Source organism: Dictyobacter sp. Z7_2 (assembly GCF_057551105.1).
On sequence record NZ_BAAJPE010000002.1, the window covers coordinates 5,304,693 to 5,362,363 of the forward strand.

Genomic DNA, 57,671 nt, shown 5'->3' on the forward strand with positions numbered 1-57,671 from the left:
GTGGTGAGCGACGAAACGGTGAAAAGACACGTCGGGAATATCCTGACAAAGCTCCAATTGGCCCATCGCACGCAGGCCGTGATCTATGCGTTCAAGAGCGGCCTGATTTCTTTGGACGATGTTGATTTTCCTTCTCAACAATGAGGCGTCGATAGCTAGAATGCTACGGTTGTACCTTTACCTGTGGTGTGGGCACGTTCTAGCAGATATTGAGCTGCTGCGATATCTTCGATGGCAAGACCAAGGGATCGGAAAAGGGTGATTTCGTCGTTGGAGGTTCGTCCCGGGATGGCGCGAAGCAGGACTTCGCCTAGTTCGGCTTTGATGTGAGCTGGTTGGATGATTCCCTGTTCCAGGGCCAGAAGATATTCTCCGGCTTCGTTTTTGAGCGATTCTTTGCTATCCACGATGAGTCTGGCTTCCGCAAGGGTGGCGCTGTCAATTTCGCGATGCGTCGGGCGACTGGCTCCGATGACGTTGAGATGTGTCCCCGGTGCCAGCCAGTCACGGTGTAGCACTGGTTCGCGGGCGCTGGTCGCTGTCACGACTATATCGGCTCCGCGGATCGCCTCTTCTGCTCCTTCTGCTGCTTCTATGGGGAAGGGAAAATCCTCTTGCACTCTCTGAACAAACTGATGGGCGCTCTCTGATGTTCTCCCTGCGATCTGGACGCGTTCTAGTGAGCGGACCAGCGCGATGGCTTCAAGGTGTCGGTAAGCCTGGACGCCGGTTCCGATGATGGCTAAGGTGCGTGCGTCGTTACGCGCTAGCTGACGTGTGGCTAGCGCTGAGACTGCGGCGGTGCGAATGGCGGTAATAGCGGAGGCATTCATAAGGGCTTTGATCTCACCTGTCAGACCATCCATCAGTATCACGGCTCCCTGATGGCTGTCCAGGCCACGTTTGGGGTTCTCCGGGGTGATGCTGATGATTTTCATGCCGTAGACTGCGTTTGCTCCTGAGAGATGCGAGGGCATCCAGGCAAGTAGCCCGTTGGCTTCTGGGGGCATGTAGATTGTACGCAGCTGCTGGTGGAGGTCTCCACGCTGAAAGTCGATAAGCGCTTGCTCCATGAGTTCGATACAGTCGCTCATGGGAAGCAATTGCTCGATTTCAGTCTCTGTCAGGATGAGAATGGACATCTAGCTCTCCTTATGGGTCGATATGAATTGTATATGTGTCGTTTGAGATGATCTTTTCCCATTATACAGTATAGAACAGTTGTATGTTGAGGGGAGTTCATATGTCAATGAGGAGCTCTCCCGATGTGCCTGTATCGCGCGTGGAGGGTAGAAGGGCGCGCTAAAGGCTGTTCCATACGTTGACATGCGCCACTGCGAACGTGCCAACTGCCTTCGGTTGGGGTTCGGCCTCTGTGGTGCGAAATGGTCGCCGTTGGACGTGGGCGTGGCGTTTGCCGACTGCCGTTCCGGTCGTGCGTCGAGAGGGACATCAGGCCCAAGACCTGACGCTACACCATTGTACGTGCATCTGGGATATTTAGATGCGTGACATGATGGCCTCTTCTCGTTGCGCATCCCTTGGGTTATTTTACTATCTACAGGGGTCGGGATGGATCAACTTTTTGCAGCTCTGCAACGTGTCTGTAGTGACCAGTATATCTGTGATACGATTGTTATAATACTGGGGGTATTTTTTTTTTGATCTTCTGCCTGTTGTTTGGGAAGGACTTTCGATGATTACTCATCCCGCTTTTGATAATGATGCCTGGGGAATTCATGAGTCAGGTCTTCATCTTGATATTCTTGCTCATACTGAGTCCATTTTTTCGCTCTCGAATGGACATATTGGTCTGCGCGGCAATCTCGATGAGGGGGAGCCACATGCTATTTTGGGCTCGTACCTGAATTCGTTTTATGAGTCGGGCATCCTGCCGTATGCCGAGGGGGGATTTGGCTATCCAGAGTCAGGGCAGACGGTTGTTAATGTGACGGATGGGAAGCTGATTCGCTTGCTTGTGGATGATGAGCCGTTCGATGTACGCTATGGCACGGTGCATAGTCATAAGCGCGCACTCGATTTTCGCTCGGGCTTGCTGCGGCGCGATGTGCACTGGACATCTCCTGTGGGGACGGCGGTGAAGGTTTCCTCAACACGTATGGTCTCGTTCACACAGCGAGCGATCGCGGCGATCAGCTATGAGGTGGAGGCGGTCGATGCTGAGGTGCGTATCGTGGTGCAATCAGAATTGGTGGCGAATGAAGAGGCTTCAGCCGGCGCGAGCGATCCACGATCGGGGACGCTCAAGGTATCTCCGCTGACGTGCGAAGAGCATCAGGCGAGTGGTTCGTTCGGGATTCTGGTGCATCGGACTCAGGCCAGTAAGCTGCGGATGGGAGCAGCTATGGATCATCATATCAAGGGTCCAAAGAATACTGTGGTTGAGTCAGAAAGCTATCAGGATCTCGCACGCGTTTCTGTGACCTGCCGTTTGAAGCCAGGCGAGCGGATACGTATCGTTAAGTTTCTGGCCTATGGCTGGTCAAGTCAACGCTCGCGTTCTGCTATTCATGATCAGGTGATAGCCGCTTTGAGTGCCGCTCGCCTGACTGGCTGGGAGGGCCTGCTCAAAGAGCAGCGCGGCTATCTGGATGGTTTTTGGGAGCGGGCGGATATTGAGCTGGAAGGCGATCCAGAGATTCAACAGGCGATCCGTTTTGCACTCTTTCACGTGATCCAGGCGGGATCGCGCGGAGAGCGGCGTCCGATCCCGGCCAAGGGGCTGACAGGTCCTGGCTACGATGGACACGCATTTTGGGATACGGAGATCTTTGTGCTACCTCTGCTGTCATTGACCCATCCACAAGCCGCCGCTGACGCACTACGCTGGCGTCATTCGACGCTGGGACTGGCACGCGCACGCGCTCGGCAGTTCAATTTGCAGGGAGCGGCCTTCCCCTGGCGTACTATTAACGGGGAGGAATGTTCTGGCTACTGGCCCGCAGGCACGGCCGCCTTTCATATTAATGCTGATATTGCCTACGCTGTCGCGCACTATATCGAATGTACGGGCGATATGGCCTTTGAAAAGGAGGTCGGCCTTGAGTTACTGGCTGAGACCGCTCGTCTCTGGCACTCCCTTGGCTACTATAACGATGATGCGTTTTGTATCGATGGCGTGACTGGACCCGATGAGTATAGCGCGATTGTGGATAATAATGTCTATACAAACCTGATGGCCCAACGCAATCTGCGTGAAGCAGTTTCCTCAGCCCGGCGTCATCCAGAAAAAGCTCATGAGCTTGGTATTAAGCGCAGCGAGCTGACCGCCTGGCGCGAGGCGGCAGACAAAATGTTTATCCCTTATGATAAGAAGCGTCATGTCACATCCCAAGACGATGCGTTTACGGCCCACAAACGCTGGGACTTTGAGCATACAAGCGCTGATCAGTATCCTCTGTTCCTGCATTTTCACTACTTCGATATTTATCGCAAGCAGGTGCTGAAACAGGCCGATCTGGTGCTGGCGATGCAGCTTTGCGATGAGGCGTTTACTCAAGAGCAGAAGATTAAGAACTTTGATTACTATGAGCCTTTGACGGTACGCGATTCCTCCCTCTCCGCGCCCGCACAGGCGGCAATCGCGGCCGAGGTGGGCCAGCTCGATCTCGCCTACGATTATACGGGCGAGTCGATCTTTATGGATCTGAATGATCTGGAGCATAACGTCAAAGATGGATTGCATATCGCGTCGCTGGCTGGTTGCTGGATGGCTTTGATTGGAGGCTTCGGTGGTCTGCGCCTCCACGATGGGACGCTCTCTTTTAAACCACATGTGCCTCCGGGCGTGGAACGCTTCGCTTTTCATATCACCTTCCATGGCTGTCACCTGCGCGTCGATGTGATGGAGAAGGAAGCTACCTATCGTGTCCTGGATGGGCAAGAATGCCATTTACCGTTACAGATCGAGCATCATGGCGAAAAGATTGCACTTTCCGCCGATGAAACCGTCACGCGTAGTATCCCAACTATCAAGGCGGGACCGCGTCCCCGGCAACCACGCGGGCGTGAGCCGATCTCGCGCAAAGCACGCCGCTCGCCCTCGAAGTAGTGCTCTCTGCTATTTTGACGTTGCCTGCCAGATCATAATGTGACTATGCGCTCCAGAGGCGATATAGTTTCCGTCGGGTGACCAGGCGAGGGTGTAGACGGTCGGATTGTGGCTGGCGTGGGTGTAGCGCCGAATTCCGTTCTGGGCGTTCCAGATTTGGATAGTCCCGTCAGCGCTGGATGAGGCGATAGATGCTCCATTGGGAGACCAGTCCAGGTCGTAAATGGTTTCTTTATGGCCTCGATAGGTGAATTGGCGTTTGCTGCTGGTGGCATCCCAGACCTGGATGGTGCGGTCGGCACTGGCCGAGGCGATGTGGATGCCATCAGGCGACCAGATGACTTTGTGGGTCGGCCATGTACCTGCGGCAGTGACGTTTCCGTTATGGTAATGTCCCATGTAGATGGTGGAGGGTTCCAGGGTGACCGCCTTTGGGTGTAGCTTCAGGATCTGTACAACGGAGCTGTCATAGCCGAGTGCTAACTGGGAGCTATCAGGCGACCAGGCGACAGTCAGGATATTGCCATATGCACCGTCAAAGCTGATGCGCGTTTGACCGTTGAGTGGATTCCAGATGAGAAGGGTGCTCTGACTGGCTGAGGCGATGTGGACTCCGTCGGGCGACCAGGCCAGTGCTTGCACGGCATGTTTGTGGTCCTTGTAATTGATCTTTGTCTGTAGCGGCTCGACTTGCCAGATCTGGATTACTCCATTGTCACTGGTCGAGGCGATCTGTGATCCTTGAGGTGACCAGACAACAAAGGTCATGTCTTTAATGGCTCCGCTGTGGCTGCGGTAAAACCTTTGCATCTGCCGGTTTTTGGTAGACCAGATCTGGACCGTTTTGTCGTAACTGGCTGACGCGATCTGAGTACCATCAGGCGACCATGTGAGCGAGGAGACGACGTCCATATGCCCCTGGTAAAGGCCAATGACTTTGCCTAAGGTCTGTGGCGGTCCCATGGGAATGAAGAGGGGCACCGCTTGCAGGTCGATGGGCTGGGATGGGAGCGATGGCGGTAGCGGCGTGAGCTGTGGCGTGGGCCTCTGGCGTGGTGGCGTGGACATGGGCCTCTGACGAGAAGGCGTGTTGATAGGCGTCGCTGATAGCGTCGGCATGCTGGCCGTTACGGATGGGGATTTACCCCGCGAGACGTCGATACTCTGTAATGTTTGCTTGACCTTTTCAGCGTCTGAGAGGCGTTGGTTGGCATCCAGAACGAGCATCTGGTCGATGAGGGTTTGTAGCTCAGGCGCGATGTTGGGGATGCGCGGAAAGGCGAATGGCGTGGTGGATGGGTCCCTGCCCGTGAGCATTTGATGGATGATGGCTCCCAGGCTGTAGATATCCGCGCTGGGCGCTGTCTGCGCTTTGCCGTATTGTTCGGGAGCTGCATATCCCGGTGAACCGAAGGCGATTGTATCCCTGGCCTGCCCGGGCTTGAATAAGCGGGCAATGCCAAAGTCAATCAGATAAATCTGTCGATTTGGCGTGATCATAATGTTAAGTGGCTTGAGGTCGCGGAAGATGATGGGCATCGGACGCGTGTGCAGGTAACGCAGGACAGTACAGATCTGTGTGCAGATTTCAAAGATCTCTGACCAGGGAAGTTTTCCTCCATTACGGTTCAGGTACTTTTCTAGCGTCTCTCCCTCGATGAAGTCCATGACCAGGTACCAGCGTCCAGACTCAGAGAAATTATCATAGATACGTGGTAGATTTGGATGCATCAATCCAGCCAGGAGTAACGCCTCGCGTTTGAACGCTTCCTCCGCCTCGTACGCTTCGTGCTGTTTTAGTCCTCGTTGACTCAGTTCTTTAATGGCGATCAAGCGCTTTCCCAGCTCTAGATCCTCTGCTCGATAGACCGATCCCATGCCTCCTTGCCCCAGACGGTTGAGCAGGTGATATCTTTTGCGCAACAATTGCTGTTGCGCTTCTGCTGGGGTCCTGGAGGCCTGAAGCGGCTGACGACAGGCGAAACAATGACTATTTTTAGGACTATTCGCTGCTCCGCAGGCGGCACAAAAAATCTCTGGTGAAAGTAACATATAATCCTCAAATGATATAAAAATCTATCTGATCAGTGCTGCAATGATTGCGCGTGCTACTCAAATCTCGTCCCTCGGATGCCGCAACGGCCTGCGAAAATGTCTTGCTGTAGGATGGGCATCAAAAGACGCGATAAGCGTATTGTGCCTAGAAACGGTTCACTTGTCAAGTTTAAGTAGGAAGATCTCTTCAAAAAGTCTTGACTGTAGACTCGACTCTATAGTTTATACTCTGGATAGACAAGAGGCTAGAGTATAAACGATGCATCCCTGACTTTTTGGTTCTCTTTGTTATGTTTCTTCAGGAGATTTTTATGTCAACACCCAATGCACTTATCACGACTCGATTCAATACCACAAGTACTGCTGGGGATGTCGTGGCAGGCCTCGATCTCACGAGTGTTCGTGCCATCATTACTGGAGCCTCGTCGGGTATTGGCCTTGAGACCGCTCGCGCACTCGCCAGCTCTGGCGCGGAGGTAACGCTCGCGGTTCGCAATGCCGATGCTGGCGCGAAGGCTGCTGAGGATATTAAGACGTCGACCAGGAATGAGCGTGTGCGCGTCGTCGCCCTGGATCTCGCCAATCAGGCTTCGATCGCTAGCTTTGTCCAGAACTGGAATGGCCCACTGCATCTGCTGATCAATAACGCGGGGATCATTCCAAGTACGTTGGTCAGAACTGTGGAAGGCTGGGAACTGCAATTCGCTACGAATTACCTTGGTCACTTCTCCCTGAGCCTCGGATTGCATGACGCTCTCGCCGCTGGTTCCCGCGAGCGAGGTGAGGCACGTATCGTAGTTGTTAGCTCCACGTCACATATGCGGTCGCCGATCGTGTTCGACGATATCCACTTCGAACGACGCGTGTACGATCCGCAGGAGGCCTACGCACAGTCGAAGACCGCCGATGCGTTATTCTCTGTCGAAGCTACACGTCGCTGGGCCGTCGATGGCATTGTCGCCAACACTGTTAATCCTGGCGGCGTCGCTACCGGGCTGCAAAGAGATTTTACACAGAAACAAAAAGATTATCTGGCTGAGGCCGAAGCCTCGGGGGTCTTCGTCTACAAGACGGTCGCGCAAGGTGCCGCGACTACTCTCGTGGCGGCAGTCGCTCCCGAATTCGCCCACACTGGCGGTCATTATCTTACCGACTGCCAGGAGGCCTATACTGTGTCGAATGATGCCGACTTGTTCAAGAATAGTGATGGCGTTAAGCAGTGGGCGATTGATCCGGATACCGCACAGAAACTGTGGGAGGTCTCTCTTGGGCTCCTTGCCGATGGAGGCTCCTGAGAGATGCACTCAGGCCGAAGCAGACGAGTCACAGATAGTACGGCGGAGTTTCATGTGCTAATGGACGCAACGCTCTATGGCAGGAAGATCGCGCAATGGAACCCCATGGGGAGCGTGGTCGTACGAGTCACAGACAGCACGGCGGAGCCGCGCCGCTACTACTCTGCCAAAGATCATCACGCCTCTGTCTCAGAGGAGATATGTTCCCAAAACAGATCCGTGAAGTCGTGGGGTGAGACGCCCACCGACGTAGCGGCGCGGCTCCGCCGTGCTGTCACTGGACGCACGACACCGTCCCACGTGCCGATGGAAGCAACGCCAACAAGACGCTCCACGGTGGGAAGATTGTGCAATGGAACCTCATGAGGAGCATGGTCGGACGAGTCACAGACAGCACGGCGGAGCCGCGCCGCTACGTCGGTGGGCGTCTCACCCCATGAGGTGCATATCTCAGATGAGAGATCGGTGCGATGACCGTTGACGGAGTATTACATCGGTTTATTTGTGAGCAACGCTGGGCGATTTGTGGCCGATGCGTTGCCGGAAGACCCAGTAGTTCCAGATCTGATAGGCGAGCACGAATGGTACCAGGGTGATCGCTATGATGCTCATGACGGTTAATGTGTATGGGCTCGATGATGCGTTGTAAATGTTTAGGCTCCAGGCTGGGTTGAGGCTGGAGATCATCACGTTGGGGAATAGGGCCATTCCGATGGTGACGGCTGAGAGCGCTATCGTGATGCCGGTCATGAGAAAGGCCCAGCCAAAATGTTTGGTCTGAATGAGCCAGCCACTGACGAGAAGGGCCATGCCTGCTCCTAACGGGGCTATGCCTGGATCAATTCCCAGGCGGTTGAAGGCGCTGGTGACAAAGTATCCGCTGCCGACAAAGGCGGCAATCAGGATGACTACTGGGAACCAGATGGTGCGCGCGATGTTCTGGGCACGTTCCAGTAGCTCTCCCTCTGTCTTGAGCGTCAGGAAGATGGCTCCGTGTAAAGCGAAGATGGCGATGAAGGCCAGTCCACCCAGGAGCGCGAATGGGTTGAGCAGGTTAAAGAAGCCTCCTGTGTAATTCATATGGGCGTCGATGGGGACACCTTCAATCAAGTTGGCAATGGCGACTCCCCAGAGTAGACTGGGTATCAGGCTTCCAACGAAGATCATCCAGTCCCAGAAGGATCGCCAGGCCGGACGCGGATCTCGATGCCGAAATTCAAAGGCGACTCCTCTTAGGATGAGGGCGACAAGCATAAGCAGTAATGCGAGATAAAAGCCACTGAACATCGTTGCGTACCAGTTGGGAAAGGCGGCAAACATGGCACCGCCAGCGGTGATGAGCCAGACCTCATTACCGTCCCAGAAAGGTCCGATGGTATTGATGATCATGCCGCGTTCCTTCTCGGTCTTGCCCAGAAAGGGTAAGAGCATGCCAACTCCGAAGTCGAAGCCTTCCAGGAAAAAGAAACCCAGGAATAGAACTACAATTAAGATAAACCAGATTATGTTGAGATTCATCATCTTCCTCTTTTTGTCAATTAGTAGACTTCGGATAGAGTGTCATTTTCAAGCAGAGCACTTTCTTCGGGAACGTCCTGATTGGAAATGTCTTCTTTCGCATATTTGATCAGTAGAAAGCTATCCACGACAGCCAGGCCGCCATAGAGGAGTGTGAATACTATGAGCGAGATCAAGACCGATGCGACTCCGACGTTGGGCGAGGCCGCTGAACCGGTCTTGAGCAGTCCAAAGACGATCCAGGGCTGTCGGCCGACCTCGGTCATGATCCAGCCAGCGGCATTGGCCAGGTAAGGTAAGGAGATGCCGACAACAAGCGTCCAGAGGAACCAGCGCTGCTTGTCAAGATTGCGTCTCCAGACAAAGAAGAGTCCGAGTAGCGAGAGCAGGATCATTAACATGCCAGCACCAACCATGATACGGAAGGTCCAGTAGACAACAGGCACGGGCGGTACATAGTCACCAGGGCCGTATTCTTTGACGTATTGCGCTTGCAGTTGGTTGATGCCTTCGACCTTTCCGGTCACGTTGTTATAGGAGAGGACGCTGAGCAGGTATGGCACACGGAGCGAGAAGACGTCGCTGGTACCATCCAGGCTGCCAATGGTGAATAAGGAGAAGGAGGCCGGGGCCTGACTGTTCCAGAGCGCTTCGGCGGCAGCCATCTTCATGGGCTGTACCTGTACCATATGTTGGGCCTGTTCATGCCCATCCATGGCTACAAGGAAGCTGCTGGCGACCGCGACGGCCAGCCCGATGTGGAGAGAGCGACGGAATAGGTCCATGCTGCCAGTCTTTTTGATAAGGTGATAGGCGCTGATCCCTACGATAAAGAAGGCACCAGTGGCCCATCCACCGAGTATGACGTGCGGGAACTGTACCCAGAGGTTGGGGTTCGTTAAGAGAGCGAAAAAATTGGTCATCTCTGCGCGGCCGTTGCGCAGCACGTAACCGACGGGCTCTTGCATAAATGAGTTGGCGGCTAAGATCCAGAAGGCCGAAAGATGCGAGCCCAGTACAACCAGCCAGATCATGGTGAGATGCCAGCGCTTCGAGAGACGTTCCCAGCCGAAGATCCAGATACCCAGGAAGGTCGATTCCATGAAGAAGGCTAGCAAGGCTTCAACGGCGAGCGGCGCTCCAAAGATATCGCCGACGAAGCGTGAGTAGGTGGACCAGTTCATGCCAAATTGGAATTCCTGGACAATACCTGTGACCACTCCCATGGCGAAGTTGATCAAAAATAAACGTCCCCAGAAACGCGCCATGCGCTTGTAGTCCTCGTTGCCGCTTGCAACGTAGATGCTTTCCATCACGGCTACCAGGATAACCAGTCCTAACGTGAGTGGCACAAAGAAAAAATGATACACGGTTGTAATACCGAATTGAAGACGTGCGAGTGTAACTGCGTCCATAAAAAACTCTCCCTGATCGGGTGCTAACAATAAGTGTTATGGAGATTGTATGGGAAGGCAGTTACACGATTATCACAACCGTGATAAGTAATCTCACAAAAAGGTCACAAGGAAGGTAGAGGATGAAGTTATTCTGCAGCAAGAAACTCTGCGAGCAGTTGATTGAATTGCTGTGGCTGATCATACATGCTGACATGGCTGGCATTTTTTAAGATCACCAGACGCGAATTATCAATCTGGGTGTGCAGAATCTGCCCCACAGATGGCGGCACCATGGTATCATTTTCTCCCCAGATGAGGAGCGTGGGAGCCTTGATGTTGGCGATCTCTTCTTCAGCGTCGATGGAGAGCAGATCATTGGCGGCCCGCAATAAGGTGAGCGGTCCAGCCCGCAGGGCATCGTATGCCAGAATCCAGAAAAAACCTCGCTTGATGTAACGGATAGCTGTGAGTAGCGGCAGGGTATAGCCCCAGATGCTGTGGATATGCGTCAGGACGGCGGGCGAAATCAGGACCAGGCGATTGACTACTTCGGGACGATGAGCAGCAATCCAGATACAGATGTATCCTCCCATGGAGTGTCCCACGAAATCCGCTCTGGGTAACTCGACAGCCTCCATCCAGGCCAGCAGCCAATGTGCGACGTTGACGAGCGCAAAGCGCGTATGTATGCGGCGCATGGTGCCAAATCCGGGCAGGTCGATCAGGTAGACCCGATGATCCTGCGCGAGCGCTTGCACGTTACGACTCCACCAGCGCATAGAGCCTGAGAGGCCGTGCACGAGGATCACTGGCTCTCCTTCACCCAGCATCTGATAGCTCACGCGGGCGTCTCTTACCTGGACGCTTTTTAGTGTCGATTTTCTGATGCTCTGTCTTTTGATTAGTTGCTCCTGTTGAATGGACACGTTATCAGGGAAAACAGTCCGCTGGCTTTTGTTTATTCCGGATGGTGAGTCTCTTTGCTGCCAGCTTTCGTGTCTAAGCACATGAGACGGATTAAAAAAATAATGGAAAGCAAGTGGACACAGATGGCTGGTTATTCCTTGCGTTATCGTGTTCCACGCGAACAAAGCGCATCCGAGCGTCCGGTGATCGTGATGGTGCATGGATTGATTGTGTCCAGTCGCTATTTGATGCCAACGGCTCAGCGATTGGCGGCCGATTATCAGGTGTATGTGCCCGATTTGCCGGGCTTCGGCAAAAGTGGCAAGCCAGATCATTATCAGGATTTAGATGAGATGGCCGATACTCTGGCGACCTGGATGACTCTGGTCGGAATTCCACAGGCTATCCTGCTTGGCAATTCGCTGGGCTGTCAGGTCATTGCACGTTTTGCGATGCGCTATCCAGCAAGGATTCAAGCCGCGATCCTTGTCAGTCCTACCATGGACGCTCAGGCACGTACCGCACATCAAGAAATTGGACGCTGGCTCCTGAATATACTCTTCGAACCATTCTCGCTCTATCCTATCGTGCTCCTCGATGCGCTGGATATTGGCTTGCGCCGCTCTGCGGCAACTCTGCGCTATGGACTCCAGGATAAAATAGAAGCTAGCTTGCCTCATATGGATATTCCAACACTCGTGGTACGGGGCTCGCGCGATACGATTGTTCCTCAAGTTTGGGTGGAGCAGGTGACGTCCCTGTTGCCTCAAGGGACGTTGGTGGTGCTTGAGCATGCAGCACACGATGTGAATTATAATTCTCCCGAGGCACTCGTCAAGGCGATCCAGGCGTTTCTAAACTGGATTGTACAGAAATGATCTACAACTGTGCCTGTGTAGAATACGACGTGAACAACGATTGTGAGAACAAGAGGACCTGACTGATAAAAAATATATGCTGTTTTACACCTATTGTTGTTTGATGAGATCGAGTGTGATGGTGCGGGCTTCTGATTTAGTGCCTATGAATTGAGATAGGAGTGAGCGGAGTTGTGTGAGTAATAGGTCAAATGCAAGGGAAATGTTTTCACGTTGCTTACGTGTCTGAGTAGAGGGCGTCATACAATCAATACGAAAAGTGTCAATGAGATCAATTAGTTGGCATACTTGCTCATTGATAAGATTGATGGGCGCTAATAAGCGATAGCGAATAATAATGATGGCAATGGGAAGACTATACACGTCGGTATGAAAAATGCGATAAATAGATTGTAGGTGTGCGCCGATCTCTTCAAGGAGAGTGACAGCTACTTGGCATTGGATCGGACGAATATTTCCTTGCCCTCGAAATGGCACACCTTTTTCTTGTAAGGAAAGGCGCAGATCAGTGATATTTTCTACTTGATCTTGTATCTGGTTATAGAAAGTGTTGAGATAGAGGAGGGTGGCAATTTCCTGCTCGTTCTCGGCGGTGGATATCGTTCTGTCTGACATAGGGTACCCCATTTCCAGATGTCATACAAAAATTGCTATTTCAAGTATGCCTTAAAAAGTATGAATTTTCAAGGCCATTCATACAGTAACGCTTCGAGCAACTGGAACGTTGCATACTTGCACTTGAGTATTTGTCGAAAATATTGATCCGTATTCTTTGTAGCGGTCCAGATACTTTCAAGATGTGCCCGTACTTGAAAAAATTTAAATATCTCTTTGTGGAAATCAATCCCCGAAGGCGAAGGCTGCTTCTTTCTATCAAGAAAACTATAAAAAATATTGTCAAGCTTGATAAAATCGTTTTTTATAGTTTCAATTTCATTATTTATTGAAGGCCATTCATTCACAATATCATATATCTTTTTGATTTTGGGCTTAAAATCATCCAAGTTTGTTTTCCTGGGCTTGCGTGGTAAAAATCGGATTGGCGTTCGTAGATTTTCGCATAATATATAGATATGGTGGCGTGATAGTTGTAATGCCAAGTAATATAGATCACTTTGATCCTTTAATACCCTTGCTGTTTGAAATTGAGCTATAACTTCGTTTAGTTCGCTTATATGGTCATTTAAGTCAATATTGATATGATCTTTTCCTTGCAGGAAGCGGTAGAAACCCTCTTCAATCATTCTTAAACCCTCTTCAATAGTAGAGAGATCGTGCTCTCTAATAAGTAGCGTTTGAAGCATAAAGAACATTTCATTGAGGCTGTCCAGATAAATAGTAAATTTGATATCGGATGGAGCAGTCTTGATGTCATAAATTCTATATCGGAGAGCAATACGATCGAGCAAACCAGCTTTGGAGTCTGGCATGTGGCACAATCCATTTGATAATGCAAACCACTCTCACTTTGGCCCGACCTACTTGATAAAAGTCATGTGTCCTCGAAATGGTCCATGATTCATTTATCGACATATTCATTAAGACGTATTTTCCAGGCCCGATATCAAACTCTCAATACTTTTCAAGTTTTTGATGAGATCTTCTGTTTGTCTTTGTATGAGTTGTCGATCTTCGTTATCGATGGTAAATGTGGAAACAGAGACAGAAGTCTCTGCGATGGCGGTATTTATCTGGTTGATACTGGCTGGGTAATGTTGAATGATGTAATCAGGGAGTGAGGTGTTGGGATTGAGGAGGATATCATCCAGGTATTGACGAAGGTCGAGCAGGATATTTTTGACAGTCTGCATAGCCTTAGCACTCTCTACTTTTTGTTTGGGGGAGATATACATTCTCGTAGAAAAAGGCGTGCGGATCTGTGTGATTGCTTGTATGGCTGTATCGAGACGGAGATGTACATTTTGTCTTAACTGGCTCAAGTTTGTATCAATATCTGGTAACGGGGTGAGCGAAAATGTTTGGTGTTGATTCAGTAGTGATAGGATGGCGATGATGGGGATGGCTGTCTGGGTAGGTGTATTATGCTGTATGTCAGGCTTCCCTTGCTGCATGGCGATAAGTTCCCAATTTTGATTAAAACAAGGAGCACCAGATGATCCTAATGCTGTGTGAACGCGATGGGAGAGGCGTATGCCGGCTTTATTCAGGCTTACAATGCCATGCGGATGATGACTGATTTGCAATGGCCCATGTGCTGGATAGTACAAGATGAAGAGTGGTGCATCAATAATCATCGCGGGCGGCGATGTCGCAGGTATGATCCATCCGCGAGGAGGGGCAGCAGGCTCAGATTGCTCACCTCCAATGGGCTCGTTGCCGGGGGCACCGGAAATGCGGCACAGAACAAAATCGAGTTGCGGCTCAGAGCTATAGTCAATCAGCCAGTTATCGGCCAAATGATAAATGGTGCCAGTACTGACAGCCTCATTGTCTGTAAGGACTCTGTCATCAAAGCGTAGAAGCATCTGCTGCGAGGGTACCTCTCTCTTGATGATGCGTTCGATCGTGTGATAGCTCGTCAAGAGGATGTCAGGGCCTATCAGGAAGCCAGTTCCTTGAAATTGATGCTCGATTTCTATGCGGCAAATCTGTGTTTCGAGATGCCCCAGTAAAGAGTCTATCTGAGTTCTATCTGTAAAAGCACTACTCCCTTCTTCAGGTTGCTGCTCGCTTGTGTGCAGTTCCTCGGATCGAAAAGATGAAATGCTGGCGACAAGACCAAATTGCTCTGCAAAGGTACGCAAAGAAGGATTTCCAGGATTCGCGTCAAGAGCTGCTGCCAGCATTTGAGCCTCCCAACCGCGAGCAATGGCTTGCTCAACGAGATCGTTCACAATATCGTGATAATTATTGCTAAGAGAGAGCGCATCCAGGTTCATATTTAGTCTGAATGCTAGCATGCTTCTTAAATCAATTGGTGAGGAAAAGGCATTCAATAGGCTATCTCTAAATTGGGAACGTTGTGAGGGAGTTAACTTTCCCAGATTGAAACCTTTGTGTGTGCTGGAAGATTGGTCTTGTGGTGGCATTGAGAGCCCGGGCTCAGGAGTGATCCTTTGCTCCGGTATGGAGAGACGATTGCTCATCGGCTGGACAATTGCGATAGGATTAGGACCAGTCCAGGCACGTTCGCTTAAAATGTCGATCAAAGCATCGAAGACAGGGAGTGGTGGCGCAGCCTGACTGTCTAAGAGCTTTGAGATAGATTGTGCAAGCATGCTGGCATCGTTTTCTTGTAGATAGGCAGTCCAGTTCTCGGCTGAGCTGGTTGTGTCGGCGAGACCAAGGAGGCGTGCAAAAACTCCTTTGGACCATTGCTCGTGATCAATGAGATCTCGTTCCCAGGAGATCAAGGCACGTGCTAAGGAGCGCCAGGCGGTCATTCTTTCTGTATAGAGTCCGGTCAATTGTATGATGCGAGCTGTGGCATCAATAAAATCTTTGCCCAATTCTCCCGCAAACCATCCCATCAGGACTGGCTGGGCGGTGATTTGCTCAGAGGATAACTGGCGAAATAACAGATAAAGTTGTTCTTTGGACGTCGTAGGAGAAATTTTGCGTTCAACTCTATCCAGTCCAAGGCGTTGCAGCCCGATCTCTAATAAAAAGAGCGTATTTTTTTTTTGCGAAATGAAGAGCTTTTCAGCGTCGTCTAGATATTTGCGGGCTGCCGGGATATCCAGACGGCGCGTTTCCAGTCGTGCAATGTGAAGACGTAGGGCACCCGCGAGGCGGCTGGAGGTGACGGATAATATGCCAGTGGTGAGAACTGCGATGGCGTCCTCCCATTTTTGCCGAAGCTCATATGCCTGCGCTTGCAACTCGTAGAGTGGACTATTTGCGGTACGTTCTGGACGCTCTCGTAAGAGAGTAATGGCATCCTGTGCATTATCGTGTCGTAGATACTCTCGTGTGCGCTGTTCTGTATCCCGTTCCCAACTCTCCTGATCGGCTTGATGGCGTTGGTCTGGCGAGAGGTATACACCCAGGTGAGATGCAAGCCATATTTTCTCATGACCTGTAAGTTCATCAAGCGCATTGGAGAGGAGATCCTCGATATGATTATCGTCAATCCAGCGTTGATTGAGCATCGCGATGGGCTGTCGTAGCAACAAACGATGATAAAGCTCTTCGGCGCGTGCGCTAACCCCTTCCTGCTGTTCGTAATAGAGGACAGCGGCCTCTGAGATTAGCCGCGCTTGCTGTTGGTCATTGTGATGAATTCTTTTGAGCATAATCGCACGAAGCTCTGGTCTATGATAGAGGGAGCCGTCTTTCATCTCCACAAGCGATTCATCCTCTTGTAGTATTGTGAAGAGTCGTTGTTCATCGTCAGGATGTTCAAGTGTAATACCACAAGGTGTTGCCAGGACATAGCGGATCAATGCGGGTGTAACAAAGCGTAGGACGAAGCCAGGATAGACAAGTTTATGGATATTGTGGTCGTGGATATGACCGAGAATGCGAAGAAGGAGCCGTTCTTGTAGACTGCTTTCCTCAAAATGCATCACTAGCAGATTATCTTGTATCATCTGCTCAATAGTAGTCCGATCACTTTTTTTGAGGTACAGAACCATAAGTTTCAAGGTGAGGGGGAGAAGATGAGGCTTCAGCTTGCTAATAATTTCTCTAGCCTGATCTGAGTCGAGTAGCCCGTGAGTTTCATTTTCCAGATACACTTGTGCGGTCTCGGCATCAAAGCCCTTTAATTCATAGGGAGTTGTTGGGAAGTCTAGTGTTCCTGTCAGGGGAGCGCGTCCCACAAAAATAGTCTTTAATGAAGGAAGTGCATGTTTCAAAGTGGTCAGGAACGAGCAGAGGCTGGTAATGACGACGCTGCTGTGGTGTTGAACTCGCTCAAGAGTATCAAGTACCAGGAGGAATGGGGAATCTGAGTTAGCGTGAAGATTATGTAATAAATGAGCAAAATCTCTTGAGTAGCGCCACCAGTCATTTTTTATCTGATGGGCAAAGTTGTCTCCGGCTCTTGATTCATAGGTGCTGCGATGGAGTTCGTATTTGATAATCTGATGACGCATGGTATCGCGTACTTTATCGCAAGATTGTTGTGATTCAGGATAGAGAATCCCGAGCTGACGGGTGGCCTCAATGAGAATCGTAAGGGGTTCTTCGATGCGTATCCCAGGGCGCTCGAAGTCAACGTACGACCATGGGAAGTGTGGTTTGTCAGTTCCCAGGGCGTTTTCAAGGATGAGGTGGGCCAGCAGAGTTGATTTACCAACGCCACCAGGTCCGTAAATGGTTGGCGCGATGTTCTGGCTGGTGTTGGTGGTGGTGATGGGCAGTTGAAGCGTCGTGTCGTGGAATAACACAGGAGGTATCCCAAGATAGGTGTACAACATAGATAGCTCTTGTTGCCGTCCACGGAAATTTTCTCCGGCAAGCTCGTGGAATGGTTGGAGCAGGCCTAGCCATTGTTGTCTTTGTTGAATAGTGTCTCTGGCGGGGAGATCGGGAATCACGCCATCTAGCCAATTGACCACTTGAAAGGAGGCCGCAACCTGTGATAGATCCTGTTTGGAGATGGGAGGAGCATCGCCTGTAATGTAGGCAGATAACATCTGCTGTACTGGATTGTCGGGAAGTGGTTGGTTGGCGGTGAGAGCATGCTGAAGAGCTTTACGACTTTTCATCTGCTGAAGCACGTCTTTCCGTATTTCTGGCTGTAACATCCAAAGATCGTGATTGTGCTGATCAGGCAATGACTTGCAATTCTTAAGTACGTCTTGTCTATTTTCGTGATCGGATATGCCGGGAACCGGGTTAAGCGTTGCCAGATAGAAGAATGAGAGCACTGCGGCGGCCTGGTGATAGGAGCCATAGTGAGTGATGGGGGGGAGTGGTGCGGAAGATGGATCATAACTAAGATCCAGGGCATAGAGCTGTTGCTCCATTTCTTTCAAGAGTTGTTGTTCTTCCTGGATAGGAAGAGGGGGATCGAGTATTCTTTGTGCTTCAACACTGGCAACTTGTTCAAGTAAACGAAGTCTCTGTGGGTGCTCTGGATCAACCTGGCGCCAGACCATCTGTGCAGATTTTACGATTTGTTCGTTTTCATAGGGAATGTGCTGTGTGCGATGGCGCTGCAGGTAGAGAGTGCGAAAAAAAGGAAGTAGATCTTTGGCTTCAATGGGCTGGATAAATTCATATTCGATACGCCCGGGAATAATCAGATTTAAAGTATCGTGATCCTGATAACTTAAGAGGATAAGCCTTAATTTATCCAGTTGTTTGTCGATGCTACTGGCTAATGCATTGATAAGATCCTGAGTACGAGGAGATAAAAGTTTCTCTGGAAAACTATCAATCACAATCCAATAGACAATGTCGCTCTTGTTGAGTTGTCCAATCAGCCAGTCGACGAAGTACTGTACCCAATGTTCTTGCTCTACAGGGATGCCACCTCTGTGGGGGTCCAGGCCCATTTGACTTACCATCATACTTCCCAGATCATTGGCTTGCATCTGCGAATGTGATAGGCGATCAAGGTCGATCAAAACTGCTTTGAAAAAGTTATAGAAGGTCTCTAAATAATGAATCAATTCCCAGCTATGTGATTTTCCGCTATAGCGTTGTCCATCTACGATGAGGATGCGTTTGCCGTCACGTTTCAACAAATTCCCGATGAATGTGCGTAGTTCATTACGATCAAGCATGACCTTTCCCTGGCGCAGATAACACGTTGTCAAAGGGTTCTGCTTTTCGTGCCAGCTGATGGCTAGTAGAAGTTGATCACGGATACCTATGAATCGTTCACTCTGTAAATCTCCCTCTTGCGATAAAATGTGTATGGCAGAGTTAATTAAGTCTCCCATTTTAAGATCTTTTTCGGCTTGATGGAGGAGCAAAGAAACTAGCTGGCAAGTGTCGTCTCCTTGAATACCTAGCTGATCAAGCGTCTGGCTCCAGGTGAAGATAGCCAGTTGAAGAAGTTTTGCATGCGTTGTAAAGGCATCATTGAATGCCTCCTCTAGCTGCTGAAATTGTGGTTGATTTAAAAACATCCTTCAGAGACCTCATTTTCAAGGTTGAAGCTTCAGGTATTCAGGAGGGCCAGTTTGTCGTACTTTTTCAGGTGGTAGTAGATTTTCTCGATGGGAATCCCCTGGTTGTACTGCGGTTTATTGAACTGTTCATAATTGGAGTCGCCACAATGATGGAGCGCGATCAAATTCCAGTCGGCATTGAAGCAAGGAGAGCCGGATGAGCCGGGCTGGGTGTTAGTCGTATAGCGCACACGTGTCAGACTTTGATTGGTTTCCATGATGCCGTTGGTCTCGATGGCAAGCATCAAATTGGGAATACCGGGATACTGTAAGATAGAAATCGTGGTCTGAGGAACAAAATCGTGTTCCTCCTCAGGTAATGATATCCAGCCACGTGAAGTATTTGGCACATTACTGATCTGATCATTGCCAGGTGTGCCATCGACGTGTAAAAGAGCATAGTCCAGTTGTTCAGGCTCCGGATCGGCCGGATAAGGTAATGTATCGGCATTACTGTATGTGCTGTGGAAGAGATACCAATCCTGTGCGAGTTCGTAGCGAGCCCCGGCAAATATAGTACTGCCATCGAGAGTCTCTTTGAAATCAAATGTGAGTCGAACTTTTGAAGCCAGATTTGGATGCGTAAAGACTTCCTCCATGATGTGAAAGTTTGTCATTACAACAGCGGGGGCGACGAGGAAACCAGTGCCAGAGAAGCTTCGACTGCCAGAAGCATAGGTGATGCGGCATATGCGTGGAATAATTTGTGTCAGATTTGTCACCCAGAGGTTGACATCGAGCATACTGTGCGCCTCATTGATGATCTGTTCAAACTTTTTCTTGGGATAGTTGGTATATCCCAGGCCAAACAGTCTGGCAAAATCTTGTAAATCAAGATCATCAGGACGAGCGCGTAGAGCGCCGAGCAGGAGGTCGGAAGTCCAACTTCGATCTTCAAATGCATTGATGATACCAAGGACGCGATCAGGCATATCGTTGTTGCCAAAGTAGAGCTGTTCGCGCTGGTGTCCTGTATATAATTGCAGCATATTATCAAAGCTAGTGGAATTGAATGCATGCATCAAAGCTTGTTGAAATTGTAGAAGTTGAGCTGGCGATAGTCTGTTTCTAAGGAGACGCATTGTTTTCCTCCTTTAGAGTTGATGACCGATAAAAATTATGAGCGCTGATTGAATGGCTACGACGAATGATGTACAGGGGTAGATAGTCTGTCGGGACTGATAGCGAAAGGTGCGGTTATGGATAATATTTACGAATGAAATCTTTGTCACCTTGCGAAAGGACGCTGTTCTCCATCACCCCCCAGCCGTTCAATGTCCAGCCAGGATTGATGCGATAGACCATGATTGAGTGAGGATCAAACTCTTCAAATTGGGTTTGGCCTGTAGTGTAGCGATAAAAGACATTGCTCTCGACATCGGCTTCGGACCAGGGAGGGTCCAGAGACTTAAAGTAATTGATGACAACAGGTTTGTTCCACTGGATAGCGGTGATTGGGCTTTGATGCTCATGGATCATGCCAAGGGCGTGACCGAATTCGTGAAGCACAACGGCTGAATATATCTCATCGCGAGAGTCGGGGTAGAGCCAGCCGAACTTCATGGTTGGCAGATTTTTAGGGATTCTCTCGCAGTCTGTCCCAATATAAGATGATGATATTTTACCCTTGAACGAAATACGTATCTGATCTACCTGGGAGGGCTCATGATGGCCAAAGACAAATGTGATATTCGCATATTGGCTCCATTGTTGAGCATAAGCCTCTACTTTTTTGTGTACACGCGGATCGCCATCCATAAAGGTCACATACAAGGTTGTTCCTGTGGGCCAGCTCCTGCTTTTGTCTAAGGCTCCTTCAAAGGGTGTGGATCTCGCTTCACTCGTTGGATGCGGACGGTAACGCAAAGGAAGCGAGCGCTCAAAATAGAATCTAGTTGTGGCTTCGTCCATCTTCTCTGCCCTTTTCTATTGCAATCAGTAAAGCATACGATCTACATGGAAAGAATGATATCTTCTCTGCTCATCATTGATTTTATATAATTGAGTATACTACATTACAAATATATTTATCAATGTGCATATGGAGAACTAGATCAAGAGAAATATTCCTGCTATGTGATAGATGTCTGTATTACGCGGCAATACCTTAGAATGTTGAGTGAGAGACTGCATCGGTATTTTAAGCAGAAGCATAGGATAAGTAGAATTTATTTCTTTGTGATACAATAAACTTTGTTATGTTTTGCTCTCTCGAGTTAGCGAAAGGAATGTACGATGAGTTTTACTGCAGATCATCCCTCGAATGGGGGCACGATTACGACGCAGGATGGCACCAGGATCTATTTTAAGGATTGGGGGAATGCAACCGGACAGCCCGTCGTCTTCAGTCATGGGTGGCCTCTCAATGGCGATGCGTGGGATGAGCAGATGAACTTCGTGGCATCTCATGGCTATCGTGCGATCGCTCATGATCGTCGCGGACACGGCCGCTCCAGTCAGCCATGGGATGGCAACAATATGGATACCTATGCTGATGATCTCTCGACGCTCTTTGAGACGCTCGATCTGAAGAATGCGGTTATGGTGGGCCATTCCACCGGCGGTGGCGAGGTGGCACGTTATATCGGTCGTCACGGCACGTCGCGGGTGGCCAAGGCGGTGCTGGTGGGGGCGGTGCCTCCGTTGATGCTCAAGACGGAGGCGAATCCGGGTGGTCTGCCCATCGATGTCTTTGATGGCCTCCGGGCAAGCGTCTTAGGTGATCGCTCGCAATTCTACAAGGATCTCAGTGCTCCTTTCTATGGGGCTAATCGGCCCGATTCTCAGGTGTCGCAGGGCGTGCGAGATATGTTCTGGCTCTGGTCGATGCAGGTGGGCCTCAAAGGCGCTTTCGATTGTATTAAGGCTTTCTCCGAGACGGACTTTACGGAGGATCTCAAGAAGTTTGATGTTCCGACGTTGGTGATCCATGGAGATGACGATCAGATAGTGCCGATCGGCGCTGCTGGCCTGCTCTCCTCCAAGATCATCAAGGGTGCGACCCTGAAAGTCTATCCGGGAGCGCCTCATGGCCTCACGACGACTCTCAAAGATAAGTTTAATGCTGATCTGCTGGCTTTCTTGAAAGCCTGATCTGAGTATCCTCCATTGCGTTCCTGCTACGCAATGGAGGATGATTTTTTGTGGCTTGCGAAAGCTGCATGGTGACCATCTCTTCTCCACCTCCCTCTGATCTCGCGAAATCCCGGCGAGGGGCATCCCCATCAGAGAACTGAATGACGCCACGGTGTGGATCAATCCATGCTTTCATAACCTCTTCATGCCTGGTTAACAGGTAGGCATCTTCTCATGGTGAAAGGCGGACAAGAGCAGATTGGAGAAGTTTCTTTTCGGCTGCTATTTTATACTTCTTTTAATAATCACTGATCTTTCATGTGTAAAACGTCTAATAAATAAGAGGTGGAAACAATGTTTCATAAACTTGCTGCAACAGTGCTATTCGTACAAGATCTGGCTAAATGTGCGCTGTTTTATCGCGATGTGCTTGGTTTTCAGGTACAGGATAGTGATGCCGGGACGGCTGGGTTCTTACTGGGAGATATGTATTTTCTGTTGCTGGATATTTCAGTGGCAGCACATATGATTGGTGAGGAGGAACGCAATCTGAAAATAAATGGCGGCCCTCGCGGATTTCTGGCTGCTGGTGTTGAGGATGTTGACGCTGTATACGAAAATCTTAAAGCAAAAGGTGTCACGGTTTTCAGTCCTCCGGCCGACCAGTCCTGGGGATTGCGTACGGCATATTTTGCGGACCCAGAAGGTAACCTCTGGGAGATCAATCAAGCTATTGGAGTCAAGCAGGAGCAATGAGTCAGGAACAGTTATTGACCAGGGATGAATTTCGCGAAGCCGTTTTCCAGCGAGATAGGTATAGGTGCGTGTTCTGTGCCAGGCAAGCCAAGGATGCTCATCATATCGTAGAGCGACGACTATGGGGTGATGGAGGCTATTATCTGGAGAACGGTGCTTCAGTTTGCGAGGAACATCATTTGGATTGTGAGCGAACTGACATATCTACAGGTGAAGTACGACGCCGATGTGGTATCGTACATGTGATACTTCCCGAGCATTTTTATGCCGATCAAGAATATGACAAATGGGGCAATATGCTATTGCCTCATGGTTGTCGGAGCAGGGGAGAGTTGTTTTATGATGAAAGCGTACAGAAAGTACTCAAGCATCATCTTAGCGTTTTTACTGAAACAATGATGTATCCGCGTACCTATCACTTACCCTGGTCAGATGGTGTGGATGACGACGATAAGATAATGGAATCAACGTCACAGTTTACTGGCGAACGTGTCGTTATTACGGAGAAGATGGATGGTGAGAATATCACTATGTACCGGGATGACATCCATGCCAGGAGAATCGATAGTATTTCTCATTCAACGCGTTACCCGGTGAAAGATTTTTGGTCCGGTTTCGCGCACGATATACCGGCGACCTGGCGCATCTGTGGCGAGGATCTCTGGACAAAGCATTCTATGAAGTATGAGTATCTTCCATCCTACTTTATGGGGTTTTCTGTATGGAATGATATGAATGAATGCTTGCCCTGGAGTGAAACCATGGAATATTTTGAGTTGCTCAGTATCACGCCAGTTCCGGTTTTATATGAAGGTATATATGATGAAGCTATGATTCGTAAGCTGTATACCTCTGAACAGAGGGATGTCGGCAAGGGATATGTGGTTCGTCTCGCGAAGAAATTCAGCTCTGGCGATTTTAAGCGCGCTGTTGGGAAATATATACGTAAAGAGACCCATCCGGGCAGCAAAACGTTGACTGCAAGGTGATGGGCAGAAGATAGGCATTTAAAAAATACTGAGAAGAGATATGTATATAGTGTAATTTGCAATTAATAATGCATTTTGTTTGTGTTCTACCTTGACATTTAAATCTCTTCTCATGTATATTATGGTCAGGTTGAGATCGCGAGATGTGTAAACGCATTCAAGGAGAAATGGCCTATGAGCTAAGTTCCTCAGCATATTGGTAAATATGAATTATAGGAACTGGCTCAGCTTTGTTTTATGCGCATGAGGGAAAACTATGCAAAAGGAAGGGTCGCCGCGCAGTATTGCGACCATTCATTTTATCAGCGGCCCGCTTGCAGATCAAAATATCGTGATCGAGAAAGCCAGCACGTCATTTGGACGTGGGAAGCAGAACGATATTATCATTGCAGATCCTTCCGTCTCCAGGCAACATGCAAATCTCTCTCAGAGTAATGGTGTATGGAACATAGAAAACCTTTCACAAAGTAGCTCTGTGACGATTGATAAGCGACCTGTAAAGACGCAAGGCACACTGCAAGACAATTGTGTGGTTGGCCTTGGTGGGACGATTCGCTTTGTTTTCCAACTCCAGGTGACTGCGTCGGAAGTGCAACAGCGTACCACGCCTCAGAACATAGAATATGGCAAGCGGGCGGAAGAAGAGGTCAAGACGACGGAGCAAGCCAGAATCTCTGATTTAAATACGATCAGGTTGCCACCCAATATACCTTCTGGTATTAATCCCACCGATACTGTCCTGGCCCCATTAGATACACAACGTGTAGCCACATTAACTGTGAGCAGTAATATTCATAGTGATGTGCGGAAGCATGGACTGGATAAAGCCTCCATAAGCATTGGACGCGATGATGGCAATGATATTGTGATCAAGGAGCCAACTGTTTCGTCCCGACATGCTCAGATTGTCCGGGAAGGCAATGCATTATTCCTGATTCATCCCCATCCATCACGTGAACGAACCCTGAATGGATTGTGGTATCAGGGACAACATATCCTTGGAGATCAGCCGTTGCGTAAGCAGCTGAGCAATGGGGATATCTTCCGCATTGGCGATGAGCATGGGACTCTGATTACTCTTGCCTATAGCGATGGGCATGGACAAGAAAGTGAAGCGTTACCAGAGTTGCGTCCCGTTCCTTTAAATGGCGAGCGTGTAACTATCGGGCGCGTTGAAACGAATACAGTTGTCCTCAACCATCCCCAGGTTTCAAGTCACCATGCAGTGTTAGAAAAGGTGCCTGAAGGGTATCGTGTGATCGATAACAATAGTACGAATCATGTCTATCTGAATAAAGAGCGGGTGAGCAGCCAGTTGCTGCACAGCGGGGATGAGATTCGTATCGGACCCTATCTTCTCATTTATACGGGTACAGAATTGAAGCAGTATGATGAGAGCGCTCATATTCGCATTGATGCCTTGAATCTGAAAAAAAACGGTAACAACGACGTGATTCTGCTCGATGATATCTCTCTGGTCATTCCTCCTCGGAAATTTGTGGCTATTGTGGGTGGATCAGGAGCGGGCAAATCAACACTGATGGATGCCATCAACGGCTTGCGTCCTGCTCAGCAGGGGAGCGTCCTCTATAACGGGGTGGACTATTATCGCAATCTCGCAGCATTCAGTACGCAGCTTGGCTATGTCCCCCAGGATGACATTGTGCATCGGGATCTGACTGTGGATAGAGCACTTTATTATGCCGCCCGCTTGCGTCTGCCAGGCGATTTCTCAAAGGAGCAGATCCAGTGGCGTATTGATGAGGTCCTTGACGATGTGGAGATGACGGATCGTCGTTCGTTGCTGGTGAGCAAACTTTCTGGCGGACAGCGTAAACGCGTGTCAATTGCGCTTGAGCTGTTGGCTAATCCGGGAATTTTCTTTTTGGATGAACCTACATCTGGCCTGGATCCAGGTTTAGATCGTAAAATGATGGTACTGCTGCGCCGTCTGGCGGATAGAGGACGCACGGTCGTCCTGGTGACACACGCGACCAATAATATCAATACTTGCGATTATGTCTGCTTTATGGCTCAGGGTGGGCGACTGGCCTACTTTGGTCCGCCGAACGAGGCAAAAATCTTCTTTGAAAAGACTGATTTTGCTGAGATCTATAGCACGTTGGAGCCAGTTCCAGGCGAGATAGATGTTCCTGCTCAGGCAGCAAGGCGCTTTCTGAATTCGCCCGATTACCAACGTTATGTGGCTGAGCCCTTGCGACAGGAGCCAGTACAACAAATGCAAGCACCAGTGGCGATCAGTCACGCGGCCACGAGGCAGCTCAAAAGGAAGCCAAGAGGTCAGGGTTGGTCTCAATTTGTGTTGCTCTCGACTCGCTATATGGAGTTGCTCAAGAATGATACAGGAAACTTACTCATTCTGATTTTGCAGGCTCCCATTATTGCTACCCTCCTTGTACTGATGCTGCGTTTTGAGGTAGGTTCAGGTATCTTTGACGGAAATAAGCTTGTACAGTGTACTACTCAGATTATGACCGCTTCTGGTCCTTTGTCCCTGCCGCAGAAAGCAGGCCAGGGTGTCCAGGTGAATTGCCAGGTAGTCGCAACGTTTTTGCAGACAGATCCGCAAGGCCAGGCTTTTGCGCATAGTCAGGGAGGCGTCGAGCAGGCGTTGCAGAGCTTCCTTGTTCCAGGGATGGGGATAGATGCTCAGAAGGCTTTGTTTATTATGGCCTTTGCTACGGTGTTGTTTGGTTGTATTAATGGAGCACGCGAAATCGTCAAAGAAGCCGCCATTTATAGGCGCGAACGAGCCGTTAATCTCGGCATTCTGCCCTATATGTTCTCGAAAATCGGTGTGCTGGGAGTGTTTTGTTTGCTGCAAAGTGCCGTACTTGTCCTGGTGATGGAATTGGGGGAGCCGCTGCATCAAGGCGTCTTTCTGCCTCCTCTCCTGGAGACCTATATTACACTGGCATTGACTTCACTGGCTGGCTTGATGATTGGTCTGACTATATCTGCTATCGTCCCCAATACTGATCGCGCTATTAGTTTTGTGCCGATCATTCTTATTCCACAGGTCATTTTTTCAGGGGCGATCCTGGCTCTGAAAGATTGGTTCACGCAGATTCTGGCGGTGGTTTTTCCAACACGTTGGGCTATGACAGCTCTTGGTACTATTCTTGGTATGCATGCCAATACGACCGGGGGGGATAAGTTGTTTGGCAATGGCTATACGTATCAGGGGACCCTGTACTCAATTTACAGTCAGCAGGATGCAATCGATCGTCTTCTGTTGTCCTGGGGGGCATTGGCTGTCACGATCGTGCTGTTAACGTTGGTGATTGGCATTTTTCTGAAACGGAAAGATGTCGGACGATAGTCCCTATTAATAGGATTATCGCCAGGTGCGTCTCCGCTGTGCTGGTTTACGTGAATTTCGATCGCAGGAAACCCAGGCCATTCCTTGCGGTTTCCTGCTTTCTTTGTACGTAGGATGTCATGCAAGCATGCTAATTGTTTTGTGCAATGATACTGTTAATCTGCTTGACCATATTCTCAAGTGTGGGATGAACTGGCTTTTTGCCGGTTAATAGATCGTTCCAGTTGGCTGTGATGACATCATTGGCTTTCGTTGACCAGGGGGCCATGAAACGAATTGCTCCTTTTGTTGGTGTATTGAGAATATAGTTTACGGTGTCGGCAATTGAACTCATTCCTTTGGCCTTCAAGGTTGCATAATAAGTCGAGGATGCTGGCTGGTAGGCGGCTGGAGCAACTGGCGAGCCTGCCAGAATATCTTTCCATCCCTGAGTCTCCAGGTAGGTCATCACTTTCCAAACTGCGTCAGGATTTGAAATCGTACTGGGGGAACAAATGCCAACTGCATCATATAACTGTACCGGTTTGTCAGCCGTCGGCATGGGCGCAAACCCGATCTTGAACGAAGGATTGGAGGTAAGAAACGTGGCTGCACTCCATTGTCCACCCCAGAGCAACGGGAGCTTTCCAGCCAGGAAGGCCGCATTCGTATCACTGATCGTATAGAGAGGGGATGTAAAATTTCCCGCCTTAATCGCACTGATATATTTCTCTAATCCAGTGGTAAACTGTGTATCGGCGATGACTTTTGTCGGGGCAACAATACGATCAGTAAAGGTTGAGCCTCCTGCTGATGCTGCATAGATGCCCAGCAAAAACGGATCAGTATACGGACCAGCGTAAGCGCCATATTGCGTTACTTTATTGCCATTCATTTTTGTCAGCGCTTTGGCGGCTGAGAAGAGGTCGTTATATGTCCAACCAGTGGTTGGAAGAGGGACATTTGAGGCTTTGAGCAACGTTTCATTATAAAAGTAACCATAGGTATTCATCAGCGTTGGCAGGCCATAGAGCTTTGACTTATCCGCAGTATACCAGTTCTGTAATGATACTGGAGCAAAATTGTTTTTATTAAAACCTCCATCTGTCTTATTAATGTAGGTAGACCAGTCATACAGAATACCTTCCTGGCCCCAATTTTGTTCCTCGTCGTTTCCACACCAGAAGAAATCTGGTAAGCTATGCGCTTGAATCATGGACGAAATTTTTTGATCATAATCGCTGCTGGGTGATCCCAGCCTTGATATCGAGATGCTCTTATCGGTAAACTTTTTCATGGCGGTATCAATTGCCGCATTCGTGGTGGTACTTTCCCATGTCATGTATGTCACTGTGTTATTGTTGCTACTGCTCCCGCTACCACAGGCTGCGAAAACGGTTGACAGTACCATAAGGATGATCAGGCTGATAGATGCCTTCCTTGACTTCATATGTATTCTCCTTCCATTGAGAATGAAAACGCTTCGTGCTCTTCAGTAGTGAAGAAACGAATTGTCCCTATTTGGTGACGGTGCCGAGCGCACCTAGTCCTTGCATGAAATAGCGTTGTGCGAGAAAGAATAAGAGTAATGGTGGTAACATATATAGCAGGTTAGTAGCCATGAAATAATTGTACGGAGTCACCGCTACACCCGCGAACATTCCCGCAAATGAGGCTATCCCTAGCGAGAGTGGAAACTTATTATCCGAAATCAGATAGATCAAGGGAGAGAGGTAATCGTTCCAGGATGCCTGGAATGCTAGTATTGCCATAGTGATCCATACTGGCCGTGTCAATGGTACGATAACATACCAGAAAATGGTCCAGTGGCTTGCCCCATCCATTTTTGCAGCCTCGTCATACGAATACGGAATAGCCATGGCATACTGGCGGAAGAGAAAAATGAAGACGGGATTTCCTAACCAGCTGGGAAGAATTAAGGGTATCCAGGTATCATAGAAGCCTAGATTGATCATTAGCCGTACAACTGGAATCAAGCCAATGATTGGTGGTACAAAGATGCTACCAACAAATACTGCGAACCAGAAGCGTCTCCCCGGAAAGCGTATGCGCGACAAGCCATAACCAATGAGCATTGAACTGAAAACGCTACCTGTGGTGCTGAGGATAGAAATGATCACAGTATTCATAAACAGTAGCGGGAAATGGATCTGCTCAGGACCCTGAATGAAGTTCTCAAAGTGGAATTCGTGTGGAAAGAGTTGTGGTGGGAGTGTATGAATGGCGTTTGTACTTTTCAGTGCGACCGTAATCATCCACAGTAAAGGGAAGATCATTAGAATGCTCAAAAGTATACACAATGCGTACCAAGCGATGCGGCTTACGGACATTAATTTTATCGGGTTGTTCTTTGGTACGGACCGCTTCCAGCCTGTCGATCTGACAAGTGTCGAAATTGACATCAAATAGAATCCTTTCTATGCGGAGATCTCAACATGGGTGTGGCGACTTAATCGACGTTGTTCTCTCCAAATACCCAGAGAGAAGAGGCTCGGAACGTCAGTGCGGTGACCGCTAAAATGATGAGGAATAATACCCACACCTCTGCCATCGCGTAGCCAACCTGAGGAAAAGCACTTTGCAGACCATCGGTGTAGATCTTGTACATGAAAAGATAGGTGTCAAAATTGGGGCCGCCATTGGTGAGCACTTTGGCTTGATTGAAAGCTTGAAAGGCGCCAGTCAATTGGAGTATCAATTGAAGGAAGATGATTGGCGAAATCATTGGGAGCGTCATGCGTCTGAACGTGGCAAACATCCCGGCTCCATCAATGCGCGCAGCCTCATAGATTTCTTGCGGGACTGCCTGAAGGCCAGCCAGAAAAATGATCATCGTGCCACCAACTCCCCATAAGCCGATAATCACAATTGACGGCATCGCCATCCGCTCACTGGCCAGCCACAAACTCGTTGGGAGGTGCAGTGCGGACAGTATCACATTTGCGAGGCCAAATAGTGGATCATAGATGTATTTCCAGAGAGTCAGGACTGCAATTCCTGGCAACACAACTGGTAAATACATGATGGTACGAAAGACTTTGACGCCGGGATAGGCGCGGTTCATTAATACCGCTAATAATAATCCCAGCACTAATGTCGTCGGGACACTTAGCAATCCGAAATAGAATGTGGCACGCATCGAGGCCCAAAATGACGGATCTTGGGTGAAGAGATACTGAAAGTTTTGCCAACCAATCCAACGTGGTGCGCTTAAACCATTCCAGTTGGTAAATGCATAGTAGGAAGAGGAAAGCAAGGGATACACGACAAATAAGCACAGGCCTACTATCCCTGGGGTAATAAAGAGATACCCCGCAATGACATCATTCCGATGCCATATGCGCTTGTTCGGCGGCCTCGTTGGGTTGAGTTGCCGACTTGTCACCCGTACATCATTATAAATATGTGTCTTCATTGAACACTTTCTTCGCGCAACACTATTGCGCAATGTGTCGGGGCAATGTGCTGTGTCTTGCATCATAGCAGTGCAGCAAAGCCATCAGTGGCTATTAACATGCATTGAACTGCCGTTCTACCCAGACACTTTGTTAATTCATTGAATTTACTTAGTTGAAATATAACATGAAAAAAGGGGATTCGTCAATATATGGTGATGTAGTAAATACCCTGAAGAGTGGAGCTGTCAAAAATTGGCAACAAGCTTCTTGACTCAATATACCGCATATGTTACCCTTAAAAAAAGATAGCTACTTCCCCTCCAAAAAATCCAACGAATGAACAAAGGTTTGCAATGTACACCACCAGAACAGGAAGCAAAGAGCTTATGCGCGATCTGAATAGGAGTCTGGTGTTGAATATTATCGCAACCCACGGCCCTATTTCACGAGCGCAAGTGGCTCGCCAGGTAAGATTAACGGCCGCGACTATAACAAACATTGTCAATGATTTTGTGAGTGCGGAGCTGGTCGTTGAAGAGGCATCTGACGAATCCAGTGGGGGGCGACCTCCGATCCTTCTGCGTATCAATCCCATCGCTGGCTATGTCATTGGCGTGAAGGTACGTGAATACAAGGTGGTGATGGTGCTCTGTGATCTGGCTTGTACCGCTATATATCAGACCGAGGCAGATCTCACACCCTCAGCTAATTTTCATCAAGTAGTAGAGACGATTATGGCTGCTTTTCATACGTGCCTACAAGAGACAAATATCAACCAACACGATGTATTAGGAATGGGTGTAGGCGTGTCTGGTCTGGTTGATTCTCGTCAAGGTATTGTACGGTACTCTAATTTTTTTCATTGGAGGAATGTCGAGTTGGGGCCGGCGTTAGCGTTGAGGGCGTGCGTGCCGGTGATTATAGAAAACGATGCCAATATGCTTGCACTTGCGGAAAGCCAATTTGGAGCTGGTCGTGCATCATCTGTGTGCCTCCTGGTGACTGTCGGGCATGGAGTAGGGATGGGCCTGGTCATTAACGGTGAACTTTTTCGCGGCGCCTCTGGGAGCGCGGCTGAATTTGGGCATATGACGATGACGCATGCGTCCAACGCGCCTTTGTGTACCTGCGGCAAGCGTGGTTGCCTGGAGGCACTCATCTCCGATTATGCTATTGCTCATGCTGCACTCGATGTTCAATTGGGGTATGCCGACGAGCTGATGATGCAGGCTCTGGTTGAGCGCGCTCAACAAGGTGAGGAAGCGATCGCTGCCATTTTTCAGCGCGCTGGCATCACATTGGGGATTGCGCTGGCTAATCTCATCAATCTTTTTGATCCTGCTCAAATCTTGATCACTGGTGAAGGCCTGCGAGCAGGAGATTTGTTGTTAGGGCCGGCACGAGCGACGATTCCCTATCATCTCTTTGGGAAGCCACGCCCAGAAATTCCTCTGGTGCTACTGACTTCCTCAAATGAGAGTTGGGCGCGCAGTGCTGCCAGTGTTTTCTTGCGTGAAGTTTTTCGGCCTCCAATTTACGAAACCGACAAAACCTTTCCCATCACCACTCTTTTACAGCGCGCAAATGGCCGTATTATCGATGTGAAAAAATAATTATTAACTGGCGGATGCGAGTTCGTTATTGTGAATATTATATCCTTATCTATGGCGAGAAATGGTAGGCTTCTCTGTCTAGTCTACCAGTAAAGAGGAGTGTTGGGTCCAGTACGAGGAGCAGCACAGCCGCGATGCAGCTGTTTTGCTCCTCACTGGCCTATGCTTTGCGCATATATACCTTCAAGGTGAGTGGCGCAAAGATAAGCACGATTGCCACTGCGCCAAGTAGCGTCAGCCAAAAGTCCTGACCAATGGTGCCGTTATTTGCAAGTTGGCGTACCGCCGAGACAAGATGTGAAATGGGATTGAACTTGACAAAGACTTGTAACCAGTCTGGTAAGGTATTTGCCGGTACGAAGGCGTTGGAGAGGAAGGTGAGCGGAAACAGAATGATCATTGAAATCCCTTGCACACTCGATGCTGTTCGGGCGATTACACCGAAGAATGCGAAAACCCAACTGATGCACCAGGATGCAACCATCACCAACACTCCACCAAGCACGATGCCGAGTAGTTCTGGTCGGTAACCTAGGATGTAGCCCATGGTAATCGTCAGTACGGTTGCAATCCCATACCGAATCGTGTCAGCCAGGAGCGCGCCTGCCAGTGGCGAGATGCGTGCGATTGGCAAGGTGCGGAAACGGTTAAACACTCCTTTATCCATGTCTTCGCGTAGTTGCACCCCCGTGACAACCGAGGTGGTGATCACTGTTTGAACCAAAATCCCTGGGATAATGATGGGAAGATAGCTTTTAATATTGCCAGCAATTGCGCCTCCAAAGATGTAAGTAAACATCAAGGTAAAGAGAATTGGCTGTAAGGTCACATCTAAGAACTGTTCGGGTGTGCGGCGCATTTTGCATATACTGCGATACGCCATCATCAACGAGTTACTGAGGGTCTGTTGCAAGCTGACATGGTTTTTCAGGTGGCGCTCTGCAATGGAAGGTATGGCCTGGGCATCTTTCATGGTTTGGGTACTACTCATCGTCTAGATCCTTTTCTGTAGTGTCGTGTCCAGTAATGGTGAGGAAGACTTCGTCAAGTGTTGGTTTCTGAACGCTCATCTCGCTGAGGTGAATGCCAGCACTTCGGAGGGCAACCAGCACATCGGTGACTTTGTCAGCATTGGCCATTGGCGCACTCAAGCTCCCTATCTGTGCCATGCTGGTCGCTTTAACTCCGAGATGGGCCTCGATAATCTGTTGTGCCTGCGAGATCTGAAAGTCGTCCTGTATGCGTACCTGTAATGCTGCCGTGCCAATTGACCTCTTCAGATCATCTGGCGTTCCCTCGGCGACCACCTTGCCTTTGTCGATCACCGCAATGCGGTCAGCAAGCTGGTCAGCTTCATCAAGATATTGTGTTGTCAGGAGGACGGTTGAGCCAGTCTCGACCAAACGGCGAATAGTCGACCACATCTGCGCGCGAGTGCGTGGATCAAGGCCGGTGGTGGGCTCATCCAGAAAAAGTAGCGGCGGCTGCGCAATGAGGCTGACTGCAAGATCAAGCCGACGACGCATGCCGCCGGAAAACTTCGCGAGGGGTCGTTTCGCCGCTTCGGTCAGATCAAACATCTCTAAGAGTTCTGCCGCTTTTTGCTTCGCCTCAGATCTTGTCAGGCCGAGCAGCCGCGAGAAGATCACAAGATTTTCGGTTGCGGAAAGCGCTTCATCGACTGAGGCATATTGACCGGTTACGCCAATAAGCTGGCGCACGATCTGCGGCTCTTTCCCAATGTCGTGTCCAAAGATGGTGGCTGTGCCCCCGTCGGGTCGTAGCAAAGTTGCCAACATGTTAATCGTCGTCGTCTTTCCAGCACCATTGGGGCCAAGCACACCGTAAATGCTGCCAGCAGGTACGTGCAGATCAAGGCTGTCAACGGCGCGATTCTCGCCGAAGACTTTGACCAGTCCGCGAGCGTCAACGGCAAGTTCCGGAGTCTGTTGCATTGCCATATTGTTTCTATCCTTTAAATTTTTTATAGCGTCATTGTATTCTTTTTGTATTCTTATTCGCTTTTTGTATTTTATTTCCCCTGTTGCTGCCCTACACTGGCCAAAACTTTGGGGGCGGAGCGTGATCAAGAGCGTTTTTTCTCCCGTCAAAAGAAATGTTATGGAATAGGTTTGTCTAGAAGTCCTTCCTTTCTCATCTTAACGATATATCTTTATTAAAGAATACCGATATATCGTTAAGATGTCAAGTCCGAATTTGGGCTTTCTCACAGTCGATACTAAAGCTCAGGAAAATCTGCTGAGACAGCCATAGCGAGCCTGTATGATTTCTGCTCCCTTTTCCATTGGCAGTCGTTCATTATCTGGCGTGCTCGCAAGCAGGAGTCCAGTCTTCTTTGACGGGATCCCAATGACTGTGATGGAAGGCCACGGTGGCTGTCTGCCAATCGACCGTACAGCTGGGAGTCATAGCCAACGACATCGGGTGGATCGAGCAGGAGCTCCAGGGAGAGGACGGGAACGGAGCCCTGCTGAGAAGGAAAGATGGTGAGGCCCACCAAACCTCGCCACGGATGGTTTACACATCCTGGCAGTAACGATGACGGATACCTCTGAACATTTTTAGGAAGAGATAACCCGAATTATCTCCGCTCGTAGGACTTCTTGAAACAGCCTGCTATGGGGTGCTAAAAGTGGAGTTGCACAAGCAAGAGATTTAACTTGGGTTTTCCTCATTCACTTTCCCTAATCCCCAATCTTCTCCTGATCCTAATTGTAGTTTCATTATGACACCATCGTTCTCAATAGAGGTATTGAGTGATGTTGGGGGAACTACAAACACAGCCCTCGGTTCTTCAGGGTTCGTATCTTCTGGATACCTAATGACAACTTTTTGTACACGAAAGGCTTCAATCACTGCATCCCTGTCCATATTCTCCTCTAGCACAACAAGTATGATTTGTTGGACAAAGGGGTCTTTCTCTTGTATGAGAGCAGTGATAAGTGGGTGGATCGCTACTTGTTCACCGATATCACCTAACGCTCTAACTGTCCACCATCTTACATCTCTCTCCTTATCTCCCAACATAGTAATGAGTTGTTGGACCGCAGAAGTGTCGCCAATTTCTCCCAATGCACGAGCAGCATTCCATCTCACATACGTATTTCTGTCTCCCAAAGCTCTAATGAGAGAGGCGGTAGCCATAGTACTCCCTATTTTTCCTAGAGCATCAGCCGCTGCCCCCTTTTTCTTCCCTCCTCGTCGTCAAGAGCTGCAACGAGTAGTGGAATAATTGCCGGATCGTCCAGTTTGCTGAGTGCTTCACTCGCGCTACGGTACACGGCGAGATCTTTATCATTGAGTGCTATGGTTACAAAAAGTGAGGTCATGGTTGGGCCACTCAATTGACTTAATGCATCGACGGCTAGATGCCTCACTCTTCCATGCTCATCCTCCAAAGCGAGTTTGGTAAGCACTGGAATAGCCGCAAGATCGCCAATCTTCTCCAAAGAGTCAACGGCTACCTGCCTTACTCTGGGATCTTCATCTCCTTTAGCTATAGCTGTAATAAACTCGATGCGCTGGGGAGTTGAAAGGACTTCCATAGCCTGGACAATTTTTATTCGTGTTTCTACGTCTACCTGAGAAAAAGCCGCGTTGAAGCCAGCAATAATGCGTGATCGCCAGAGGATCTTTTCTTCTTCAGTCATGGCATCTTGTATCACAGCCTGAACCAATCGATGGATCGAGAGGAGATGTTCAACATCATTACGTTGAATGAGAGAATAGGTGCGAAGAGCTGCAATTGCTTCATTGAAGGCCAAAACATTGTTCGTAAGTGTTTGAAGAGAGGGACCAAGTTGTGTTCCTCCCTTCAAAAAGAGATCGTCTAGGATAGCGTCGGGTTGAAGGAAGGCACATACGCGTAAGAGATCAGCAGCAGCCGAATTGGTTTGCTCAATTTTCTGGAACGAGAGAAACCAAGTCGTTGCAACCGAGTCAGGATGATCATCCTTATTTACCAGTTCTCCACGATTTTCAAGCAAGGTCTTTCTAGATTGTCGATAAAGGTTCGCATAAGTAGTCAGTCCACATTGTGTCTCCTCGATATAGGCACCGGCCTGATCAAGGGCAAGGGGTAATCCTCCCATCTCGTGAACCAAATCGCGTGCTATCACATCATCTCGATGCTCCGCCTGCTCCAGCAGAGCATCGGGAGATAATATGCCTGAACGCCGTAAAAGAAAGAGAGTCGCAATATCGTCTGGAAGGATATCAACTTCTATGCGGCGAGCAAGCTTGCCAAGACTTGCAGCACGAGTTGTCAACAATACATGCCCTTTGAATTTGGTGGGAAGGAAGGTTGAGGAGAGTTCTAACTTTTGCGCCTCATCGGCATTATCGAGAATGAGCAACCAGTCTTTGTTCGCATAGAGCCAGCGTTTAACATTCTCAACGATCTTTGTTTGATCTCCATTGACAGGTGGAGGTAGGTGAAGGAGTTCAGCAATTTCCATAAAAGAAGCGGTCAAGGTCTCTTTAGTATTAGCGCGAGTCCAAAGAACAGCCTCATATATCTTGTGATAACGATGAGCATATTCAAGAGCAATCTGAGTTTTGCCGATACCTCCAAGGCCACTGATGGCCTGCGGCTGAGATAATGCAAGAGTTTGATCCGTCTGTAATTGGGCACGAACATGCGAGAGCAGTTCCTCGCGCCCGATAAAGAAAGGGTTGGGTGGAAGAGGAATATTCCAGATAGGAGGTAGAGTTGCACTCGAGACACTAGCAGGGAGGAGAGATAGACCTTCGACCAGACGACGAATACTTGTGACAACATCGGTCCATCCGGCATCCTGGCTCTCCCAGAGCACAATGGGCTTCCCGCTAGGTGGAAGACATTGGAACTCAGCAAAGGGAGAACTCTTCCAGTCACAAGGGCGAATAATGATTGGAACGACGCGTGCTTCACCAGCTTCATGTCGAGCCATCGCGCGTTTCATTTCAACTTGGTAGCAGTAGTCAGAGGCTAGAAAGTTAGCACTTATCAACAGAAGGATGATCGATGCTTGCTCTAATCGCTGATCAATCGTCTCAGTCCAGTTGGTACCAGGGACAATCTGTCGCTTATACCAAGTCAAGATCAGCCCTTGCCGTTTGAGCAAACTCAAATGCTTCAAGAGTTTCTCCAGCAGTAGCTCATCTTCTTGAGCATAGGAAAGAAAGATGCTGGCTGCATTCTGATGTGTTGTCATCGTAAAAATACTCAGCTCCTAATCTTCGAGTAGTGGGGGTTGAAAATATATATGTCCTTTTTTTCGTCCTCGTTTGCGGGGAGCATAATCCGGGAGGCGTTTGGCGAGATGCCACATGGTTTGATCCAGTTCCCAAAGTCGGCCTTGCAAGGAATGGTAAGGGGTCTCGAAACGCTTGGCTTCAGGAATTGCTTTGATGTGCTTTTTATCTGATTGATACCGAACGGTATATTGTGCCAGAGGCGTCTCCTCATATTCCACAGTGAGTGCATCGCCATGAAGCCAGATCACAGCAGGACGGCGAGGCAATGCTTCTTCCCCGTAGAGTTTCCAACGTCGAAAATGGGCGTAGCCGAACCGATCTAATCGCCTGAGATAGCGCATCGCATAGAAAATGCGGTGTAATTGTTCAGGGGTGCGCAGTTTGCCAGTCTCTTGGCCGAGTACTTCCGCAGGACTCAGGCGGTTGTCATCACGTTTGCGATGTGCCCAATGCGGTTGGGCATTGTAATCAGTCATAAAACGCTCATGTGCCAACTTGGCACCCTGCCAACTCGTCACCTGCTCAAAATGCACCTGACTCATACGTCTCATCACGTTAAAATGGGTCTCGACGAGATTTTCCCAGCTTTGACGTTTGTGGATGTATTCTTTCTCGATCTCCAATGCCTCGCAAATCGCTAGCAGTTGCTTTGCCCGAAAGACCCCGCCATTATCGGTAATGAGCTTTTTCGGTGCGCCAAATTGCTCGACCGCAGCATAGAGCACAATCAAGACACAGGAGAGATCCTGGCTTTGAAAAATATCACTGGAGAGAATAGCCCGCGAAAATGCATCCATGACGGTGATGACATAAAACGAGCCTTTGATCTCAGGAATGCGATGTTTTTCGATGTAGCGGATATCTAGACACCATCTTTCGTGCCGCTCAGTGGCTTTGAAAGGATGAGGTTTCGGCTGGTGTGGTTCTTTCGGTGGTGGCTTGATCGCATAGAGCCGCCGATTCTCAGCCATAATACGCCCGCAGGTCCGTGGCGATACAGAAATGCCCATCTGTTTGAGGGCAGCATACATTCTCCACTCGCCCAGCAGAGGATTCTCTTCCTGCTTTTTGCGAATCAGGTTGCGTGTTGGTAAATCGACGCTTGGCTTACTGGTATTGGCGTGAGACTTATCAGGAAGACCCTGCACGCCTTCCTGGACCCATCGCTTCAGAAGCTCGTAAATGGTTGGACGCGACACGTCCAAATAGCGAGCAATCGTCGAAATACTCCAGCCCTGGGCATGCAAGCGAATCACGGCATGACGACGCTCCTCCGGCTTAGGGATCTCCTCATACCGCGGGAATTGCCGACCAGTGCGTGAAGGGGATGGGCCATCTGCTAAGACGGCCTTGACTGTGTGATGAGAGGGACGACGCCCGGCGAACTGGATAGCGCAAATGGCAGCAATCTCACCATCAGTAAAATCGGGATACTCGGTCTTGAGATCCACAATCAGTTGACGCATCGCGACGGGGAGTGATCGATGATGATCTTCTCGCTGCGCTTTGGTGGGCCGGAAGAGGCTGACCACGCCATGTGTGTCAAAAGCATCAGCCGCTCGACCCAAGCTCCTTTCCGCCAGCCCAGTTTCTTGTGCTCGTTCTGCTGGCGGGATGCCAAACAAAGTGATGGGGCGAATTCCTTCATACAAGCGTTGCTCTGGGGTCCGACACCATTGCTGAATCAAATGATAGTTGTCGGTTCGCTCTCTCCGCTCCCGCTTGGCCTTTGGCATGACTGCCTCCCCTCATGGAGACAAAGGAGCCGAGATCTACGGGCATCCCTTGCCATCGTGACTCTCCTTACAGCCATGCTACTGGATACACACCTCCAACGACAATGGTTGGCTCGGAAAATAGGAAGATTCTCCTACAAAGGGTTGTAGTGGGCATCGGTCAACGTCACTGCCAGGATGTGTAAACCATCCGTGGCGAGGTTTCTTCTGCATAGGGGTAACATCATCTCAAGTAATGAAAAATAGTATAAATTATGATGAAAAACCTACGCTAGAAAGAAAGATCTCTAGCGTAGGTTTTCTCGAAGATTGTCCTTTGGACGACCCTCATGTCTGAGGCTTCATCTTTTCTCCCATTCCAGGTAATAATCCCCCCCAATAAATCTTCACATTTCCATGCGGGAGACCCATCTGGGGGTGGAAGTGACCCGCAAAGATAGAGAGACAAAAGATGGTTAGCTCATCGGTTGATCGTTTGCCTGCTCAAACGAGATCGGACTGACATAGGCTAACGTAGAATGAAGCCGAATTGAGTTGTAAAAACATTCTAAGTACTCAAAAACCGCTTGACGTGCTTGTCGCCGTGTTTGAAAAGAGGATCGGTAGATACACTCTTTCTTCAGTGTTGCAAAGAAAGACTCCATCGCAGCGTTATCCCATGCGTTCCCGGTCCGACTCATACTCACCTGAATTCCTTCCCCGGCCAAACACGCTTGATAGCCCAGGCTGGTATATTCGCTGCCCCGATCTGAATGATGTAACAGTGGAAAACAGTCACTTTCAGGCTGCCGCCGAGCTAAGGCCATGCGGAGTGCCATCGTCACCAGCGCCTCGTCCTCAGTAGCGGCCATCGCCCAGCCCACAACCCGACGTGCGAACAGATCAAGGACGACCGCGAGATAGAGCCATCCTTCCTGTGTCGAGATCATGGTGCAATCGGTGACCCACTTCGTATTGGGTGCCGATGCATTGAAATCACGATCCAACAGATTGGGTGCAAAGCGGGCCGTTGGATCGCTCGCGGTGCCCATGGGACGACGAGACCGCTTAGGCAAGGCTGAAAGACCCAACGATTGCATCAAGCGCACCACCCGTTTGCGTCCACAATGAATCCCCTGTGTGGCGAGCAGCGCATGAATACGTGGGCTCCCATAGACCTGGCGATGCTCGAGAAAGAGTTGTTGAATCAAGGCGGAAAGTTTGGCATCTTCTCGCTCGTGCGTGCTGGCCGGACGGGTTTCCCAGGCATAATAGCCACTTTCTGAGACGTCCAATGTTCGACATAACACGCGAATAGAGTAGTCCTGACGGTGATCCGCAATAAACTGATACGTCAGATCTGGTGTCGTGAGAAGATGCCGATAGCTTTTTTTAAGATGTCACGCTCCTGTCGAAGGACATCAACTTCTCGCTTGAGTTGTCGATTCTCCTCTTCTAATGGAGGAAGATGCCCACTTCCAGGAAATGCTTGTTCTCCTCGTTCGATGAACTGTTTGCACCAATTGCTGAGCGTGCTGTCTGCAATACCCAGGTCTCTGGCAATTTGCGCTTGCGATTTCTGGCTCGATTGCAAGAGCTGCACTGCTTCCAGCTTGAATTCTTTCGTAAACGTGCGTATCATTTTTGCCATGTTCTTGACCCTCCTCTTGGAGTCTTTCTCCAAGTTTACCATATCCATCCTAGCGGGTCAAGTCCAGGGACAGTTACCACAAACACCCAAAAAAGAGTATCCGCTCCTCAAGAGGCAGGGATCACATGTATACCGTTATCATATATGCTCTTTTTATCTTGCATAAAATGCATTCATTCCTGCAATCTTTCCTTGGGACATCCTCCACATTTCCTTTAAAATAGTCTCAGCATCCGCAATCACATCCTCCGTTTCCTGAAGAGTAAAAGGCTTCCAACCACTCACATCTCCTGACTGATGCTGGCCTCTATCCTCTCGTAACGCCCGCTCGTTCACACGTCTTCCTACTTCTAGAGAAAGCGCATAGACGAGAAAAGGATCGTTCTTCCCTGCATCCAAAAGCGCATCGACAGCAGCAGGTTCAAAAGCATCACCAGAAACAGGACGAGCTCCCCAGGGTGTGAGATATTGCCCAAATCCCCCAATCAGAAAAAGGCACACCTGCTGTCCTTGCATTAACCGATCAAGCACGCCAGATTCATTCAGCAAATGTTGCTTTACTTGTTCTCGTTGCTCCGGCGTCCGACGGCGATCTGCGTCAAATGCCATCTCTACTACCTCATCCATCTCAAAAGGCCAACCATTCATCTCCCCTGCATGTATTTCAATCACCTTCATATATATTCTCCTTTCTCGTTCATCACGACAAAATACCTTTACTATAGTATGCCCCAAACCGCAAATAGAATACATAAAACCTCTGCATATCGATAAAAATAATTATTTCCGTTGAGAAAGAACTGTTGGGGCTTCCATCACTCGTGAATGCGTGCACCTGTAAATCAAATGAGTACCTGGTTTATCACACTTAAAAATGAGAAACAGTCTGTTTGCTAGAGATGTCTCCCTCTACTCCATTCAAAATGGTTGTTAACATGCCTCTCACGTTTATACAAGTACTCAGATTATCTATTCTTGGTTTTTCTTGGTTTATTAATATAATTATAGATAAAAGGAGTTTATAAATGACCTGTATTGTTGCTCTTGTTTCAAAGGAAGTTATCTATTTTGCAGCCGATTCATTTGTAGGGCAGTCACCAGACGGTTATTATTCTCAAGCAAATCAAACGGTTCGTAAAGAACCAAAAATTTGGATGAAGGATGGCATGATTTTTGGCGGAAATGGAAATACGCGCATGCTTCAAATTTTGCATTATCTACATGAAACACCGCTTTATACGAATAAGCAAACGAAAGTAGAGTATCTTGTCAAAGAATTTATTCCATCCTTGCAAGCATGTTTTTCAAAGAACAAATACCCAATCGATAGGCTGGACGGAGGTATTTTATTAGCCATTGAGAGAGATCTCTTTACTATCGGAAATCGCTTTGAGGTGTGCGATACAGCTAATTTCTATGAAACTATTGGTCGAGGCGGAACTGTTCCGATGGGGTCTTTGCACACAACAGAGCAATTGGAATTGCCACCACTCCAACGGCTCTATCTGGCTTTAGCATCAGGGCAGCATAGTACCTGTGTCGTTGAGCCACCCTATATCTATATCACAAGCGAAATGTCAGAGCCTCAGTTTCTTGAAGAACCACAACTTTCCCCAAGGAAAAGGAGTGAACTATGTCGTGTATTGTAGCACTTGTTGAAAATAATCTTGTCTATATTGCTGGTGACTCACTTGCCGTCAATATGGAAGGGTTTGGTTATTCCAACGTTTCTCAGGCAGTTCAAAAGGCGTCGAAAGTATGGGTGAAGGATGGCATGATTTTTGGGGGACACGGCGATGAACGAATGCTCCAACTTTTACGACATGAACATGAAACACCACCTTATCCCACTAATCAGGATAAAGTTAAATATCTTGTCTCTACATTTATTCCATCCTTGCAAAAATGTTTTTTACAGCACGAGTATCGTAGCGATGAAGCTGATGGTGAGATCCTTCTATCCATTGAAGACCAGCTTTTTATCATCGGTTCTGAATTTCAGGTGTACCATCTAGCCTGGATATACTCTGCTATTGGTCAAGGAGCTCCCATTGCAGAGGGGTCTCTCCATACTACAGAGCTGTTGACCCTCCCTCCCCTTGCGAGACTTTACCTTGCGCTTCTCGCGGCAGAACGACATACAGACGTTGTAGGCAGGCCATTCATGTACATTACCAATGCAATGAAAGAACCGGCCACCTTAGACGAAAGTGTAATACAACGTATATAAAGGATCTAGCAAAGTGAGCAGAGGAATCTCATACGTATCGTACGAGATTCCTCTGCTCTTTTTCATTCACAGTATCCAAAACATAGAACATATCGGCTATACGCCTAGCGCTTAGATAGCAAGCCATCTGGGCCAAAGGGTGTCGAGAATACTTTTCTCCCACTATTACAGGTGCCATTGATAAAGGAGCACAATCTGAGCAGCGAACTGGATTAGATTTGCATACATATGAGGCGCATTATATCAGCCAAACATCATTGTAGAAAAAAATAAGATGATCTGGAGTACATGTGGCAACACTTTACAGATTTTCAGGAAAAACAAGCACCATATTGCATATACAGCTCTTTATGCGCAACATGCTGCTCCCATCACATCCACATGAGCACGGGTCTCACCGTGCGAACCTCCTCCGGAGTCATGTGCTATGCGACCACCAACCAAGTTTCGGGAGGAAGAAAAACACTGATTCTGTGACAGAATTCTATCAGCTTCATACCTTTTGAACTAGATTACCGCGCTATACTTAATTACAGAGAAATGTTATTCACGCTTCTAGGAGAAAAGAGAAGCCCTCTTTTCTTCAACGACCCAATATGACAAATGAGCTATTTCTATTCTACACAATCGTTGTTATTTACACTTTTCTCTTCTGATATCCCAGATATGAAGTGGTTTGCTCAAGCAGTTTTGTGCCAGCGATCATATTGGAAGGCAAATGCTTACATCGGAGGGCAAAATCCGCTCACTTGGGAGGGCATTTACCAACAAGAAAGGATTGTGTGGACCACTATTCTCAATGCGAATAGTGGTCCACACAATCCTTTCTGTTATTTTTTTCGCCGCATTTCTAGAGCATTCAGCTGTGACGGACACGATCTCACATCGAATACGTTAGAAAGTTTCGCTCTTATCAGGCGAGAAAAATTCCGATGCCCATACTCCTTAGAGGAAAACAAAGGATGAACACGTTGTATTTGTTTCTCCGTATCGGTTACAGCTATCCAGATTTTTTTTCCATAGGTAAGGATGTTATAAGCAGAAACCACTTCCATTTCAAGCGAAAGCACTGTATCGACTGAATCGATACAAGTGTTTTCTGTCGACGGCTTCTCATCACATGTCAAGCATGCATCTGGCTGATCAAGGATCACAAAACGATGACAGGCCTCTTTCAAAGCTGGTACCGTTTTCATCATCCCAACACCAACAACAGTACACCCAAGACTTTGTATATGTGCCACAACAGGAGTATAGTCACTGTCTGTCACGGCTAAGCAAAACAACCGAATACCATATTGATAAAGACCCTCCAGAATATCGATAACGAGAGCAATATCCGTCGCATTTTTACCAGGCTTCGGTTGATGATGATCACGTCGTTCTAACCGATATGGAAGGAGCAACCGTTGCCATCCTTGCATTGTTGGCAGATTCCAATTCCCAAAGATCCGTGGAACAAACAATGGTCCCAGTGTCTTCGCTTCTGAAAGTATTACATCGATATATTTCGATGAAATGCCATCCCCATCCACTAGGACACTGACATGTGTAGAACAAGCGTCTCCATCAAAAAAAGGACGCCACTCTCGTCCTCCTTGAGTTTGTACCATGATCAAAATGCCTCCTTTCTTATCACCTCCTCTCATTGTTTTGTATCGACCATCTTTCCTATCAACTTGAGAAAGTAAGCTCATAATATCTCCGTTTAGAAACCAGGTAGCTTCTGTACTCGTCTCTACACAGCTACTCCAGTAGAAGTACTTCCCCACATTCCACATCATAAGCTATTGACAGGAAAAAGCAGTCCCATTTTTATTACAAATATATACTAAAATAGAACAGTTACGATAATTATTATATGAGAGAGGATAGTTCAATGGAGCATCAAAGACAACTACCTGATCAAGGCCGTCAATGGGAAATAGCTATATGGATCGATACAGAAGCAGCAGGATCGCCTATAATACTCTATGAAAAAAGCTTTTCCTCTCTGAAACGAGCATTAACTGACTACCTTCGTGAAAACGAGCCGAAAAAATCTATTCATTGCATAGGTGCCACCTACATCTACTCCGATGGCACGACGACATGGAAAACGCATGAATTGAACGAACAGAGAGAAAAGACATATAATGCAGGGTGGTATCAACGTAACAGTAGCGTATATTCCACCTTTACATTTATAGGATCTTTTCGTCAGGTAATTGAGCTCTTGTGGGCACATCCTCAAGCCGTTAAAAAAGGACCTGATTATCAAGACCGCACCCTCTATGAGGGTGTATTCCAACTATCAAAGATACAAAAGACAACCAAGCTTCAAGACATTTCATTGATAAATAGAGCACTGAGTCAGGGGTGGCATCTCCTTAAGATTGATGAAGAAAATCGCTATCATCTTGGCCATGAAGATCCAGATGCGATATGACTTGCTATCCACTATCCAACATGATAAAACAAAAAAGTGGGCAATCAGAGTATTGTATTCTATACGCCAAAATAGAAGGAGAACTGGGATGTAACAAGTCAGCTCTTTCCACCTTTGAGCCATTTCCTACGTCCTGAACCAACTCATTCTGCCAGCCAAATCTTTCCTTTAATTTATCCAGATAAAATGATTATTCACGCCTTCCTTTCCTATCTAAAGGAGGGTCATTTTAAATATTAAAAAGGCCTTCTATTCTACAGTGCACATCATCATTGACTGCCTAACATTTCCATATGAAATCCCCAGAGAGAGACAGTTTCCCTCAAAAGAATGAAATAACGTTTAATCACATTCACATATCAAGTGCTTCACACTCGTGTTGAGTTCACCTCTTCTTTCGGATACGGCTCATATCAAACACACTCAAAGAGATTCATGCATTTGTGATAATGCATGTACAGATTGAATGCGTTCCTGTTCAAGTCGCAAGGTATAATGTTGCAAAAAGGCATACAGCTCTTGTTCTTCGAACGTCAAACCAGGAAGTGTCTTGAAAGTCGTTTTTGTGCCCGGAATTGAGAAGGCAGCAAAATCATTGTATGTTACTGTATCCATACAAAGCGCGCGAACATGGGAAAAGTGAGAGCGAAAGGAGGAAAGGATTTCAAATCCTTGTGCATCAAGGTCCCCCCAATACCAAAGCACACAGGTAGAGAGCCAGGGAAGATGATGAAGCAAGCCTGCTTTGTAGCCTTCACCCCAAATGACAATAGTGTTGGGCAAAAAAGGAAGAGATAAAAACGAACGCTTGTTTTCTACCACCACAACTTGACATGGCTTGACTGGAAGGTGTACCAAAGAAGAAAGCGGCAACGAAAAGCGTTCAAACGGCCAGTTAATTTGATCTTGCCAGCAACGATCTAAAATGCGGCAGTGTACGTCTGGTTCGTCGACTATCAATCCATAGCGCCGTTCAAAGCACGACGCTGTTCTGATAATAGCATTTGCAGGCAAAATGGTCTCAAACAATGATCGGAGAATACTCCGATGTCGCTCGATAAATTTCGTCGAACAGGGAAGCGGAATATCCCGCATCTGAAGACCAGGTAGAGGGTTCGTGAGAAAAAATTGGCACACAAGCAACAACGTTGGCCAATCTGCTTCGTTGGCGATCACCTTTTTGGGGTGGCACAGTACCCAGGAAGTTAACTCAGGAATGGTCTCACAAATTGTTTTTGTCGCTTCGTGTAACTGCGTAAACTCCTCTTGTACATTTAGATAGGCGATTAGTTCATCACGCGTTTCAAATACAATCCTAACAGGCGTCGTTTGCCTTCCCAGGTACTGTCTCTTTATTACTTTTGTCTCAAGAGTGTACCCAAATCCCAGTTGGTCTCTGGCACCACTGCATAATTGTTCGAGAGCTGGTGCATACAGTGCATAGGTATCAGGGAGTGACCCGACAGGAATAATCAGCGGCTGATAGGGCTCTCCAGCTGCCCAACAAGAGCAATACTTTTCATACCATCTCTTGGCCCTGTGATAAATCTGTTGTGGTGTGATCATAAATTTCTCCGTCGCTCTGTTGAATGACGTCTTTTATTTTCTTAATCGACACACAACTAATTGTGGTATCATTCCCTTCATTATTAGAGCGGAACCACCAACAGACCTCCAGATAGTGTTCTAATATATGCAGGTTCGCCAGCGGCGTTATCAAAAGAAATTGAAGGTCGAACGTGCGAAAGAGAGTCAGCGCATAATGAATATTATCTGGATCGAACCCTTCAAACGCTTCATCAATCAGGATAAAACGGAAGGAGCGATGGGGGTGCTGCTCATTACTGATGTTATATTGATAAGCGAGTGCGACTACCTGAACCGTAATGGTTATTTTCGCTTTCTGCCCTCCGGAAATCCCTGAAGAGTCAGCATGGATTTTTTGAACGTCATGAGTAGTATTCTCATATTCTATGCCCCAAAAATCAAACCAGTTGCGAACATCGGTCACTTTTGCTTTCCACGTACTATGTTCATTGAGGTATGCCAGCAGTGATTGGATGGCAAAGTAACTTTTTTCTAAACGTTGATCCATTTCCTCAGGATACATATCCGGAAAACAGGAGCGCAGCGCCGTTTGAAAAGACCGAATGTCACTATCTGTGGTATCATCCAAACCTAATTGAATATAACTTGTTTCTGTATATGCCACTTTTCGTAACAATGAATTCAGTATGTGTATTTCCTCACGAATAGTCTTTTCTTGCTGTTTTAAAATTTCAAAAAATAATCCCATACTCCCAGCAACTTGCTCTCTGAGCATTTTTTCAAAACGGTCTCGGCATCGCGGAAGGCCCTCCCGACAAATAGTGGTATATACCTGCTCATATCCCTCCAGAGACGCCATAGAACTATCCAGGTTCTGGACAATACCAGGGCTCACCTCTTTTAGCTTACGCATTGCCTCCTCAATCTTATCAACTGAGGTATCAATATCCTTCTCAAGAGAAAGACAGCGTCTATCATACCACGATCGCAGTCGCTCCTCGACCACAGCGATATTCTCAAGCGAAACAAATTCCTGTGCTAACTGCTGCTCGATATCAGATATGATCTGCTCCTCGCGTGGATATGGCCATGTGTTAACCTCTTGCTGAAGCGCCTTTGATAACGTCTCATTGGTACTGATTTCATCGCGTATACGATCACAGCGCCGAGTGGACTCATTCACCTGCTTACGCAGCTTACTTTCTTGCTCTTGACACCGGGTAATGGCATCCTGTTTTTCCTGAAGCGTGGTTTCCTGCCTCAGTATTTCGCGAATCTCAGCCTCCAAGGTGTCAATACGTTGTTGTTCAACCTTCCAATCAATGAAATCAAAAGGCTGCTCGATAAGATGATGAAGGGCTGTTTGTGTTATTTCATCTTGCTCCAGTGTGTGCTGGAGTGTTGCCAATCGTAGGGCCAGTGATTGCAAAAGGTCCTCCCGCACCTGGAGATCACGTTGAAGAACCATAATTTTTTCATTATTCCTCCACCCAAAAATATAGGCGTTGCGATAACCAAGTGGCACCGTTTCGTCTTTTTCATGAGCATTATCATTATATTTTATCTGCCCTTGCCTCGTCACAGCTCGCGATGCGCATTGGAATTGTTCGAGTGTTTGGCAACAAACATAATCGCAGAGCACAGGTAAGCACGCCTGTAACCAATCGGTAAAGGGAGTATCTAACTTCACTTCAAGTTTCTGATACAGATAACTTGCCGCTATGTGCGGTTTGAGCACATGAGAGGGTGAAGAACTCATACGATGATACAGGCAATCCATGAAAAGCATCGTGTTTTCAACATAGGCATTGACTTTCGTGTAATAGTGCTCCGGTATAATCAAGGTGCGCCCCAGGGTGTGCAGACATCGTTCCATCACTGGTTCCCAGTCCTGCTCCGATGGGTCAATGCGCAAAAGCTCTCCAAAGAAGGGGATTTCATCCTGGGGAAGACCCAATGTCGCACATAAGCTCTGCCGTAGTGCGATATCTTTACTTGGAATCTGATTCTGACGCATCTTTAATGATTCAATTTCTATCTTCTGTTCATGGATCTCTTTCTTCAAATTTTGTTCCTGAAATAATATTTGCACCAGTTCGTCTTTATTCTCTTTCAGAGTAGCCTGCACTTTTTGCAAACACAAGGTCGCCTCATTTTTCGTGTGCTCAAAGGTTGCGCGATCTTGATAGCCCGAAAAACCATAATACTGTGCCTGCTGGCTGTAGTCTTCGGCCTGACGTTTCTTTTGCTCTAACATCGGAAGGAGCATATTACATTCAGTTTGTCGGCTTTGCACTTGAAGCTGATATGGGTCTGCCGCCAGACTCGCCAGGAGATGAGAAAGCTCTGTGCGTACTGCTTTTTCCTGCTTTTCAAACTGTTCAAGTTCATTCATTGCCTCTTTATAGCGAGGACGATCTCGATTAAGAATCACCATAAGGCAATCGTAATGGTGTTGTTTCATCACTGAGGAGAGAGCCAAGAGGCATTGTTTATAGAAGATGTACTGCACATGATCACGAGTATGTATCTTCGCCTGTTCAACGAGCGGGCCCAAGATGGCAAGCTGCATTTCGGCCTGCTTCATCTCTGCATGCACCAACGAGAGATCATTAAATTGTTCCTGCACGTGCTCCAATTTCAGAAAACTATTGCACTCATCCAACATGTGAGTACGAATAAAATCGTTGAGGCTCCCCACATCTTTTGTCCCCATAGTATGATTAAAGAGATCAAATGCCTTTAATGATCGCAATCCCAACAGAGAAGATACTCTGTGGATATAGTGAGGAAAATCATTATAAATCTCAATGTTCTGTTGCCTTAGATACTTGCGAAAATCGGCAATAGTTCCCTGGATTATAAAATGGGTTGTAATGGAAAGCAGTTTTGTTGCAACAGCATACAAGCGCTTGATCTCTCCATTATGAAACCAGAGGATCTGGGCGATCGTAACAGTCTGCGACGTTGTGACATCTGAAAAAGAGGCAAGGATCACCGTATAGGTATCTTTGTCCCGCAAATATTGGACTGGATACGTGCCCAAGCGTTCATGACGAGCTTTATTCCATGCTCCTCGCATGTAGCTTTCATCGGTCCGCTCCCCCTTAGGAGATTTCGCCCGGTTATAGTGCCGCCGCAATGGCGCAGTAAAGAGTGCCACAAACAGATCGGACGCTGTTGTTTTGCCAGATCCATTCCCCCCCACACCCATCCCGTTTTTCCCCTGAAGAAAACCAATCTGTACAGCAGAGCGGATAGTCCCCCAATTTGAGGCTTCAATTTTGTCCAGGCGAAAGCCAGGCAGATTATTCCTCGTCTGCTGGTTCATCGTCGAGTTCTGTGGCATCATCAATTAATCCTTTCTTCTGACATTCAAGCAGAAGAGTATCGAGAAAATCAGGAGTGAAGCGAGCTTTGAGAAAACGGCGCACTTCATAATATTGCATCGGCATGGGTTCATTTTTGACCATAGAGAGAAAACCCAGTTTACACAAACGTGCAATAGCAGCATCGATACGACGAATAGTTTTCGCGCTGTGCTGTTCTTGTAAAGGCAGATACAGAAGAAGCATATCTCGTACTTGAGTCTTGGTCATAATCAGCTTTCCAGCATCAAGTTTTTGGACCTCATGTTGAAATAATTCACAACGAAGTAGTGCCCCCAAGAGCGTTTCGTACCAATTGAGCTGATCATGCCTCTGGAGACGGGGGAGAGGAAGTAGCAAACCAGATTCATCCTCACAATTTGGTTGATCCAGATACGCAAACCCATCATCTTCATATACACAGAGTAGAATACCAATGCATCCAAAATACTCACGAATGGCCTCTTGATATAGGTGCAGCAGCCTCCAGGTGCCTCCATCAGTGTTCTCAAGTGAAGAGTGGAGAAGTTTCAGCGCTGCTGGCGCGTACGGCTCGATATTCATATGTCGTTCTCCTGTTGTGTTTCTATTTCCTGGGGACGCTGATATGTAATGAGAGGCATATCAATCAGGCGCACGATAGTATCGCATGGAAAGGCAAATTGAAAGGCCGCCTGCTCACGTCGACGATCATCTACGATGTGAAACGTCCCTTTATCAGCAATATTTCCATACATGAAGACTTCTGCCAACCCTTGTGTGAGTGGAAACTGGGCAAACAGCGTTGCCAATGTGACGGATGGCGCACATGCTAACATTGAGTCAATGCGTTCCAACAAAAGTTCTTCATCAAGGAAAAGTTGTTCGGAAAAAATTTGATGTATTTCTTCTTCTGAAATGGTCATCGGCTCACCTTGGTTCGGGAGTTGCCGAAAAGCAGTGACCTCGTCTACTGGCTGCCATGGTTGCACACTTTCAGGAATTCCTACATTGATAACAAGCGAGCCGGGAAGAGACACGCATGTTTCGGTCAGCGCAAACGTTTTTTCAGGGTCGTTGAGATGGTACATCGCCTGTTGTAATTGACTCAAAATTGTTCCCAGGCGAATATTCTCTTTGATTGCTTGATCATTGAGAATATGTAATAATTGATCGGCCAGGCAATTAATCGAGAGGATAATTTTTTCACCATGTGTTACCAGGGACAGAGGCAGGGTAGAGAGAAGCTCGCGATCAGCCTGACTGGGTATCAGCTGCTCAACAGACAGCACCTGTTGGAGTAGAGTGCGCAATGTATCCATCTGTGCGGGTGATGTGAGAAAAGACCAAAATGCATAAAAGCTTTTCCCTTCATCGGTCTCCTTTAATGCATCGTTTCCATCCAACACCTGCATAACCAGATCCCCCTTAGGTGTTTCTGAAAGGATATACTTCTGTGAAATTGTATGCGCAAGCGTGTGAAACTGTTTCTCAACAAGCAAAAAATCGCCGAGCAACGTTCGTGTCGTCTCACAGGTGTTGCGAAAACGTTCACGCAATTGCGTCTGCGTCAATTGCATCTCTATTTTTCCAGTCTGCCGAATCTGATCAATCTGCTCCTGAAGGGTATCGCGTTCCCGCTCAAGCCGAGCTAAACGCGTCGGTACATCTTCAAAAACTTCATGCACAATTTCTTCTAACCATTGCACAATACTTAAAAGTCGTGATCCAGTTCCAATAAATGTTGGAGCTGTTAACGTCTCCATCCAATTGAGCACCTGAATTGTACCAGCGGTCAATTCAACAACGCTTTGATCATTGGGAGGAACAAGAAGGACCCGGATGATGCGATGCTCGTCATTATCCCAGAGAGTAAGATACTCTCGTGCTCGCCGAAACGTTTGCGTTGGTTCATCTCGGTGACGTAAGAGCACATATTCATCCAACCGATCAAGAAACTCATCCACCGGAACTGAGACGCGAGACGGATGCTTAAAAATCGATAAGAGAAAATGAATAATAAGCGGCGCATTATCAGCTTTTATGAGCTTCATACTCGAAGCTGACCCAAACTCGTAAACAAGTTGATCATAATTTATCATTCATCCCTCCAAAGACGGGGTGTTTCTTTGTATCCATCAACAAAAAGTATGCCATCCTGTTTTTACTATTGAATAATGAGGCCAGTTGCTATTCACAGTACCTGCCACAAGTATCATGCGAGTTCATGACATTTTACGTTAGCAACTGGCCTCATTATTCAATAGTAAAAACACCATCAGCTCTTCCTCGTTTTCAGTACGCTATACTACATATAAAGGTCATATAAAACGTCAACAATCGATATAGAAGAGATACGACAGGCGAAAAAAAGACAAGGAAGAGACAGAAGGCCCCCACTATATACTGGCCATTGAAGGAGGATGAATTTAGAGTACTGGAAATATCCGTTGGCAACGACGAAGGTGTGTAAACAAAGAAAGATGGCTATTCCATGCCCTCGAATCGCTATCTTCTTCCATACCAAGAATCCGATCCCCGCATGGGGGATTACGTAACAAATGATCTTCAATTCCTCCACGAGCAACCAGAAAACAGGCAAAACGATGACGAGAAAGCATCACACATAAACGACCAATATCGGTATGAAAACCATCAATTTCTAGGCGGCCAGAGAGAGGATGGAGAGCAATAATGAGTGAACGTTCCAACCCTTGAAAGCAATCTGCCGTCTCAATCAATATGGATGGATGAGCGACCAGGCCTTTGCGCAACGCCCCCACCTGGGAACGATGGGTACACACAATACCAATCATATCATCCTCCAATGGAAAGGCCGTTCCATCTTCCTCAAAGAGAAGCACAGAGCGCATGTACAATGTAGACACTAACGTGATGACTGCTTGAATTAATTGCTCATCGTGCTCACCGATGAGAAGTGGTGAAAGTTCGCAGAGCAACAAGCTCGCCCCTTGCTCTGCCTGGTCTATCACTTTATCAAAACAGGTTCCCTTCCCCGAAGAACAGGTCTGAAATTGCCGGGCACCAGATTGCAATGCCGAGGTGAATGGCAATGTTGGATACAGGGTTGGTTGGAGAAATGAAACCGTATCAGGAACAAGTCGCCTACTCGTTGGAAGCGTCAGGGTCTTCAATGAAGGATAACGAGCAACGAGTGCCTGGGGACATGGGACATGAGGGCCGGCGAGATTATCTTTCCAGCGCTGAATCGACCCTCGAATAATCGGCGCAATTTGCCCAGGATCACCAACAAGAAGCAGGTGATGCGCAAAATCAGCAATGGTCTGAAAACGATACTCGGCTAATTGATAGGCTTCATCAATAATTTGGAGGCTAAATGGCCCACATACATGAGGATCAACCCAACACCAACGAGCAGCATTGGCAATGACGATACAGGGATTGGGCGAAATTTGCAACGGGTCGCTGATAGGAATGATATTCAGCAACGAAAACAAGTGTGAAGGGAATGGGCACCGCGAACGTAGCAGGAGAAATATGTGATTCTGAGAAGATCCAGTCGCAAGACGGCGAGCCAGATCATAGGCCTGTTCATTTGTTTGTGTTGTAATCATCACACGTCCTGCTTGCCGTTGCTCTAATGCAGCAACCTCTTGCACCAGGGTCGTTTTTCCAGCACCAGGAGGAGATTGAATAAGAAGCGCTCGTTCGGAGACAAAGTGCTGTTTCACCATTGAAACGAATGAACCATTCATTTGCGCTGGCGTTACAAGCGGAATCACTTTTTTCATCATTTTAAACACCTGTTTCTCTGGAGAGTGTGGATGGACTCACAATCCGGGAAGATCCAGATGGCATCCATGGGGAAAGGGGTAAGCGTAAAGCAAGCCGGCGTCGTTCTCGTGCTAATTTTTGCCAATCTGGTTTGTGCTGGACAAATTCCATAGAGCTGCCAATACAGGGAAGTGATATGACAGTTCTCCCCTCACGCAGTGCCACAGTGAGGTAACTCTCGTTGTGCTGTCCCTGATGCATTTCCACCACTTCGACCCTGAGTCGCAAATCCCCTAACCAAAACCACTCATCCTGCAATTTCACGCGAACAAAAGCCTGACGGCAACACACGTGTAGTAAAATCTGAGGGGCAGTATGACGACAGATAATACGAGTCATCCCCGTGACCTCTCCCACCAAAACATGCCCCGAGAGATATCCACGAATTCGTTCAACACGATCCTCAGCAAAGAGGACAGCCTCCATGAGATCGACCGCATCTTCTCGGAGCACAAGACCATACATCGCTCCCTGAAACGAATCCTGGATGGGAAACCGCATCCCTTTTGAGAGGCGTGTCATAAATGCACGAAATTCTTCCCACTCTCGTTTTTCCAGACGTGAAAGGCTGGGTAAAGGAGACACCGGTGCGGACTGCACATGGTGATACGCTTTTCGAACGAAAGCATCTAGCTCAAGGCATATTGGTGCAAGCGCGCTATAAATGCGCAGCGCGCCCTGCTGACAGAGATGTGAAGGTGCCTGCGCCCTGCGAAGACGCGTATAACTGGTAAGCAGAGGAGCCAGAATACGGCGATCAAAGGCCGGATGGGTTTTATTTCCTGATGGAATCTGCTCCGCCTGTGCAAGCGCGTCCCAAAATGGTGTGGATAAGGGTGGATCGATCCAAGTTAGTACAGCAGCAAGATGAGCATCCTCCATTTCAGATTGCCCGGTCCTCCACAGTGTACATAATGCCTGTGGGGCAATCATGAGCGCCTGTTGTCCAGCAACATCTGCCCGCTGAGCAAAATATGTCAAGAGTTCTCCCAGGCGCTGAACGTTGGGATTTCGAGACTGAAACCGCAAACGATCAGCAAGGATATCAACAAGGTCTGCTGCACCTTGTGAGGAAACCCAAAGTTGGGGAAATGTATGGTTAGTCAAACAGGACTGAATATAGTCCTCGAGAACGGCTGCAATCTCTTCAAAGAGACGATACTGTTCTTGTTTGACACGAGGATCTGGTGTCCAGTAAATTTGAGAATCTGACGCATTAATATGGCCCAAAGAAATCATATGGACAGTGCTATCTTCTCCGGCCAATGAAAGTGGACAAAAAAGCAGAGCATGGGGATGAAGGAAAACACGACGGTGGGAAGCAACCAATATCGCCTGCTGGGCAGCATACGCCTGCAGACGTGCGACGATATCGATACACTCGCTCATGAAAGCATACCTCGCTTCAAAAGTGTCTCCGTTTCCTGTAATAGTTGAGCCAGAGCTGTTTCTTCGTCAGTCATGTTCGCAGGCACATGGCCCTGCAGTAGATCCAGTGCTCGAGTGATCGTGTGCGCAGGAAGCAACATCTCACGCGCATGATTACCGAGAAGCATTAAATCGGAAGCATCCCGTGCCTGTTTTTTACATTGGTCAGCAAGAGCACAAAACTCTTTGCATGAGGATTGGAAATGGTTCGGGATGGCATCGAGAACCATCTGCTGTTCAATGCAAGCAGTAGGTGCGTAGGTAGAAAGGAGGGTCAAAATACGTTGAAATTGCGGCTGTACCTGCTGTACGGCCATTTCAATGGAGCGATATTCCTGCTCAATAGACATGGTATGCAAGGTAGGCAATAGTGATCCTGGTTTCTTGAGAATCAGATCGGCAACTGGAGGCGCATAGGTTTCAGGTACAGGAAAACCTGCGTGTTGAAGGAGTTGTCTAAGGCAAGCAACACTAACAGCCACTTGTCGAAGTGCTCCACGAATGTCAGCAGGTTTTGTCTTTGCTCCACGATCAGAAAAGCTTTTGATCTCCCCAAGACGGTAGCAGAGATCATCGTCAGAAGCCACCAGAAAATCAGGTTCAATATCATGCCGTCTCCCCAGCAACGTGAGACTCAGACGTGCATGAATAATCAGATGAGGCAATCCTCTTCCTCCTCGGATTTTCCGCAACAGCAGATTTTTGGTCACATTCCGACGGCGAGCCATGGCATTGGGGAGATTGCTTGGAATAAGCACATCCAGATGAAGCACTCGTATAGGTAAAGAGAGACGGCCAGCTTGAAGATAAAGCTCCTGTAATTTTGCCGCCTGCTGCTCGAAAAGGTGCTGTTCAAAATATCGTCCGATTTGAATAGCAAAAGGGGATTGACCTTCGAGCAATGGCTGATGATAGATACGCGTGACAGCTGTGGCAGGTGAAATACCACAGAATGTTAGTGCCGCCAAACGCTCACACGCGATATTGCGAGCCCAGTGTTCTATTCCACGAGCACCCGGCTCATGGAGAGGAAGCTGTCCTCTCCATTGGAGGATGTGTTGATGTTGTGTCATCATACAGTTCCTTTATATCCATTGTTCTAAAGAGCGCTCCTCACTTTTTTATTACGGTCGACACAACAGAACTCATTCTTTAATAAAGAAGGTTCGCTATATATCTATTCTCTCAAATTGGAAGTTTATCCCACTCATCACACAAGCCTGGAGCAAAGAATATACAAGAGCACCAAATATCGGCAGTGTTTTATTTCTGCTAGCTTCGTAAGATTGTAACGAACCTGACTCGGAGGGAACCTTCAAGGTTTCAGGAGAAGCCACTGCATGTATACATAGGGTAATTCTTAGATAGACGCTCATATACAAAGGCATTCATGATATACTGATAAAGAAGTTTTCTCTTAGCAAAGGGGACACATAGAATTGGACCAGCAAATTGTATATTCTGAAGTGCATACGATGCGCTCTGCCTACAAAAATATCTGTCTTGGCGTCACTCCCTGGGTGGCCCTCGGCAATTTTATGAACGATTTCTTTGCCTCTTTCCCTCTCCTTCGTCAAGATCTCCTTTTGGAGGAGATTGATATCCCAGAGAACCCTTCACAAGAGTTACAACAATGGGCCACGTTCTGTGCAGCCAGCGTTGAGTATTTAAGCAAAAAGTATCATCTTGAGTGTCCCAATTGGGTTCATCATTCCACTCCTTTGCCTGAACCCTGGTTCCATTATCCTCTTGCAATCACGGACAAAATCGTCCGTGAACAACTCATCCACGAAACGCCTATCGAATTTGCTCGCAAGCGTATCTTTTGCGGCGATCGTGTCTATGCCAACAAATTCGAAGCCGCAG

At 48.0% G+C, this 57,671-nt stretch carries 43 protein-coding genes and 1 pseudogene (2 of these 44 cut by a window edge); 15 read left to right on the forward strand and 29 right to left on the reverse strand.

What is annotated here, in order from left to right; all coding sequences use genetic code 11:
• On the forward strand, window positions 1-144 hold the end of the coding sequence (locus tag AC27N8_RS35705) for a response regulator (protein WP_487074592.1). Its footprint begins 525 nt before the window's first position; the window shows 144 of its 669 coding nt (coding positions 526-669); its start codon lies beyond the left edge, outside the window; it ends in the stop codon at window positions 142-144.
• 11 nt (window positions 145-155) lie between these two features.
• Here AC27N8_RS35705 and AC27N8_RS35710 read toward each other — a convergent pair whose 3' ends face one another.
• Window positions 156-1,142, reverse strand: coding sequence for an ornithine cyclodeaminase family protein (locus AC27N8_RS35710; protein ID WP_487074594.1), 987 nt, complete (start codon window positions 1,140-1,142; stop codon window positions 156-158).
• Between the two features lie 554 nt (window positions 1,143-1,696).
• On the opposite strand from AC27N8_RS35710, the gene AC27N8_RS35715 reads away from it, so the two are divergent.
• Entirely contained in the window at window positions 1,697-4,072 is a 2,376-nt protein-coding gene (locus tag AC27N8_RS35715) for a glycoside hydrolase family 65 protein (protein WP_487074596.1), read from the forward strand.
• 9 nt (window positions 4,073-4,081) lie between these two features.
• Here AC27N8_RS35715 and AC27N8_RS35720 read toward each other — a convergent pair whose 3' ends face one another.
• Window positions 4,082-6,124 carry a protein kinase domain-containing protein gene (locus AC27N8_RS35720; RefSeq protein WP_487074598.1) on the reverse strand — a complete coding sequence of 681 codons (2,043 nt, stop codon included), beginning with the start codon at window positions 6,122-6,124 and terminating at the stop codon, window positions 4,082-4,084.
• A gap of 314 nt (window positions 6,125-6,438) precedes the next feature.
• Between AC27N8_RS35720 and AC27N8_RS35725 the strand changes: the two genes are divergently transcribed.
• Together AC27N8_RS35725 and AC27N8_RS35730 are read left to right on the forward strand one after the other, a co-directional pair.
• Window positions 6,439-7,422, forward strand: coding sequence for an SDR family NAD(P)-dependent oxidoreductase (locus tag AC27N8_RS35725; protein WP_487074600.1), 984 nt, complete (start codon window positions 6,439-6,441; stop codon window positions 7,420-7,422).
• Window positions 7,423-7,476: 54 nt separating this feature from the next.
• Window positions 7,477-7,788, forward strand: coding sequence for a hypothetical protein (locus AC27N8_RS35730; protein ID WP_487074602.1), 312 nt, complete (start codon window positions 7,477-7,479; stop codon window positions 7,786-7,788).
• Between the two features lie 132 nt (window positions 7,789-7,920).
• Here the strand turns inward: AC27N8_RS35730 and cydB are convergent, their stop codons facing one another.
• From cydB to AC27N8_RS35745, 3 genes are all read right to left on the reverse strand, one after another.
• Window positions 7,921-8,940: a cytochrome d ubiquinol oxidase subunit II gene (gene cydB / locus AC27N8_RS35735; RefSeq protein WP_487074826.1), complete on the reverse strand. Its 1,020-nt coding sequence runs from the start codon at window positions 8,938-8,940 to the stop codon at window positions 7,921-7,923.
• Between the two features lie 20 nt (window positions 8,941-8,960).
• Complete coding sequence (locus AC27N8_RS35740; protein WP_487074604.1) at window positions 8,961-10,355, reverse strand: cytochrome ubiquinol oxidase subunit I; 1,395 nt, start codon at window positions 10,353-10,355, stop codon at window positions 8,961-8,963.
• A gap of 128 nt (window positions 10,356-10,483) precedes the next feature.
• Entirely contained in the window at window positions 10,484-11,179 is a 696-nt protein-coding gene (locus tag AC27N8_RS35745; RefSeq protein WP_487074606.1) for an alpha/beta fold hydrolase, read from the reverse strand.
• Window positions 11,180-11,365: 186 nt separating this feature from the next.
• Here AC27N8_RS35745 and AC27N8_RS35750 point away from each other — a divergent pair, with 186 nt between their 5' ends.
• Window positions 11,366-12,121 carry an alpha/beta fold hydrolase gene (locus AC27N8_RS35750; RefSeq protein ID WP_487074608.1) on the forward strand — a complete coding sequence of 252 codons (756 nt, stop codon included), beginning with the start codon at window positions 11,366-11,368 and terminating at the stop codon, window positions 12,119-12,121.
• 90 nt (window positions 12,122-12,211) lie between these two features.
• On the opposite strand, the gene AC27N8_RS35755 is transcribed toward AC27N8_RS35750, so the two are convergent.
• From AC27N8_RS35755 to AC27N8_RS35775, 5 genes are all read right to left on the reverse strand, one after another.
• Window positions 12,212-12,736: a hypothetical protein gene (locus tag AC27N8_RS35755; protein ID WP_487074610.1), complete on the reverse strand. Its 525-nt coding sequence runs from the start codon at window positions 12,734-12,736 to the stop codon at window positions 12,212-12,214.
• Window positions 12,737-12,804: 68 nt separating this feature from the next.
• Window positions 12,805-13,551: a hypothetical protein gene (locus AC27N8_RS35760; protein WP_487074612.1), complete on the reverse strand. Its 747-nt coding sequence runs from the start codon at window positions 13,549-13,551 to the stop codon at window positions 12,805-12,807.
• Between the two features lie 108 nt (window positions 13,552-13,659).
• Entirely contained in the window at window positions 13,660-19,167 is a 5,508-nt protein-coding gene (locus AC27N8_RS35765; protein ID WP_487074614.1) for an effector-associated domain EAD1-containing protein, read from the reverse strand.
• A 32-nt stretch (window positions 19,168-19,199) separates the two neighbouring features.
• The gene (locus AC27N8_RS35770; RefSeq protein ID WP_487074616.1) at window positions 19,200-20,291 is read right to left on the reverse strand and encodes a trypsin-like peptidase domain-containing protein; all 1,092 of its coding nucleotides are present in this window, start codon (window positions 20,289-20,291) and stop codon (window positions 19,200-19,202) included.
• 115 nt (window positions 20,292-20,406) lie between these two features.
• Window positions 20,407-21,120 carry a zinc metalloprotease gene (locus tag AC27N8_RS35775; RefSeq protein ID WP_487074618.1) on the reverse strand — a complete coding sequence of 238 codons (714 nt, stop codon included), beginning with the start codon at window positions 21,118-21,120 and terminating at the stop codon, window positions 20,407-20,409.
• 324 nt (window positions 21,121-21,444) lie between these two features.
• Here AC27N8_RS35775 and AC27N8_RS35780 point away from each other — a divergent pair, with 324 nt between their 5' ends.
• The 4 genes from AC27N8_RS35780 (at window position 21,445) to AC27N8_RS35795 (ending at window position 27,372) form a co-directional block, all read left to right on the forward strand.
• Complete coding sequence (locus tag AC27N8_RS35780) at window positions 21,445-22,302, forward strand: alpha/beta fold hydrolase (protein WP_487074620.1); 858 nt, start codon at window positions 21,445-21,447, stop codon at window positions 22,300-22,302.
• A 336-nt stretch (window positions 22,303-22,638) separates the two neighbouring features.
• Window positions 22,639-23,040, forward strand: coding sequence for a VOC family protein (locus AC27N8_RS35785; RefSeq protein WP_487074622.1), 402 nt, complete (start codon window positions 22,639-22,641; stop codon window positions 23,038-23,040).
• Complete coding sequence (locus AC27N8_RS35790) at window positions 23,037-24,029, forward strand: RNA ligase family protein (protein ID WP_487074624.1); 993 nt, start codon at window positions 23,037-23,039, stop codon at window positions 24,027-24,029. Before AC27N8_RS35785 ends, AC27N8_RS35790 begins: the two co-directional genes overlap by 4 nt.
• 256 nt (window positions 24,030-24,285) lie before the next feature.
• Window positions 24,286-27,372, forward strand: a complete 3,087-nt coding sequence (locus AC27N8_RS35795; protein ID WP_487074626.1) for an FHA domain-containing protein — start codon at window positions 24,286-24,288, stop codon at window positions 27,370-27,372.
• A 130-nt stretch (window positions 27,373-27,502) separates the two neighbouring features.
• Here the strand turns inward: AC27N8_RS35795 and AC27N8_RS35800 are convergent, their stop codons facing one another.
• The 3 genes from AC27N8_RS35800 to AC27N8_RS35810 all read right to left on the reverse strand — a co-directional run bounded on the left by AC27N8_RS35800 (window position 27,503) and on the right by AC27N8_RS35810 (window position 30,787).
• Window positions 27,503-28,801: an ABC transporter substrate-binding protein gene (locus tag AC27N8_RS35800; RefSeq protein WP_487074628.1), complete on the reverse strand. Its 1,299-nt coding sequence runs from the start codon at window positions 28,799-28,801 to the stop codon at window positions 27,503-27,505.
• Between the two features lie 67 nt (window positions 28,802-28,868).
• Window positions 28,869-29,774 (reverse strand): carbohydrate ABC transporter permease, encoded by a 906-nt coding sequence (locus tag AC27N8_RS35805; protein ID WP_487074630.1) that lies wholly within the window; start codon window positions 29,772-29,774, stop codon window positions 28,869-28,871.
• A 47-nt stretch (window positions 29,775-29,821) separates the two neighbouring features.
• Window positions 29,822-30,787, reverse strand: coding sequence for a carbohydrate ABC transporter permease (locus tag AC27N8_RS35810; protein WP_487074632.1), 966 nt, complete (start codon window positions 30,785-30,787; stop codon window positions 29,822-29,824).
• Between the two features lie 369 nt (window positions 30,788-31,156).
• Between AC27N8_RS35810 and AC27N8_RS35815 the strand changes: the two genes are divergently transcribed.
• Window positions 31,157-32,383, forward strand: a complete 1,227-nt coding sequence (locus AC27N8_RS35815) for an ROK family protein (RefSeq protein WP_487074634.1) — start codon at window positions 31,157-31,159, stop codon at window positions 32,381-32,383.
• 160 nt (window positions 32,384-32,543) lie between these two features.
• On the opposite strand, the gene AC27N8_RS35820 is transcribed toward AC27N8_RS35815, so the two are convergent.
• Both AC27N8_RS35820 and AC27N8_RS35825 read right to left on the reverse strand, forming a co-directional pair.
• Window positions 32,544-33,356 carry an ABC transporter permease gene (locus tag AC27N8_RS35820; protein ID WP_487074828.1) on the reverse strand — a complete coding sequence of 271 codons (813 nt, stop codon included), beginning with the start codon at window positions 33,354-33,356 and terminating at the stop codon, window positions 32,544-32,546.
• Between the two features lie 10 nt (window positions 33,357-33,366).
• Window positions 33,367-34,344, reverse strand: a complete 978-nt coding sequence (locus tag AC27N8_RS35825; protein WP_487074636.1) for an ATP-binding cassette domain-containing protein — start codon at window positions 34,342-34,344, stop codon at window positions 33,367-33,369.
• A 431-nt stretch (window positions 34,345-34,775) separates the two neighbouring features.
• On the opposite strand from AC27N8_RS35825, the gene AC27N8_RS35830 reads away from it, so the two are divergent.
• Window positions 34,776-34,940, forward strand: a complete 165-nt coding sequence (locus AC27N8_RS35830; protein ID WP_487074638.1) for a hypothetical protein — start codon at window positions 34,776-34,778, stop codon at window positions 34,938-34,940.
• Window positions 34,941-35,059: 119 nt separating this feature from the next.
• Here the strand turns inward: AC27N8_RS35830 and AC27N8_RS35835 are convergent, their stop codons facing one another.
• The 5 genes from AC27N8_RS35835 to AC27N8_RS35855 all read right to left on the reverse strand — a co-directional run bounded on the left by AC27N8_RS35835 (window position 35,060) and on the right by AC27N8_RS35855 (window position 41,686).
• Window positions 35,060-35,560, reverse strand: coding sequence for a HEAT repeat domain-containing protein (locus tag AC27N8_RS35835; protein WP_487074830.1), 501 nt, complete (start codon window positions 35,558-35,560; stop codon window positions 35,060-35,062).
• 5 nt (window positions 35,561-35,565) lie between these two features.
• Entirely contained in the window at window positions 35,566-37,599 is a 2,034-nt protein-coding gene (locus AC27N8_RS35840) for a HEAT repeat domain-containing protein (RefSeq protein ID WP_487074640.1), read from the reverse strand.
• An 18-nt stretch (window positions 37,600-37,617) separates the two neighbouring features.
• Entirely contained in the window at window positions 37,618-39,378 is a 1,761-nt protein-coding gene (locus tag AC27N8_RS35845; RefSeq protein WP_487074642.1) for a helix-turn-helix domain-containing protein, read from the reverse strand.
• 455 nt (window positions 39,379-39,833) lie between these two features.
• A protein-coding gene (locus tag AC27N8_RS35850) for an IS3 family transposase (protein ID WP_487063828.1) occupies window positions 39,834-41,008 on the reverse strand; the annotation gives its coding sequence in 2 pieces (ribosomal slippage) (window positions 39,834-40,733 and window positions 40,736-41,008; 1,173 coding nt in all).
• Between the two features lie 153 nt (window positions 41,009-41,161).
• A complete protein-coding gene (locus tag AC27N8_RS35855) occupies window positions 41,162-41,686 on the reverse strand; it encodes a hypothetical protein (RefSeq protein ID WP_487074644.1) in 525 nt (174 codons plus the stop codon).
• 347 nt (window positions 41,687-42,033) lie between these two features.
• On the opposite strand from AC27N8_RS35855, the gene AC27N8_RS35860 reads away from it, so the two are divergent.
• Together AC27N8_RS35860 and AC27N8_RS35865 are read left to right on the forward strand one after the other, a co-directional pair.
• Entirely contained in the window at window positions 42,034-42,657 is a 624-nt protein-coding gene (locus tag AC27N8_RS35860) for a hypothetical protein (RefSeq protein ID WP_487074646.1), read from the forward strand.
• The gene (locus AC27N8_RS35865) at window positions 42,642-43,238 is read left to right on the forward strand and encodes a hypothetical protein (protein ID WP_487074648.1); all 597 of its coding nucleotides are present in this window, start codon (window positions 42,642-42,644) and stop codon (window positions 43,236-43,238) included. The genes AC27N8_RS35860 and AC27N8_RS35865 overlap by 16 nt, the downstream gene beginning before the upstream one ends.
• A gap of 830 nt (window positions 43,239-44,068) precedes the next feature.
• Here AC27N8_RS35865 and AC27N8_RS35870 read toward each other — a convergent pair.
• On the reverse strand, window positions 44,069-44,851 hold the full coding sequence (locus AC27N8_RS35870; RefSeq protein WP_487074650.1) for an NYN domain-containing protein: 783 nt from the start codon (window positions 44,849-44,851) through the stop codon (window positions 44,069-44,071).
• Window positions 44,852-45,117: 266 nt separating this feature from the next.
• Here AC27N8_RS35870 and AC27N8_RS35875 point away from each other — a divergent pair, with 266 nt between their 5' ends.
• Window positions 45,118-45,666, forward strand: a complete 549-nt coding sequence (locus tag AC27N8_RS35875; protein ID WP_487074652.1) for a hypothetical protein — start codon at window positions 45,118-45,120, stop codon at window positions 45,664-45,666.
• 423 nt (window positions 45,667-46,089) lie between these two features.
• Here the strand turns inward: AC27N8_RS35875 and AC27N8_RS35880 are convergent, their stop codons facing one another.
• From AC27N8_RS35880 to AC27N8_RS35915, 8 genes and pseudogenes are all read right to left on the reverse strand, one after another.
• On the reverse strand, window positions 46,090-47,232 hold the full coding sequence (locus tag AC27N8_RS35880; protein WP_487074654.1) for a Wadjet anti-phage system protein JetD domain-containing protein: 1,143 nt from the start codon (window positions 47,230-47,232) through the stop codon (window positions 46,090-46,092).
• Window positions 47,186-50,122: an ATP-binding protein gene (locus AC27N8_RS35885; RefSeq protein WP_487074832.1), complete on the reverse strand. Its 2,937-nt coding sequence runs from the start codon at window positions 50,120-50,122 to the stop codon at window positions 47,186-47,188. Before AC27N8_RS35885 ends, AC27N8_RS35880 begins: the two co-directional genes overlap by 47 nt.
• Window positions 50,123-50,344: 222 nt before the next feature.
• Window positions 50,345-50,566 (reverse strand): annotated as a pseudogene (locus AC27N8_RS35890) (ATP-binding protein); the annotation flags it as partial.
• A complete protein-coding gene (locus tag AC27N8_RS35895; protein ID WP_487074656.1) occupies window positions 50,523-51,146 on the reverse strand; it encodes a DUF4194 domain-containing protein in 624 nt (207 codons plus the stop codon). The pseudogene AC27N8_RS35890 and the gene AC27N8_RS35895, both read right to left, overlap by 44 nt.
• The gene (locus AC27N8_RS35900) at window positions 51,143-52,663 is read right to left on the reverse strand and encodes a DUF3375 family protein (protein WP_487074658.1); all 1,521 of its coding nucleotides are present in this window, start codon (window positions 52,661-52,663) and stop codon (window positions 51,143-51,145) included. The genes AC27N8_RS35895 and AC27N8_RS35900 overlap by 4 nt, the downstream gene beginning before the upstream one ends.
• 327 nt (window positions 52,664-52,990) lie before the next feature.
• Window positions 52,991-54,337, reverse strand: coding sequence for an AAA family ATPase (locus AC27N8_RS35905; protein ID WP_487074660.1), 1,347 nt, complete (start codon window positions 54,335-54,337; stop codon window positions 52,991-52,993).
• A 1-nt stretch (window position 54,338) separates the two neighbouring features.
• Window positions 54,339-55,766: a hypothetical protein gene (locus AC27N8_RS35910; protein ID WP_487074662.1), complete on the reverse strand. Its 1,428-nt coding sequence runs from the start codon at window positions 55,764-55,766 to the stop codon at window positions 54,339-54,341.
• Window positions 55,763-56,881, reverse strand: a complete 1,119-nt coding sequence (locus AC27N8_RS35915) for a hypothetical protein (RefSeq protein WP_487074664.1) — start codon at window positions 56,879-56,881, stop codon at window positions 55,763-55,765. Before AC27N8_RS35915 ends, AC27N8_RS35910 begins: the two co-directional genes overlap by 4 nt.
• A gap of 363 nt (window positions 56,882-57,244) precedes the next feature.
• Here AC27N8_RS35915 and AC27N8_RS35920 point away from each other — a divergent pair, with 363 nt between their 5' ends.
• On the forward strand, window positions 57,245-57,671 hold the 5' portion of the coding sequence (locus AC27N8_RS35920; protein ID WP_487074666.1) for a hypothetical protein. The gene runs 50 nt beyond the window's last position; 427 of the gene's 477 nt are visible here — the first part of the coding sequence; its start codon is at window positions 57,245-57,247; its stop codon lies off the right edge, out of view.

Bases quoted from the DNA above. Each gene is read 5' to 3' on its own strand.
- AC27N8_RS35865 (WP_487074648.1), top strand. From the start codon at position 42,642: ATGTCGTGTATTGTAGCACTTGTTGAAAATAATCTTGTCTATATTGCT.
- AC27N8_RS35820 (WP_487074828.1), bottom strand. From the start codon at position 33,356: ATGAAAGATGCCCAGGCCATACCTTCCATTGCAGAGCGCCACCTGAAA.
- AC27N8_RS35870 (WP_487074650.1), bottom strand. From the start codon at position 44,851: ATGGTACAAACTCAAGGAGGACGAGAGTGGCGTCCTTTTTTTGATGGA.
- AC27N8_RS35720 (WP_487074598.1), bottom strand. From the start codon at position 6,124: ATGTTACTTTCACCAGAGATTTTTTGTGCCGCCTGCGGAGCAGCGAAT.
- AC27N8_RS35805 (WP_487074630.1), bottom strand. From the start codon at position 29,774: ATGTCAATTTCGACACTTGTCAGATCGACAGGCTGGAAGCGGTCCGTA.
- AC27N8_RS35750 (WP_487074608.1), top strand. From the start codon at position 11,366: ATGGAAAGCAAGTGGACACAGATGGCTGGTTATTCCTTGCGTTATCGT.
- AC27N8_RS35910 (WP_487074662.1), bottom strand. From the start codon at position 55,766: ATGAGCGAGTGTATCGATATCGTCGCACGTCTGCAGGCGTATGCTGCC.
- AC27N8_RS35825 (WP_487074636.1), bottom strand. From the start codon at position 34,344: ATGGCAATGCAACAGACTCCGGAACTTGCCGTTGACGCTCGCGGACTG.
- AC27N8_RS35845 (WP_487074642.1), bottom strand. From the start codon at position 39,378: ATGCCAAAGGCCAAGCGGGAGCGGAGAGAGCGAACCGACAACTATCAT.
- AC27N8_RS35840 (WP_487074640.1), bottom strand. From the start codon at position 37,599: ATGACAACACATCAGAATGCAGCCAGCATCTTTCTTTCCTATGCTCAA.
- AC27N8_RS35810 (WP_487074632.1), bottom strand. From the start codon at position 30,787: ATGAAGACACATATTTATAATGATGTACGGGTGACAAGTCGGCAACTC.
- AC27N8_RS35900 (WP_487074658.1), bottom strand. From the start codon at position 52,663: ATGATAAATTATGATCAACTTGTTTACGAGTTTGGGTCAGCTTCGAGT.
- AC27N8_RS35880 (WP_487074654.1), bottom strand. From the start codon at position 47,232: ATGATCACACCACAACAGATTTATCACAGGGCCAAGAGATGGTATGAA.
- AC27N8_RS35800 (WP_487074628.1), bottom strand. From the start codon at position 28,801: ATGAAGTCAAGGAAGGCATCTATCAGCCTGATCATCCTTATGGTACTG.
- AC27N8_RS35855 (WP_487074644.1), bottom strand. From the start codon at position 41,686: ATGAAGGTGATTGAAATACATGCAGGGGAGATGAATGGTTGGCCTTTT.
- AC27N8_RS35905 (WP_487074660.1), bottom strand. From the start codon at position 54,337: ATGATGAAAAAAGTGATTCCGCTTGTAACGCCAGCGCAAATGAATGGT.
- AC27N8_RS35755 (WP_487074610.1), bottom strand. From the start codon at position 12,736: ATGTCAGACAGAACGATATCCACCGCCGAGAACGAGCAGGAAATTGCC.
- AC27N8_RS35725 (WP_487074600.1), top strand. From the start codon at position 6,439: ATGTCAACACCCAATGCACTTATCACGACTCGATTCAATACCACAAGT.
- cydB (WP_487074826.1), bottom strand. From the start codon at position 8,940: ATGAATCTCAACATAATCTGGTTTATCTTAATTGTAGTTCTATTCCTG.
- AC27N8_RS35815 (WP_487074634.1), top strand. From the start codon at position 31,157: ATGCGCGATCTGAATAGGAGTCTGGTGTTGAATATTATCGCAACCCAC.
- AC27N8_RS35795 (WP_487074626.1), top strand. From the start codon at position 24,286: ATGCAAAAGGAAGGGTCGCCGCGCAGTATTGCGACCATTCATTTTATC.
- AC27N8_RS35710 (WP_487074594.1), bottom strand. From the start codon at position 1,142: ATGTCCATTCTCATCCTGACAGAGACTGAAATCGAGCAATTGCTTCCC.
- AC27N8_RS35765 (WP_487074614.1), bottom strand. From the start codon at position 19,167: ATGTTTTTAAATCAACCACAATTTCAGCAGCTAGAGGAGGCATTCAAT.
- AC27N8_RS35860 (WP_487074646.1), top strand. From the start codon at position 42,034: ATGACCTGTATTGTTGCTCTTGTTTCAAAGGAAGTTATCTATTTTGCA.
- AC27N8_RS35790 (WP_487074624.1), top strand. From the start codon at position 23,037: ATGAGTCAGGAACAGTTATTGACCAGGGATGAATTTCGCGAAGCCGTT.
- AC27N8_RS35875 (WP_487074652.1), top strand. From the start codon at position 45,118: ATGGAGCATCAAAGACAACTACCTGATCAAGGCCGTCAATGGGAAATA.
- AC27N8_RS35775 (WP_487074618.1), bottom strand. From the start codon at position 21,120: ATGGACGAAGCCACAACTAGATTCTATTTTGAGCGCTCGCTTCCTTTG.
- AC27N8_RS35770 (WP_487074616.1), bottom strand. From the start codon at position 20,291: ATGCGTCTCCTTAGAAACAGACTATCGCCAGCTCAACTTCTACAATTT.
- AC27N8_RS35715 (WP_487074596.1), top strand. From the start codon at position 1,697: ATGATTACTCATCCCGCTTTTGATAATGATGCCTGGGGAATTCATGAG.
- AC27N8_RS35895 (WP_487074656.1), bottom strand. From the start codon at position 51,146: ATGAATATCGAGCCGTACGCGCCAGCAGCGCTGAAACTTCTCCACTCT.
- AC27N8_RS35785 (WP_487074622.1), top strand. From the start codon at position 22,639: ATGTTTCATAAACTTGCTGCAACAGTGCTATTCGTACAAGATCTGGCT.
- AC27N8_RS35740 (WP_487074604.1), bottom strand. From the start codon at position 10,355: ATGGACGCAGTTACACTCGCACGTCTTCAATTCGGTATTACAACCGTG.
- AC27N8_RS35915 (WP_487074664.1), bottom strand. From the start codon at position 56,881: ATGATGACACAACATCAACACATCCTCCAATGGAGAGGACAGCTTCCT.
- AC27N8_RS35760 (WP_487074612.1), bottom strand. From the start codon at position 13,551: ATGCCAGACTCCAAAGCTGGTTTGCTCGATCGTATTGCTCTCCGATAT.
- AC27N8_RS35780 (WP_487074620.1), top strand. From the start codon at position 21,445: ATGAGTTTTACTGCAGATCATCCCTCGAATGGGGGCACGATTACGACG.